This window comes from Actinoallomurus iriomotensis (assembly GCF_030269445.1).
GTDB lineage: Bacteria > Actinomycetota > Actinomycetes > Streptosporangiales > Streptosporangiaceae > Actinoallomurus > Actinoallomurus iriomotensis.
This window is the reverse complement of sequence record NZ_BSTJ01000010.1, coordinates 342777-400447: the sequence shown is the minus strand read 5'-3', so window position 1 is coordinate 400447 and position 57671 is coordinate 342777. Positions and strand designations below refer to the sequence as shown.

The 57671-nt window shown below is 71.4% G+C and carries 54 protein-coding genes (2 of these 54 cut by a window edge); 34 read left to right on the top strand and 20 right to left on the bottom strand.

What is annotated here, in order from left to right:
• From QSK37_RS36870 to QSK37_RS36845, 6 genes are all read left to right on the top strand, one after another.
• On the top strand, positions 1–79 hold the end of the coding sequence (locus tag QSK37_RS36870) for a cupin domain-containing protein (protein WP_285630202.1). The gene continues 1016 nt to the left of window position 1, outside the view; 79 of the gene's 1095 nt are visible here — the last part of the coding sequence; its start codon lies off the left edge, out of view; the stop codon is at positions 77–79.
• Entirely contained in the window at positions 76–948 is an 873-nt protein-coding gene (locus QSK37_RS36865; protein WP_285630200.1) for a fumarylacetoacetate hydrolase family protein, read from the top strand. Before QSK37_RS36870 ends, QSK37_RS36865 begins: the two co-directional genes overlap by 4 nt.
• Before the next feature lie 342 nt (positions 949–1290).
• The gene (locus QSK37_RS36860) at positions 1291–2499 is read left to right on the top strand and encodes a PP2C family protein-serine/threonine phosphatase (protein ID WP_285630197.1); all 1209 of its coding nucleotides are present in this window, start codon (positions 1291–1293) and stop codon (positions 2497–2499) included.
• On the top strand, positions 2496–4169 hold the full coding sequence (locus tag QSK37_RS36855) for a sensor histidine kinase (RefSeq protein ID WP_285630195.1): 1674 nt from the start codon (positions 2496–2498) through the stop codon (positions 4167–4169). The genes QSK37_RS36860 and QSK37_RS36855 overlap by 4 nt, the downstream gene beginning before the upstream one ends.
• Positions 4162–4599 carry a response regulator gene (locus QSK37_RS36850; RefSeq protein ID WP_285630192.1) on the top strand — a complete coding sequence of 146 codons (438 nt, stop codon included), beginning with the start codon at positions 4162–4164 and terminating at the stop codon, positions 4597–4599. Before QSK37_RS36855 ends, QSK37_RS36850 begins: the two co-directional genes overlap by 8 nt.
• Before the next feature lie 150 nt (positions 4600–4749).
• Positions 4750–6294, top strand: a complete 1545-nt coding sequence (locus QSK37_RS36845) for an ABC transporter permease subunit (protein WP_285630190.1) — start codon at positions 4750–4752, stop codon at positions 6292–6294.
• Positions 6295–6316: 22 nt separating this feature from the next.
• Here QSK37_RS36845 and QSK37_RS36840 read toward each other — a convergent pair whose 3' ends face one another.
• Positions 6317–7516, bottom strand: coding sequence for a glycosyltransferase family 4 protein (locus tag QSK37_RS36840; RefSeq protein ID WP_285630188.1), 1200 nt, complete (start codon positions 7514–7516; stop codon positions 6317–6319).
• Between the two features lie 121 nt (positions 7517–7637).
• Here QSK37_RS36840 and QSK37_RS36835 point away from each other — a divergent pair, with 121 nt between their 5' ends.
• From QSK37_RS36835 to QSK37_RS36810, 6 genes are all read left to right on the top strand, one after another.
• A complete protein-coding gene (locus tag QSK37_RS36835; protein ID WP_285630186.1) occupies positions 7638–8012 on the top strand; it encodes a BlaI/MecI/CopY family transcriptional regulator in 375 nt (124 codons plus the stop codon).
• A 325-nt stretch (positions 8013–8337) separates the two neighbouring features.
• Positions 8338–9249, top strand: coding sequence for a M56 family metallopeptidase (locus QSK37_RS36830; RefSeq protein ID WP_285630184.1), 912 nt, complete (start codon positions 8338–8340; stop codon positions 9247–9249).
• A 151-nt stretch (positions 9250–9400) separates the two neighbouring features.
• Positions 9401–9814 carry a nucleotidyl transferase family protein gene (locus QSK37_RS36825; protein ID WP_285630182.1) on the top strand — a complete coding sequence of 138 codons (414 nt, stop codon included), beginning with the start codon at positions 9401–9403 and terminating at the stop codon, positions 9812–9814.
• A 168-nt stretch (positions 9815–9982) separates the two neighbouring features.
• Positions 9983–10624: an HAD family hydrolase gene (locus QSK37_RS36820; RefSeq protein WP_285630180.1), complete on the top strand. Its 642-nt coding sequence runs from the start codon at positions 9983–9985 to the stop codon at positions 10622–10624.
• Positions 10625–12088, top strand: a complete 1464-nt coding sequence (locus QSK37_RS36815; RefSeq protein WP_285630178.1) for a TIR domain-containing protein — start codon at positions 10625–10627, stop codon at positions 12086–12088. It begins immediately after the preceding gene.
• A gap of 21 nt (positions 12089–12109) precedes the next feature.
• Positions 12110–12790 carry a hypothetical protein gene (locus QSK37_RS36810; protein ID WP_285630176.1) on the top strand — a complete coding sequence of 227 codons (681 nt, stop codon included), beginning with the start codon at positions 12110–12112 and terminating at the stop codon, positions 12788–12790.
• A 15-nt stretch (positions 12791–12805) separates the two neighbouring features.
• Here the strand turns inward: QSK37_RS36810 and QSK37_RS36805 are convergent, their stop codons facing one another.
• Complete coding sequence (locus QSK37_RS36805; RefSeq protein WP_285630174.1) at positions 12806–13636, bottom strand: M56 family metallopeptidase; 831 nt, start codon at positions 13634–13636, stop codon at positions 12806–12808.
• A gap of 2 nt (positions 13637–13638) precedes the next feature.
• Positions 13639–13998, bottom strand: coding sequence for a BlaI/MecI/CopY family transcriptional regulator (locus tag QSK37_RS36800; protein WP_285630172.1), 360 nt, complete (start codon positions 13996–13998; stop codon positions 13639–13641).
• Between the two features lie 316 nt (positions 13999–14314).
• Here QSK37_RS36800 and QSK37_RS36795 point away from each other — a divergent pair, with 316 nt between their 5' ends.
• From QSK37_RS36795 to QSK37_RS36780, 4 genes are all read left to right on the top strand, one after another.
• Complete coding sequence (locus QSK37_RS36795) at positions 14315–15241, top strand: AraC-like ligand-binding domain-containing protein (RefSeq protein WP_285630170.1); 927 nt, start codon at positions 14315–14317, stop codon at positions 15239–15241.
• 102 nt (positions 15242–15343) lie between these two features.
• The gene (locus tag QSK37_RS36790) at positions 15344–16585 is read left to right on the top strand and encodes a flavin-dependent oxidoreductase (RefSeq protein ID WP_285630168.1); all 1242 of its coding nucleotides are present in this window, start codon (positions 15344–15346) and stop codon (positions 16583–16585) included.
• Between the two features lie 71 nt (positions 16586–16656).
• Entirely contained in the window at positions 16657–17247 is a 591-nt protein-coding gene (locus QSK37_RS36785) for a TetR/AcrR family transcriptional regulator (RefSeq protein WP_285630166.1), read from the top strand.
• Between the two features lie 22 nt (positions 17248–17269).
• A complete protein-coding gene (locus QSK37_RS36780) occupies positions 17270–18148 on the top strand; it encodes a haloalkane dehalogenase (protein WP_285630164.1) in 879 nt (292 codons plus the stop codon).
• A 39-nt stretch (positions 18149–18187) separates the two neighbouring features.
• Here the strand turns inward: QSK37_RS36780 and QSK37_RS36775 are convergent, their stop codons facing one another.
• Both QSK37_RS36775 and QSK37_RS36770 read right to left on the bottom strand, forming a co-directional pair.
• Positions 18188–18970 (bottom strand): SAM-dependent methyltransferase, encoded by a 783-nt coding sequence (locus tag QSK37_RS36775; RefSeq protein WP_285630162.1) that lies wholly within the window; start codon positions 18968–18970, stop codon positions 18188–18190.
• Between the two features lie 59 nt (positions 18971–19029).
• Positions 19030–19176 (bottom strand): hypothetical protein, encoded by a 147-nt coding sequence (locus tag QSK37_RS36770; RefSeq protein WP_285572740.1) that lies wholly within the window; start codon positions 19174–19176, stop codon positions 19030–19032.
• Between the two features lie 326 nt (positions 19177–19502).
• Between QSK37_RS36770 and QSK37_RS36765 the strand changes: the two genes are divergently transcribed.
• Positions 19503–20336: a hypothetical protein gene (locus QSK37_RS36765; protein ID WP_285630160.1), complete on the top strand. Its 834-nt coding sequence runs from the start codon at positions 19503–19505 to the stop codon at positions 20334–20336.
• Positions 20337–20367: 31 nt separating this feature from the next.
• Here the strand turns inward: QSK37_RS36765 and QSK37_RS36760 are convergent, their stop codons facing one another.
• A complete protein-coding gene (locus tag QSK37_RS36760) occupies positions 20368–21867 on the bottom strand; it encodes a serine/threonine-protein kinase (protein ID WP_285630158.1) in 1500 nt (499 codons plus the stop codon).
• A 426-nt stretch (positions 21868–22293) separates the two neighbouring features.
• On the opposite strand from QSK37_RS36760, the gene QSK37_RS36755 reads away from it, so the two are divergent.
• Entirely contained in the window at positions 22294–22713 is a 420-nt protein-coding gene (locus tag QSK37_RS36755) for a G5 domain-containing protein (protein ID WP_285630156.1), read from the top strand.
• 20 nt (positions 22714–22733) lie between these two features.
• Here the strand turns inward: QSK37_RS36755 and QSK37_RS36750 are convergent, their stop codons facing one another.
• The gene (locus QSK37_RS36750) at positions 22734–23603 is read right to left on the bottom strand and encodes an AraC family transcriptional regulator (RefSeq protein WP_285630155.1); all 870 of its coding nucleotides are present in this window, start codon (positions 23601–23603) and stop codon (positions 22734–22736) included.
• 92 nt (positions 23604–23695) lie between these two features.
• On the opposite strand from QSK37_RS36750, the gene QSK37_RS36745 reads away from it, so the two are divergent.
• Complete coding sequence (locus QSK37_RS36745) at positions 23696–27073, top strand: DUF5107 domain-containing protein (RefSeq protein WP_285630153.1); 3378 nt, start codon at positions 23696–23698, stop codon at positions 27071–27073.
• Here QSK37_RS36745 and QSK37_RS36740 read toward each other — a convergent pair.
• From QSK37_RS36740 to QSK37_RS36720, 5 genes are all read right to left on the bottom strand, one after another.
• Positions 27046–27513: a nuclear transport factor 2 family protein gene (locus QSK37_RS36740; RefSeq protein WP_285630151.1), complete on the bottom strand. Its 468-nt coding sequence runs from the start codon at positions 27511–27513 to the stop codon at positions 27046–27048. The genes QSK37_RS36745 and QSK37_RS36740 overlap by 28 nt on opposite strands.
• Before the next feature lie 105 nt (positions 27514–27618).
• Positions 27619–28650 (bottom strand): hypothetical protein, encoded by a 1032-nt coding sequence (locus QSK37_RS36735; RefSeq protein WP_285630149.1) that lies wholly within the window; start codon positions 28648–28650, stop codon positions 27619–27621.
• A gap of 1 nt (position 28651) precedes the next feature.
• The gene (locus QSK37_RS36730; protein ID WP_285630147.1) at positions 28652–29731 is read right to left on the bottom strand and encodes a DnaJ domain-containing protein; all 1080 of its coding nucleotides are present in this window, start codon (positions 29729–29731) and stop codon (positions 28652–28654) included.
• Positions 29732–29858: 127 nt separating this feature from the next.
• Positions 29859–30440: a carboxymuconolactone decarboxylase family protein gene (locus QSK37_RS36725; RefSeq protein WP_285630145.1), complete on the bottom strand. Its 582-nt coding sequence runs from the start codon at positions 30438–30440 to the stop codon at positions 29859–29861.
• Positions 30430–30768 (bottom strand): hypothetical protein, encoded by a 339-nt coding sequence (locus tag QSK37_RS36720; RefSeq protein ID WP_285630144.1) that lies wholly within the window; start codon positions 30766–30768, stop codon positions 30430–30432. The genes QSK37_RS36725 and QSK37_RS36720 overlap by 11 nt, the downstream gene beginning before the upstream one ends.
• Before the next feature lie 174 nt (positions 30769–30942).
• On the opposite strand from QSK37_RS36720, the gene QSK37_RS36715 reads away from it, so the two are divergent.
• From QSK37_RS36715 to QSK37_RS36705, 3 genes are all read left to right on the top strand, one after another.
• Positions 30943–31284, top strand: a complete 342-nt coding sequence (locus QSK37_RS36715; RefSeq protein WP_285630142.1) for a YciI family protein — start codon at positions 30943–30945, stop codon at positions 31282–31284.
• A gap of 4 nt (positions 31285–31288) precedes the next feature.
• A complete protein-coding gene (locus QSK37_RS36710) occupies positions 31289–32488 on the top strand; it encodes an RNA polymerase sigma factor (RefSeq protein WP_285630140.1) in 1200 nt (399 codons plus the stop codon).
• Between the two features lie 203 nt (positions 32489–32691).
• The gene (locus tag QSK37_RS36705; RefSeq protein ID WP_285630138.1) at positions 32692–33672 is read left to right on the top strand and encodes a pectate lyase family protein; all 981 of its coding nucleotides are present in this window, start codon (positions 32692–32694) and stop codon (positions 33670–33672) included.
• 54 nt (positions 33673–33726) lie between these two features.
• Here the strand turns inward: QSK37_RS36705 and QSK37_RS36700 are convergent, their stop codons facing one another.
• From QSK37_RS36700 to QSK37_RS36685, 4 genes are all read right to left on the bottom strand, one after another.
• Positions 33727–34935 (bottom strand): serine/threonine-protein kinase, encoded by a 1209-nt coding sequence (locus QSK37_RS36700; RefSeq protein WP_285630136.1) that lies wholly within the window; start codon positions 34933–34935, stop codon positions 33727–33729.
• Between the two features lie 64 nt (positions 34936–34999).
• Complete coding sequence (locus tag QSK37_RS36695; RefSeq protein WP_285630134.1) at positions 35000–37357, bottom strand: MDR family MFS transporter; 2358 nt, start codon at positions 37355–37357, stop codon at positions 35000–35002.
• A gap of 140 nt (positions 37358–37497) precedes the next feature.
• On the bottom strand, positions 37498–39393 hold the full coding sequence (locus tag QSK37_RS36690) for a rhamnogalacturonan lyase (RefSeq protein ID WP_285630132.1): 1896 nt from the start codon (positions 39391–39393) through the stop codon (positions 37498–37500).
• 100 nt (positions 39394–39493) lie between these two features.
• Entirely contained in the window at positions 39494–39796 is a 303-nt protein-coding gene (locus tag QSK37_RS36685) for a putative Ig domain-containing protein (protein WP_285630130.1), read from the bottom strand.
• Between the two features lies 1 nt (position 39797).
• Here QSK37_RS36685 and QSK37_RS36680 point away from each other — a divergent pair, with 1 nt between their 5' ends.
• Positions 39798–39935 (top strand): hypothetical protein, encoded by a 138-nt coding sequence (locus tag QSK37_RS36680; protein WP_285630128.1) that lies wholly within the window; start codon positions 39798–39800, stop codon positions 39933–39935.
• 164 nt (positions 39936–40099) lie between these two features.
• Entirely contained in the window at positions 40100–40954 is an 855-nt protein-coding gene (locus QSK37_RS36675; protein ID WP_285630126.1) for an NAD(P)-dependent oxidoreductase, read from the top strand.
• A 7-nt stretch (positions 40955–40961) separates the two neighbouring features.
• Here the strand turns inward: QSK37_RS36675 and QSK37_RS36670 are convergent, their stop codons facing one another.
• The 4 genes from QSK37_RS36670 to QSK37_RS36655 are packed head-to-tail and all read right to left on the bottom strand — an operon-like array spanning position 40962 to position 45134.
• Entirely contained in the window at positions 40962–41756 is a 795-nt protein-coding gene (locus tag QSK37_RS36670; protein ID WP_285630124.1) for an SDR family NAD(P)-dependent oxidoreductase, read from the bottom strand.
• Entirely contained in the window at positions 41753–42595 is an 843-nt protein-coding gene (locus QSK37_RS36665; RefSeq protein WP_285572785.1) for an amidohydrolase family protein, read from the bottom strand. The genes QSK37_RS36670 and QSK37_RS36665 overlap by 4 nt, the downstream gene beginning before the upstream one ends.
• Positions 42592–43773: a mandelate racemase/muconate lactonizing enzyme family protein gene (locus tag QSK37_RS36660; RefSeq protein ID WP_285630122.1), complete on the bottom strand. Its 1182-nt coding sequence runs from the start codon at positions 43771–43773 to the stop codon at positions 42592–42594. The genes QSK37_RS36665 and QSK37_RS36660 overlap by 4 nt, the downstream gene beginning before the upstream one ends.
• Positions 43767–45134: an aspartate aminotransferase family protein gene (locus tag QSK37_RS36655; protein ID WP_285630120.1), complete on the bottom strand. Its 1368-nt coding sequence runs from the start codon at positions 45132–45134 to the stop codon at positions 43767–43769. The genes QSK37_RS36660 and QSK37_RS36655 overlap by 7 nt, the downstream gene beginning before the upstream one ends.
• Positions 45135–45312: 178 nt before the next feature.
• On the opposite strand from QSK37_RS36655, the gene QSK37_RS36650 reads away from it, so the two are divergent.
• The 10 genes from QSK37_RS36650 to QSK37_RS36605 all read left to right on the top strand — a co-directional run.
• A complete protein-coding gene (locus QSK37_RS36650; protein ID WP_285630116.1) occupies positions 45313–46110 on the top strand; it encodes an IclR family transcriptional regulator in 798 nt (265 codons plus the stop codon).
• A gap of 187 nt (positions 46111–46297) precedes the next feature.
• Entirely contained in the window at positions 46298–48322 is a 2025-nt protein-coding gene (locus QSK37_RS36645; RefSeq protein WP_285630114.1) for a putative phage tail protein, read from the top strand.
• Between the two features lie 11 nt (positions 48323–48333).
• Complete coding sequence (locus QSK37_RS36640; RefSeq protein WP_285630112.1) at positions 48334–50454, top strand: putative phage tail protein; 2121 nt, start codon at positions 48334–48336, stop codon at positions 50452–50454.
• Between the two features lie 3 nt (positions 50455–50457).
• Positions 50458–51705: a Gfo/Idh/MocA family protein gene (locus tag QSK37_RS36635; RefSeq protein WP_285630110.1), complete on the top strand. Its 1248-nt coding sequence runs from the start codon at positions 50458–50460 to the stop codon at positions 51703–51705.
• A gap of 43 nt (positions 51706–51748) precedes the next feature.
• Positions 51749–52978 carry an ABC transporter substrate-binding protein gene (locus tag QSK37_RS36630; protein ID WP_285630109.1) on the top strand — a complete coding sequence of 410 codons (1230 nt, stop codon included), beginning with the start codon at positions 51749–51751 and terminating at the stop codon, positions 52976–52978.
• Between the two features lie 49 nt (positions 52979–53027).
• Positions 53028–53903 (top strand): carbohydrate ABC transporter permease, encoded by an 876-nt coding sequence (locus QSK37_RS36625; RefSeq protein ID WP_285572796.1) that lies wholly within the window; start codon positions 53028–53030, stop codon positions 53901–53903.
• On the top strand, positions 53900–54790 hold the full coding sequence (locus tag QSK37_RS36620) for a carbohydrate ABC transporter permease (protein WP_285572798.1): 891 nt from the start codon (positions 53900–53902) through the stop codon (positions 54788–54790). Before QSK37_RS36625 ends, QSK37_RS36620 begins: the two co-directional genes overlap by 4 nt.
• 2 nt (positions 54791–54792) lie before the next feature.
• Positions 54793–55812, top strand: coding sequence for an NAD-dependent epimerase/dehydratase family protein (locus tag QSK37_RS36615; RefSeq protein WP_285630107.1), 1020 nt, complete (start codon positions 54793–54795; stop codon positions 55810–55812).
• Positions 55812–56789 (top strand): dihydrodipicolinate synthase family protein, encoded by a 978-nt coding sequence (locus QSK37_RS36610; RefSeq protein WP_285630105.1) that lies wholly within the window; start codon positions 55812–55814, stop codon positions 56787–56789. The genes QSK37_RS36615 and QSK37_RS36610 overlap by 1 nt, the downstream gene beginning before the upstream one ends.
• Positions 56773–57671, top strand: the 5' portion of a protein-coding gene (locus tag QSK37_RS36605) for a hydroxyacid dehydrogenase (protein WP_285630104.1). The gene runs 73 nt beyond the window's last position; the window shows 899 of its 972 coding nt (coding positions 1–899); its start codon is at positions 56773–56775; its stop codon lies beyond the right edge, outside the window. The genes QSK37_RS36610 and QSK37_RS36605 overlap by 17 nt, the downstream gene beginning before the upstream one ends.

Genomic DNA, 57671 nt, shown 5'->3' with positions numbered 1-57671 from the left:
CGGCATCTACCGCGAGGAGACGCTCGCCGCGGCGCAGGCCGTCACGTCCACCTTCGTCCCCCAGCAAGGAGTCCTGTGAAGCTCGCCCTGTTCGACGACCACCGGCTCGGCGTCGTCACCGGTGAGACGGTCACCGACGTGACCGGCGCCCTGCCGTGGCCGCACGAAGCCGATCCGCTGACGGCCGGGTGGTGGCGCCGGCTGTGCCGGGACTTCCCCGCCGTACGACCGGCGCTGGAGGAGGCCGCCGCGGCGGGATCGGCCGTGCCCGTGGCGGAGGTACGGCTGCTGGCGCCCGCGCTCAACCCGTCGAAGATCGTGGCGTGCGCGAGCAATTACGCGGCGCACGTGGAGGAGATGCACGGGGTCCAGGAGCGGACGCTCGGCAAGGTCGAGTCGTGGATGATGAACTTCGACGTCTTCCTGAAGGCGCCGTCGTCGATCAGCGGGCCTCGCGACGCCATCGTCCTGCCCGCCGCGGAGGTCGCCGCCGGTCACGAGATCCACCACGAGTCCGAGCTGGTCATCGTCGTCGCCCGCGGCGGCAAGGACATTCCGGAGGAGGACGCCCTCGCCCACGTGTTCGGCTACACGCTCGGGCTCGACATGACCGTCCGCAGCACGGGCGACCGCTCGCGTCGCAAGAGCTATGACACCTTCAGCCCGGTCGGCCCGTGGATCACCACCGCTGACGAGGCCACCGACCCGGCCGCCTTCCAGATCGACCTCGTCGTGAACGGCGACGACCACCGCCAGCACGTGACGACGAAGGAGTTGCTGACCCCCGTACCGGCGATCGTGTCCTACGCCTCCCGGGTCATGACGCTGGTGCCCGGCGACCTCATCTTCACCGGGGCGCCTCCTGGCGTCGGCCCGATCCGGCCGGGCGACCTCATCGACACATCGATCAGTGGCATCGGCGCGATGCGGTTGACGGTGCGGTCGTGACTCCGGCGCGTGGCCCCGGCCCGGATCGGGGCCACGCGCCGCGAGGCGGCCGAGGGCCTGCCGGCCACGGAGGTCCGCCAGGACAGCGGTGACCTCCGCCCGCCGAAGGACACGGCCGCAGACGCACGGCGCCCGTGAGGTCCCTCGGTGGCGCCGATGAGCCGTGTGGCGCATACGGGGCGGTCCGTTGTCGCTCGGCAATTACGGCCGGTATCGTGGCACACCACCATCGAAGCGGGCTTCCCGCTCAAGAAGCGGGAGTGTGCGAGTGACCATGGTTCGTGGGGCGGACGGACCCTCGGGCGCGGCCCCGCACACGTCTCGTGAAAGGCCGGGAGCCCGGTGAGGACCGTTGGTGCGTCGTCGGCGGCGGACGTTCCGGTGGTGGGGCGTGACGCGCTGCGGATCCTGCTGATCGAGGACGACCTGGGCGACGCGGTGCTGGTCCAGGAGTTCCTCGACGAGACGGACCTGGACGCGGGCCTGTCCGTGGCCCGCAGCCTCGCCGAGGCCCGCGAGATGCTGGCCGGCGCGCCGAACTTCCACTGCGTGCTGCTGGACCTGTCGCTGCCGGACGCCGACGGCCTGGACCTGCTGCGGGAGGTCCTCTCCCTGGCCCCGCGTGCCGCCGTGCTCGTGCTGACCGGGTTGAACGACGCGCAGGTCGGGGTGGCGGCGGTCGCCGCCGGCGCCGAGGACTATCTGGTCAAGCAGGAGGTCGAGCCCGCGCTGCTGGCGCGGGCGCTGCGCTACGCGCTCGAGCGGAAACGCGCCGAGGCGTCCGAGCGCGAACTCGTCGAGGCGCGTCTGCTCGGCCGGGAGAACACCCGCCTGGCCCAGGGCCTGCTCCCGGTCCCGCGACTCCGGGACGGCGGGCTGCGCCACCACACCCGCTACCGTCCCGGCCGCCGCCGCGCCCTGCTCGGCGGCGACTTCTACGACACCATCCAGACCCCCGACGGCGCCGTCCACCTCATGATCGGCGACGTCAGCGGCCACGGCCCCGATGAGGCCTCGCTCGGCGTACGGCTCCGCATGGCCTGGCGCACGCTCGTCCTGACCGGTCTCACGGGCGGTCACCTGCTCACCACTCTCGACGAGGTCCTGACCCTGGAGCGGTGGACCGAAGAGATCTTCACCACCCTCTGCATGATCACCATCGCGCCCGACCAGACCCACGCCACCGTCTACCGTGCCGGGCACCCCCGGCCCCTGCTGTTCGGCGGCGCCACCGTCGAGGCGCTCCCGGAGGACGACTGCGGCCCCGCGCTCGGCCTGTTCCCCGACGCCGAGTGGCCCGCGGCCACCGTCGCGCTGCCCGGCGACTGGGCCCTGATGCTCTACACCGACGGGCTCATCGAAGGACGCGTCGGCGACGGTCCCCAGCGGCTCGACACCGAAGGCCTGCTCGGCCTCACCCGTGACGCGCTGGACGACGGCCTGACCGGGCAGGACCTCCTCGACGCCCTCGTCGCCGAGGCCGAGAACCTCAACGGCGGCGGGCTCACCGACGACCTCGCCATCCTCCTGCTCAGCGGAGAACGCCCGTGACCGCGGACGGCGACGCCGCCCCCGAGACCACCGACGACGCGTCTCCCCGGCCCGACGCGGGCGACTCCGCGCCCGCCGATCCGCCGGTCATCGCTCCGTTCGTGCCCACGGTGCCGAAGAGCCGGCTCGGCCGCGTACGGATCGGTCAGTGGTTCGGGCTCGGCGGGCTGATCCTCGGGATCCTCCTCATCGCCTCCCTCGCCCAGTCGGGCGCGGCGATCTACCGCCAGTCGCACACTCGCGAGCTCATCACCGGTCACATCGTCCCGGCGGCGCTGCTGCAGTCGCAGCTGAGCGGCGCCATCGGCCAGCAGGACACGGCGATCCGCCAGTACGCGGCCTCCGGCGACCGCGCCGCGCTCGCGACGTACCGGCAGAAGATCGCCGAACAGGCCCGTGCGTCCGCCACCATGCGGCGCCTGCTGAGCGAGGTCGGCGGCTCCGGCCGTTCCGTCGCCGACATCGCCGCCCTCGACCGGGCCGCCGCGAACTGGCGCGCCGGGTACGCCGAGCCCCTCGCCGCCCGGCGCGGCTCCGCGCCGGACACCGGAGAGGCGCCCTTCTCGCGGATCCGCGCCGCCAACGCGTCGCTCCAGAAGGACCAGACCGCCCTGTACCAGAGGTTCGCCCGCCGGCTGGACGATCGGGTCGAGGAGGTCTACTGGTCCCTGGCCTTGGCCGTACTGATCACCGTGCTGTCGGCGGCCGGTCTCACGTGGCTGATCCGGCGGGGCGTGCTCCGCCCGCTGTCGTCACTGGCCACCAACGTACGGGCGGTGGCGCAGGGCGACCTCACCCACTCGCTCGAACTCCGCGGCTCGGCGGAGTTCGTCGAGCTGGCCGCCATCGTCGACGGCATGCGGCAGCGCCTCATCGACGAGTGGCGCTTCACCTCCGAGGCCCGGCGCCGGCTGGACGAACAGGCCACCGAGCTGCGCCGGTCCAACGCCGAGCTGGAACAGTTCGCGTACGTCGCGAGCCACGACCTGCAGGAGCCGCTGCGGAAGGTCGCCAGCTTCTGCCGGATGCTGGAGCGGAAGTACGGCGACAAGCTGGACGACCGCGGCAAGCAGTACGTCGACTTCGCGGTCGACGGCGCCAAGCGCATGCAGGTGCTCATCAACGACCTGCTGAGCTTCTCTCGCGTCGGACGGATCGAGCGCCGCGAGGCAACGATCGACCTGCGGGTGTGCCTGGAGCGGGCGCTGTTCAGCCTCGCCCAGCTGCGCGAGGAGACCGAGGCCGAGGTGACCGCCGACGAGCTGCCGCGGCTGCCGGGCGACCAGACGCAGTACACCCAGTTGCTGCAGAACCTCATCGGCAACGCGATCAAGTTTCACGGCGACGAGCCGCCACGCGTGCACATCGGCGCCCGCCGGGACGGCGCGTTCTGGGAGTTCTCCTGCTCCGACAACGGCATCGGGATCGACGCCAAGTACGGTGAACGCATCTTCCTCATCTTCCAGCGCCTCCATCCCCAGGACGTCTACACGGGGACGGGCATCGGCCTGGCGATGTGCAAGAAGATCGTCGAGCATCACGGAGGCCGGATCTGGCTCGACACCTCCGCGTCCGCCTCCGATGACCCGAACGACTCCGGTACCACCGCCGGCGGTGGTACCGGCACGACCATCCGCTGGACCCTTCCCGCTGGAGAGAACGATGGCTGACGGCGCACGCTCGATCGAGGTCCTCCTCGTGGAGGACGACCCCGGTGACGTGCTCCTGACCAAGGAGGCGTTCGACGACAACAAGGTCAGCAACAATCTCCACGTCGTCAGCGACGGCGAGGAGGCGACGGCCTACCTCCGGCGGCAGGGTCCGCACGCCGGCGCACCCCGGCCCGACCTGATCCTGCTCGACCTCAACCTGCCGCGTAAGGACGGCCGGGAGGTCCTGCGCGACATCAAGGCCGACCCGGACCTGCGCTCCATCCCCGTTGTCGTGCTGACGACGTCGGAGGCGGACGAGGACATCCTGAACAGCTACGACCTGCACGCGAACGCGTACGTCACCAAGCCGGTGGACTTCGACAACTTCATCCGCATCGTCCGCCAGATCGACGACTTCTTCGTGTCGGTCGTCAAACTGCCCCACTGAGCGACCCGCTACGGACGCCGCCGGCGCCGTGACCGAGGTGCGGCCAGGGCGGGCTTTCCGGCGTGCGTCCACTTTCCGCCGATCTGTCGATCATCGGCGCGCCCGGGTGGAATCATGTCCGCGGATGGACGTGCTCCAGAGGAGGCGGCAGTGAGTCAACCCCCCGGCGAGTCCCCGGCCGACGAGTCTCCGTCGGGCGGATCCGCGGAGAGCGAGCGCACGTCCGGCCGTCCGGACGGCCCCGGCGACGGCCCGGCCGACGCGACCCGGACCGACCGCCCGCACGAGGCCGCCTCCAGCGGAGCCGGGCAACCCTCGCAACCCGCCTCCGGCATCACCGGACAACCCGCGTCCGGCGGGGCTGGGCAACCCACGTCCGGCGGGACCGGACAGCCTGCGTCCGGCGGGACCGGGCAACCCGCACAACCCGCCTCCAGCACCACCGGACCGCCCGCGTTCGGTGGGGGCGGGCAGCCCGCGCCGCAGGCGCCTGCGGGGGTGCCGGGTGCGCCCCCAGGGCAGGGTGCGGCACCGTGGTGGGCGCAGGGACAGGCGGCGCCTCCGCCGCCCGGGATGCCGCAGCAACCGCCCCCGCCGCCGTACCAGCCTCCGCAGCCGGCCTGGGCCTACGGGCATCAGGCGCCGGGCGGTCCGCCGCCGCGGCCGTCCACCGCACCGGTCGCACCGGACGCGTCCGCCGGCCGTGACCGGCTGCTCCCCCACCTGATCTGGGAGGGCGTGCTCCTGGTCATCGCCGTCCTCCTGATGATCGGGGTGGCCGCCGGAAGTTCCCCGCACGGCGTCACCTCGGCCCTGGGCCAGGCCGGATACCTCGGCCTGCTGGCCGCCGGGCTGGCGTTCTCCTTTCGCACCGGCTCGCCGAACCTCGCGGCCGGGACCATCACCGGCTTCACCGGCACGCTGGCCGCCTACCTCGCCACCGCGCACGGCTGGGGCACCTTTCCCGCCGTGCTCGTGGCGATCGTCCTCGCCACGCTCATCGGGTTCGTGCTCGGCGTCCTGGTCGCCGTGCTGTCGGTGCCGTCCTGGGCGCTGACGCTCGGGGCCGCCGCCGTCATCCAGGCGATCGTGCTCAAGCTGACCCATGGCGTGCTGATCCCGATGCCGTTCCACAGCTCGTACTCGACCGCCATGTGGTACGGGATCTTCCTCGTGGTCTCGGTGGGCGGCGGTGCGCTGTGGCTCGTCCCCGGGGTCCGCACCGCGCTGGGCACCGCCCGCAGGACCGGCGACCCGGCGCGGTGGACCGACCCGCGCGGCAGTCTCGGCGTCGTCGCCGGGCTCACCGGATCCAGCCTCCTCGCCGGGCTGGCCGCCGTTCCGATGCTCATCCGTCTTCAGGCGGCCGATTCGCAGGGCTCGAGCCTGACCACGCTCGCCCTCGCCGCCGTGCTGCTGGGCGGGGTCAGCGTCTTCGGACGCCGGGCCGGGGTGTTCGGCACCCTGTTCGCGGTCACGATCATCGCGCTGCTCCAGTGGATCATCGCCTACAACGGCGCCACCTCCTGGGTCGGAACGCTCGTCGTGGGCCTCGCCGCGCTGGTCGGTCTCGGCGTCAGCCGGGGAATCGAGGGCATCACCGACGTACTGAACCGGCCCCGCCCCGCGACCGCCACTCCCCCGCCGCCGGTCCCGCCGTACGGCACGCCGCCACCGCCGCCGCCCGCCCGCTGATCGACCGTCGTACGGGCTCCCGTCAGCGGCGCAGGACGCGGCGGAGACGCCGGCGCCACACCGTGGAACGGCTCCGGGTGCGGCGGCTCTCGGCCAGTTCCGCGAAGAGCCGTTCGTACCGCCCGACGATGGGTCCGGGGTCGAAGCGCCGGGCCGAGACCAGCGCGGCCTGCCCCATGTGGCGGCGGGCCGTCTCGTCGGAGACGAGTTCGAGGAGCGCGCCGGCCAGGGCCTGACCGTCGTCGACCGGGACGAGCAGGCCGTCGACCCCCGGCGTGATGATCTCCGCGGGACCCAGCGGGCAGTCCGTGCTCACCACCGGCACCCCGCAGCGCATGGCCTCGGCCAGCGTCATCCCGAAGGACTCCGCGGTGGAGGCGGACGCGACGATGGCGGCCTGGGCGAACTCGGCCTCGATCGGGGAGCGCGCCCCCATCAACCTCGCCTGCCCGTCGAGGCCACGCTCCCCGATCAGCTCGGTCAGGCGTTCCCGCTCCGGTCCGGCGCCGTAGATCCGCAGGGTCCACTCGGGGTACTTGGCGGCGACCTGCCCGTACGCGTCGATCAGCAGGTCGAAGCGTTTTCCGCGGACGAGCCGCCCGGCGGCCGCGATCACGGGCGCGGCGCCGTCCGACGGCGGGACCGGCGGTTCCGGTACGACGTTGGGCACGGCCACCACGCGGACGCCCGGCAACGGCATCCGCGCCCGGTAGACGGCGGCGTCCGCCTCGGTCGTGGTGACCACCGCGTCCAGGTCGGCGTAGTGACGGGCCAGTTCGGCGCGCAGCCTCTTGCTGTGAGCGTCGTGGGTCAGGTGCTCCTGCGCGATGCGCAGCGCACCGCGCGGGCCGAACCGGGCGAGGTAGACGTTGACGCCGGGCCGGGTGCCGATGATCACGTCGGCCGTGCAGCGGCGCAGGTACTCCTCGGCTCGCAGGTCGGTGAGCCGGCTGTACTGCCGGTACCGCTTCTCGGCGGCCGGGAAGGCGACGGCCGGCTCATGCAGCCGCGGGTCCGCCGCGTCGGGCGAGCCCTCGCGCAGGTCCACCAGCGGAACCAGCCGTACGCGCGGATCGACCGCGAACCGGGGGCGCGCACGGTGGCGGAGCATGGAGACGATCTCCACGTCGTGGCGGTCGGCGAGCGCGGCGGCCAGGTTCAACGTCGTACGGATCGTCCCGCCGATGCCGTAGGCGTTGTGGATCAAAAAAGTGATCTGCACTTCCCGTCCTCCCCCGCCCGCGCCGCGCTCCCGGGCCCGTGGCACACTCGGACTTCCATCTTCTACAATGCAATAGAATTTCTACAGCACTGTAGAAGGTACTCCCAGGGGAGCACAAACCATGACCTATCCCCCCGATCAGGGCCGACGACGCGCCAAGGGACAGCTCGAAGCCGAGATCCTCACCGTGCTGCACCAGGCCGACGGGCCGATGACCACCGGGCAGGTCATCGAACGCCTCGGCAGCGGCCTCGCCTACAGCACCGTGGTGACGATCCTCACGCGCCTGCACGCCAAGCGTCAGCTCACCCGCACGCAGCACGGCCGCGCCTACGCGTACGCACCCGTCGCCGACGAGGCGGGACTCGCCGCCCGGCGCATGCGCGGGTATCTGGACGAGCGACCGGACCGCGCGGCCGTCCTCAGCCGTTTCGTCGGTGACCTGACGGCCGACGACGAGGACCTGATCCGGCAACTTCTCGACCCCGGCCGCTAGCGGTGTCCCATCCGCCGCCTCGCCGCGCCACCGCCGATCGCCGGGCGAACCGGGCCGACTCCCGCGACCATGAGCCACACCACCCCACCACCCCGCACCGACCCCTGACCCACCCCCAAGACCCGTCGCACCGCCCCGCCGATCGCCGGGCGAACCGGGCCGACTCCCGCGACCATGAGCCACACCACCCCACCACCCCGCACCGAACTCCGGCACACGCCCGAGGCCTGTCGCACCGCCCCGCCGCCCTGCGACACGGCGTCCGGGTGACGTCTCGCCGCGGCGGTCGCGTCCCTGCCCTCGGACGGAACCTTTAGGACCCGCGATGCGCGTCGCCGTCTACCTGCCGCTGCTGCTCACGCTGCTCGCCGCGCCCGGCGCCCGGCTGCTGGCCGCGCGCTGCGAACCTCGCCTGGCCACCTGGCTGCTCACCCTCTCCGCGCTCGTGCTGGCCGCCGCCGGCACCTTCTCTCTGGGGCTGCTCGCCCTCACCGGCCTGCTGCGCGTCCCACCGCTGGCCGCCCTCGGGCAGTGGTCGCTCCGCCTCGCCGCGCGCCGGGACCCGGTCGAGCTGTCCGTCGCGGTCGCCGCGGGCCTGCTGCTCGCCCTGGCCACCGTCGCCGCCGTGCGCCTGTTCACCCTCCGCTGCCGGACCCTGACGCGCGCCGCCATGGACGCCGCATGCCTGGCCGCCACGGACGACCTGGTGATCGTCGAGGACCCGGTGCCGGACGCGTACGCGCTCCCGGGGCTGCCCGGCCGCGTCGTCGTCTCCACCGGCATGCTCGACACCCTCGACCCGGGCGAACGCGCCATCCTGCTCGCGCACGAGCGCACGCACCTCGCCGGCCACCACTACGCCTTCGTCGCCCTCGCCCAGCTCGGCGCCGCCGCCAATCCCCTGCTGCGCCCGCTCGCCACGGCCGTCGCCTACACCGTCGAACGCTGGGCCGACGAGCGCGCCGCGGCGGTCACCGGCGACCGCCGACGCGTCGCACACGCGGTCGGCAAGGCCGCGCTGGCCGCCGGCCGGGGCCGGGGCCGCCCAGAGAACGCCGCGCTCGGCATCCGCGGCGCGGGCCCGGTCCCCCGCCGCGTCGCCGCCCTGCTGGGACCGCCGGCGGCGATGCGCGCCATCCCGGCCCTGGCGACCGCGGCCGTGCTGGGCACCGCGATCTGGTCCCTGTCCGACGCCGTACACGACCTGCACGTGCTGCTGCGATTCGTCGGCGTCTGAGAACCGTCCGTGCCGGCCGACAACGTTGAGCACGCCGGCGCAAGCAGTCCACGGGTCTCGGGACCGATCAACGAAATGGCGAGCGGACCGTCGAGCCGATGCGGTTCAGCGAGCGCGGACGGAGATCGGGGGTCGCGTCGTAGGATCAGCCATGACCAGCAGGAGGGTAGCCACCTGGGGAACATTTGACGGCCCGTTACACCCTGGACATTTACACTTTCTCGAGCGATGCAACGACTACGGCAGACTGACCGTATTCCTGGTGCACGACATTACCGTAAAAAGACTCAAGCTACGCGATCCGATCATGCCGCATCAGATGCGCAAGGCCAATATTCTACGTACCGACCTCGTCCACGATGTGGTCGTCGGCGCTCCCGATCCCGACGTCGACATGCGGAGCACGTTGCGATTCAGGCCAGATGTGTACTGCTTCGGGGAAGATCAACTCGACGCATGGAGCGTGACAATGCGCCATGAGTTGAACAGGAGCGGCACGCACCTTGTGCAGATCGATCGATATCGGCCAGACCTTTACTCGACCAGTGCGCTCTACTTCAGGTGACACCGAGGCGGCACACGACATTTCGGTCAAGCCATCGCCGCTGCCGATGGTCCGATAGACGGCAAGCTGTTACGATAGCAACCCGCTAACGGATTAAAAAGGCATCCTCTTCTGCTTGCACGAGGGAGCGAGATGCATATTTGAACCGGCGTTCGATGGGGAGCCTGCGTGAAAGCAGTGGTATTCGACTGGGACGGCACGTTGGTGGACTCGCAATGTGCTTACCTCGACTCCTGGCGCGTCGCGCTGGCCGCCGCAGGGCGTAAAATAACAGGCCGTGAACTGCAATACGCCGTGGGCCGCGCGTTCCCCGATGTGCTTCACCACTTCTCGCAGCGGCTTTCGGTCGACCCCAAAAAGGTCGAGCGCGAATTCCGCAAGGACTTCCCCGTCAGAGTCCAAGCGGAGATCGTTCGCTTTCCCGACGCCGTGACCTGCGCACAGGAGTTGCAGAAGAACGGGATCGATCTGGCGATCGCCACCCAGACCCCACGCCCGGAGTTCAATCGCGCTCTGGCCGTCACCGGTTTAGACGGGCTCATCACAACGACGGTCTGCCGCACCGAAGTGGCGCGGCCGAAACCCGCCCCGGACTTGTACCTGGAAGTGTGCAGGCAGCTGCGACGAGAGCCAACCGACTGCCTCGCCATCGAAGATAGCCGGGTCGGCGCCGCATCGGCCCGCGACGCCGGGCTCTTCGTGGTCGGCATCGCAAGGTCGGCGCAGGCCAAACAAGGCTTGAATGAAGCCGCTGACATCGTCGTCGAAACGTTGGACTCAGACATGATACTCGGTTTCTGTGAGACCTAGATGGTCAGCCACCACGCTTTCATCAGCTATAACTCGCAGGACGGCGAGATCGTTCACGAAATAGCCAGGCGGCTTGTCCAGGACAAGGGAATCTTCTGCTGGCTCGACGTCTGGTCCCTGATTCCGGGGCGAGCGTGGCAAAACGAAATAGAGGCCGCCATATCGAACTGCGATGTGATGCTGGTGGCCCTGGGCAAGCATGGCGTCGGCGCGTGGCACCACGAGGAATTTCGAACCGCGATCGACCTGTTCGCGGAGAAACCCGATGAACGACGCGTGATCCCGTTGTTACTGCCGGGAGCAGGACCAGATGCGAACAACCTCATCCCGCAGTTCTTACGCCGTTTCACCTATATCGACCTCCGGTCCGGGATCACCCCCCATCAGCTTGATCGTCTCGCCGCCGGCATACGAGGCGAACCGCCTGGGCCGCCGGGCGGGCTTCGTACGAGCCGACCGTTCACCACCACATCTTCCGCACCACGTGAGATCAGCCCATGGGAACGGCGAACTCTGTCGCGGATAGATTCGATTCTCCGGGTCACCGAGCGTTGGGTCTCTTCCATACAGAACCGGGACGGCGGTCTTCCATCCGACGCCGATGGCACGTCGAGCTGCACGTGGACGAGCGCGGGAATGGTGTATGCCATCAATCGCCGGCAGCGCACGCCCGCCAGCGCTCACTGGCTCAGGCGAACACTCACCTGGGTGCTGGACAATCGCAACCGGGACGGCGGCGTTCCTCTTGTCATCCCGGGTGACCCGTCGATCACGGACGCGACGGCTCAGGCGTTACTCGCATGCGCGGAGATGCAGCGGGTCATTCCCGGCTGGGAGCCGGAGACGACCAGTGACGATCTGATCGACTGGTTACTGAACCGGCAACAGCCTTCAGGCGGATGGGCCTGGCGGACCAGCGACGAAGACGCTTGGACCGCCTCCACGGCGTATGCGCTGCACGCACTGAGTGTCGCGAACGATGTTCTCGGCGAACGCCCCGGACTCAGGGACGCGATCACTTCGGGCCTGTCGTGGCTGCGTGACACGCGCAACGATGACTGCGGTTGGGGCTCCCAGGCCGGACGAGCCTCTCAACCGGCGGTCTCTGGACTGGCGATGTTCTGCCTCACCGAGATCGGTCTACGCGAATTCGCCGCGGAATCCGGTGATTACTTACGCCAGAAGCAAAATGACGAAGGCGGCTGGCAATCGACGATTGATCGGCCCACCGGGCACTCCATCATCCGATTCGGCGATGCACACGCGCTGGCCGGCATGGCATCCGCCGCATATTTTGATCACGAAGATGTGGTGCGACGGGGTTTCGATGCCCTAATAAAGTCGTTCAAGGGAAGCTACTTCCAGTATGGCGACACGGCAATGAAGACCTGGCCGACAAGGGATGGCTTACTGGCCATCTCAGCGGTCGCCTCCAGCGTCCGCGCACCCGGTCCCGAGTACTGACCGTGAAAGGGGCTGACCGTCGTGAGCGACTCTCCAGAAAATGATCAATTCCGACGTTTCAGGGAATCCGCTGAGCCTACACTCAAAGAATTCGCGCGAAGCGCGTTACCTAGCGTCACAAAGACCCTTTCAGGCGGCACCTGGCATCCCTATGGTTTCGCCATCTGGTATCTCCACACCGTGCCCCAACTCGGCAAGCTACGGTTACACGTCTGGCCCGACGAGAACCGTAAGACCCGGCCGTGGGGGCCACGTATCCATCGCCACGGCTGGCATCTTGCGAGCCTGGTACTGACCGGCACTTACCGTGACGTGCTCTACAGCGACAGTGCGGAACACCCAGGTCCCGGAGACTGGCGTCCGGTCGCCCCTTACCGGGTCGAGGTGTTGCCCGGGAACAAACGAAGAATAACACCCGAGGATGGCACCCTGTACATTCGACAGGAGCAGGATCGCGAGGTTGACGCGTCAGATATGCACTATATTCCGGCTGGAAAATTCCATGAGACCCTGATTCCATCAGATGAGTTCGTGGCCACACTCGTGCTCCTGGGCCATGAACAGGGCGTGGGATCGTCCGCTGTCGAAGACCAACGGCTCGGCCCACGCGTCCATCAACGATCGTCACTGGCCGACAGCGAGGCCGAACGCATCCTGGACCGCCTCCAAGCCCGCTTGCGTGCTTCCCGACCTACCCGGTGAGACTGGACCACCGACTCAGCGTCGCGGGCCCGCCACCACCACGATGCCGCTCACGGGCGCGTGGTGCGGGTCGCCGACGAGGTCCGGCGCGGTGAGGCCGGAGCACAGCAGCAGGCCCAGGGCGGCCACGGTCAGGACGGCGCCGCGGCGGGGCGGCGGGCCCAGCAGGGCGGCGACGCGGCGGGGCACCGGTCCGGGGCGCGTGGTGCCGATGCCCATCCGGACGGACGGGGCCGTGCCCGACGCCAGGGCGACCTTGCCGATCACCCGCGCCGCCATGACGCGGTCGCCGACCGCCGCCGCCGCCCGTTCGTCGGCCCAGCGCTCGGTGGCGTACCAGAGGGCACGCCGCATCGGCCACAGCAGCGGGTTGGCCGCCGACGCGACGCGGACGACGGCGCGGAGGAGATGGTGCCGGCCGCTCAGGTGGGCGATCTCGTGCGCGAACAGCACCCGCTGTTCGCCGGCGTCCAAGGCGCCCAGCATGCCGGTCGACACGACCACCCGGCCGGGAACGGAGTAGGCGTCGATCCGGTCGTCGGCGACCACCGCGAGCACGCCGTCGCCGGGCAGGTCACGCGCCTGCCGGCGGGCCGTTCGCAGGGCGCGCCCCTGGCCGTACGCCGCGACCGCCCCTCCTGCCACCGCGGCCGCGAACAGCAGGGCCGCGAACAGATCGCCCCGGGCCAGGGCGAACAGCGGAACGAGGGAGGCGATAGCGAGCCCGGCCGCGAGGACGGTGAGCACCCACGAGGCCGTACGGGGCGGAAGGCGCTCGGCGAGCGGGCGGGCGGCCAGCGCGGCGACCGCCGGGACCACGAAGGGCAGGTAGGCGTCGAGGTCCACGGTCAACGACCGTCCAGCAGGTCGCGCAGCAGCTGCTCGTCCTGGTCGGACAGGCTGTCGACGAAGCGCGCGAGGACGGCCTGGCGGTCGGGCTCGGCGGCCATGGTCCGGTGCATGCGGCGGGCGACCAGGCCCGGCTCGTCGCTGACCGGCGCGTAGCGGAACGACCGGCCGTCCTTCTCACGCGTCAGCAGGCCCTTGGCGTGCATCCGGGTCAGGATCGTCACCACGGTCGTGTAGGCGAGGTCATCGGCCAGCAGGGACTGCACGTCGGCGGCGTTCAGCGGGCGGCCGCCCCGCTGGAGGACGGTCATCACCTCGGCCTCGAGCGCACCCGCGGCCCGACGCTCTCCGCCAGCCATGTCACCTCCGCTCACCGACGACCAGGTATCAGTGTGCCATGGCATCGTCCAGCGGCCGACCTGGCGTTACGCGTCCGTACGGCGGGTCGCCGCGGCGGCGCCTCCACCGGACCCGGGCTCCCGCGAGGCGTCCCAGCCCCGTCTCATCCCGTCGCCCGGCGCGGAGCACGCCCCACCCGGCTGACCTGCGCGTTTCACCGTCGAAGCGGCCTGCGGCGCGTCCCATCCTCGTCCCAGCACGGCATTCGGGACCAACGCGCGCACTATGAAGGAAGCCCCGCTCCCCCTGTCGCGATGGAGAACAAGGAGCTTGGTCATGCGTGTCGGTGCAGCCCCGGCTCTTCTGGACGATCCGCAGGAACCCCAGAAGGCCACCTCGTCGATCTTCGTGCCGTTGAGGATCGGAGTACCGGCGGAGGACCGCTTCGAAGCGGGGGGCGACAGCGCGCGGATGGGATCGGTGGTCGTCGCGCGGATCACGAGCACGCCCGCGATGGTGAACCGGGACGCCCGGTGCGTGACGTCCACCGACACCGAACTGCTCAAGGTGACCCTCCACCTCAGCGGCTCGATGATCGTCATCCAGGACGGCCGGCAGTGCCGCGTCCGGCCCGGCGACCTGGTCGCGTACGAGACCTCTCGGCCGTACCGGCTGATCGGCACGGACGTGTGCGACCTCGTGGTGGCCGGCGTCCCGCGCGCGATGCTCGGCCCCAGCGCCGACCTGATCGGCCGGCGCACGGCGGTCGCGCTGCCGGGCGACCGCGGGGTCCAGGCGGTGATCGCGGCCTTCCTGTACGGCCTCGGCCGCGACGTCGACGCCCTGTCCGGCCTGAACGGCCTCCGCCCCTCCGACGCCCTCGTCTCGCTGATCATCTCGGCCTTCACCGACACCACGCCCGAACGCACGGACACCGGCGACCTGGCCGGCCGGATCCTCGCGTACGCGGCGGCCAACCTCTCCGACCCCGGGCTCTGCGCCGAGAAGGTCGCGCGCCGGCACGGCATCTCAACGCGCTACCTGCACAAACTCCTCCGTGACCGCGGTGTCTCCTTCAGTGCCTGGGTCCGGCGGGAGCGGCTCCACCGCATCCGCCGCGACCTGACGGACCCCGCCTTCGCCAACCGGACGATCGCCGCCATCGCCGCCCGCTGGGGCATGACCGAACCCGGTCACCTCAGCCGCGCCTTCCGCGGCGAGTTCGGCCGGACACCGCTGGAGATCCGGCGAACCGGATCCTGAACGACGGAGATCGGCGCCTTCACGTAGCAACACGGCGGTGACATGATCGCCACCGGTGCGCCCGGAGCGTCCGGGGCTCGCGGACACGAGGAGTCGCCCAGCATGGACATCGCCATCGTCGGAGCGGGAATCGCCGGACTCGTCCTGGCGCTGAGGCTGCACGAGGCCGGTGTCCCCTGCCGGGTGTACGAGGCGGTCCCGGAGATCAAGCCGCTCGGCGTGGGCATCAACATCCTGCCGCACGCGTCGGAGGTGCTCAGCGGGCTCGGGCTCGAAGAGGCGCTGACCGCGGAGGCCGTGCTCACCGCGGAGTCGGTCTTCTTCAACCGGTTCGGCCAGCTCATCTACCGCGAGCCGAGCGGACGGGCGGCCGGCTATCGCTATCCGCAGTACTCCATCCACCGGGGCCGCCTGCACGCCGTGCTCCTGGCCGCCGTACGCGACCGGCTCGGCCCCGGCGCCGTCGCCCTGGACCACCGCTGCACCGGCGTCACGCAGGACGAGGACGGGGCGTACCTGACCTTCCGTACGACGACCGGCGACGCGCCGCTCCCCCGCGTCCGCGCCGACGGGGTCGTCGCCTGCGACGGCGTGCACTCGGTCATCCGGCGGCAGTTCCACCCCGAGGAGGGCGAGCCGCGTTACTCCGGCGTCAACATGTGGCGCGGCACCGCGATCGGCCGGCCGTTCCTGTCCGGCGCCAGCATGGTCCGTGTCGGCTGGCTCGACCTCGGCAAACTCGTCGTGTACCCGATCCGCGACGACGTCGACGGAGCCGGCAACCAGTTGGTCAACTGGGTCGCCGAGATCGAGACGCCGCACCACCTCACCCGCGACTGGAACCGCCGGGGCGACCTGAACGACTTCATCGGCGCGTACGAGGACTGGCACTTCGACTGGCTGGACGTGCCGGCGCTGCTGCGGTCCAGCGCCGCGGTGCTGGAGTACCCGATGGTCGACCAGGACCCCTTGAACCGGTGGACGTTCGACCGCGTCACGCTCCTGGGTGACGCCGCGCACCCGATGGTGCCGCGCGGCTCGAACGGCGCGGGCCAGGCGATCCTCGACGCCAGGGCGCTGAGCACGACCCTGGCCGGCGCGAGCGACGTGACCACGGCCTTCCGTGCGTACGAGGACCGGCGCCGCCCCGCCACGACCGAGGTGGTGCTGACCAACCGCCGCACCCCGCCGGACGTGATCATCCGCGAGGTACGGGACCGTACGGGCGACCGGCCGTTCGACCGCATCGAGGACGTCATCAGCCAGGAGGAACTGGCCGCGATCTCCCGCCGCTACAAGGACGTCGCCGGCATGTCCGCCAAGAGCCTCATGACCGTCGACTAGAGGCGGGGACGCCTGAGGCGGCCGACGGCCGGGTCTTGACGAAGACCAATACGGGCGTACATATTGAGCCGGTGGCCAGAGCATCGAACAAAGAGCAGATCCTGAGAGAAGGCCTTGAGGTGGTGCGCCGGCGCGGCTTCGCCGGCGCGGGCGTACGCGAGATCACCGGTGCCGCCGGGGTCCCGCAGGGGTCCTTCACCAACCATTTCGCCTCCAAGGAGGCGTTCGGGCTTGAAATCGTCGACCGCTACTTCGCGGACCTGCTCACCGTCGTCGACGCGACGCTGGAGGACCCCGGCCGACCGCCGCTGGATCGCCTCCGGGCCTACTTCGACGCCGTCTCGGAACGGCTGGAGGAACGCGGCTGGCAACACGGCTGCCTGATCGGGAACATGAGTCTCGAGGCGGCCGAGCACAGCGAGGCGATCCGCGTCCGGCTCACCGAGATATTCACCCGGTGGCGCGAGCCGTTCGCCCGATGCCTGCGAGAGGCCGACGCCGCGGGCCAGATCCGGCTCGACGTGCCGGCCCTCGACATGGCGGACTTCCTGCTCGCCTCCTGGCAGGGCGCGATCCTTCGCATGAAGGTCGAGCGCAGCCCCGAGGCTCTCCGGCGATTCCACCGCATCACGTTCGCCACCGTGCTCAGCCCATCCGCCTGAAGCCCGCCCGAAGAAAAGCCCCATGCAGCGCCACGACATCCCCAGTACCGACTCCCTGCCGAGGAGGCGGACGAGCGTTCTCGGGACGCACATCAGCCACGTGGACACCGGGAGCGGTGACCCCATCGTCTTCCTGCACGGCAACCCCAGCTCGTCCTACCTGTGGCGGAACGTCATCCCCCTCCTCGCCGGCCACGGCCGCTGCCTGGCACCGGACCTGGTGGGAATGGGCCGGTCCGGCCCCGCCCCGGACGGGCGGTACCGCTTCGTCGACCACGCCCGCTACCTCGACGCCTGGTTCGAGACCCTCGGCCTGACCCGGAACGTCACGCTGGTCGTCCACGACTGGGGGTCGGCGCTCGGTTTCCACTGGGCCCGGAGGCATCCCGAACGGGTCAGGGCGATCGCCTACATGGAGGCGATCGTGCGGCCCCGCGATTGGTCGGACTTCCCCTCCGGACGCGACCGGCTCTTTCGTGCGATGCGTTCGGAGCAGGGTGAGGACCTCGTGCTGAGGCAGAACTTCTTCGTCGAGACGGTGCTGCCCAGAAGCGTCCTGCGCACACTGGACGAGGCGACGATGGCGGCCTACCGTGCACCGTTCCCGACCCCGGAGTCACGTGTCCCGACGCTGACCTTCCCGCGTGAGCTGCCGATCGACGGCACCCCCGCCGACGTCATCGAGATCGTCGAGGACTACGGGCGGTGGCTGGCCACGAGCCCGATCCCCAAGCTCTTCATCGCGGCCGAGCCCGGCGCGATGCTCGTCGGACGCGCCGCGGAATTCGCCCGGACCTTCGCGAACCAGCGAGAGGTGAACGTCAGGGGCGGCCACTACGTCCAGGAGGACTCCCCGTACGAGATCGGAACCGCTGTACGCGACTTCCTGCTCCACCTGTGACCATCATCGTCAACGCCATTCTCCACTGCGGTCACCGCGTCACTTGCGGGCGACGGCGGTCCAGCCGGCGTCGGTGACGTACTCGCCGCCCTCCGGGTGCCATTCGTGCAGCCGGACGACGCCGGGCTCGACGAGTGTCAGGCCGTCCAGGAAGGCGCTCACCTGCTCGCGCGTCCTGGCCGTGAACGGGGCGCTCGCGGAGCGGTAGGCGTCGCCCACCTCGGCGTTGCGCCGCTCCTCGATCGCCGCGTGGGAGAAGATGACGTGGCTGCCCGGTGGCACGGCGTCACGGTAGCGGGCGAGCAGGCCGGCCGGGTCCTCCTCGTCGGTGAGAAAGTGCAGCACGGCGACGAACAGCACGCACACCGGCCGGTCGAAGTCGATCAGTTCGGCCACCTCGGGGGCGCCGAGCACGCTCTCCGGGTCGCGCATGTCGGCCTGGACGACGGCGGCGCCCTCGTCGCGGGCGAGCAGGGCCCGCCCGTGCGACGTGACGACGGGATCGTTGTCGACGTACACGACGCGGGCGTCCGGGTTCACCGACCGGGCGATCTCGTGCACGTTGCCCTGCGTCGGCAGGCCCGCGCCCAGGTCGAGGAACTGGCCGACGCCGCGGCCGGCGACGTGGCGCACGGCGCGCCGCAGGAACATGCGGTTCGCCCGCGCGACCTCGGCCACGCCGGGAAGCGCCCGGCCGACCTGCTCGGCCGCCTCGCGGTCGACGGGAAAGTTGTCCTCACCGCCGAGGAAGTAGTCGTACATGCGTGCGACGCTCGGTGTGCCGGGGTCGACCCCCGGAGCCTTTCCCGTCCAGCCGGTCATCTCGGCGTCCCTTCGTCGGCGCCCGGTCCGCGACCGAGACTCTAACGCGCGGGGCGCCCTCACTCGGCCCAGAAGTCGATCAGCTCGTCCTCGGTGAGCAGCCATGGCGGCCGCTCCGGCATCACGCGACCGGTGGACAGGGCCCACATCGTCATCAGCGTCAGGGCGAGGTGCTCGTCATTCGTGTGGCTCTTCAGCTCGTTCATGGCTCTCCGTCGGATGCGGAGGGATGGCCGAGTGGTGCCGCGGACCCCGTCGCAGGTCGGTCAAGGTCCGGGCCGATCCGGGACCCCCCCCACACATGTCCCGGATCGGCCCGGACGGTGCCGGGCCTCCGGACAGCCCCGGTATGTCCGGGCCTGGTCGGCACCTTCGGTACGTCAGTGGGGCAGGTGATCTGAGCTCCCCTGCCCTGGATGAAGCCAAGCGCGGATCCGGGCGTGGGGCCATCCCCGGATTCCGGGATATCCGCCCGGTGAGTGCCCGCTCTACACTCGGCCGCCATGAGCAGAGTCGCCCGGGCCGGACGGTCATGACGGCGGAGGCCACGCCGCCCGTGGCGGCGCGCGTCGTCTCGTCGTCCGGGGCCGTCGTCGAGGTCGTGGAGAACCAGCGTCTCGTGTTCGGGCGGGGGCCCGACGCGGACCTGGTGATCGTCGCCGACAGAGGGCTGTCCCGCCGCGCCGGGATGATCGGCGGGGTACGCGGCGGCGCGTGGGTGGCCAATCTCAGCCACACCCACGCGCTGTACGCCGAGACCGACGGCTACCAGATCCGGTTGCCGCCGATGGAGGCGCCGGGCGACCCGGCCGGCGGATGGTTCATGCGGGCGGGCACCACGCTCGTGGGGTCGCGGGCCATGCTCGACGACGGCCAGCCGCTGCGCGTGACCATCATGCCGACGGCGAGCGGACCGATCGGGACGCTCGGGGACCGGCCGGCGCGCCCGGACGAAGACTCGACCCTGCTCCCGCTGTACCTGGATCCGAACACCAAGTTGTTCCTGGTCGCGCTGCTGTGGTGCCGGCCGTGGCTGATCGATCCGACGCGTACGACGCCGCTGCCGCGCACTCCGGAGATCGCCCGCGCCGCGCTGGAGGTGACCGACGCGCACCATGAGCTGGAGCAGTTCGACAACGATCCGGTATTCCGTGACCGGCTCGCCGCGCGTGTCGGGGAGCACGTGAAGGTGTTGCGGCGCAAAATCAATATCCGGGGGCTCGTACGCAGCGGAACCCGGCTCTCGGACGAGGTGGTCGTCGGCGTGCTCATCGAGCACGCGATCATCACGTTCAGCGATCTGGGCCGTCTGAGCGACCCGTCATGGTGCTCTCGACAGGAGGATCTCTGGTGGGATCGTACGTAGTGAAGTCCGGCGTTTCCTGGAACCTGGCAGGTCACAGCCGGTTCACGGTGAACGCCGCGGCCAGCTGACGGCTCAGGCCGGCCACGGTCACCGTGACGTGGTGCGAACCGGGCGGGATCTTCCCGGGGAAGAACTCATGGCTCTGATTGATGGCGTAGTTGAACGCTCCGCCGAAGTCGACGACGGGGGTGTACGGGGACGGCGGTCCGGCGTCGAGCCGGATCGTCACCTTCCGGCCGGGCGTGAAGCCGGTGCCGGAGACGACGAACGCGGTGTTGCCGTCGCCGAACGTCTGGTTGAGCGCGATGGTGCCCGGTCGTTCCGGCTGGCGTACCGCTCCCGGGGGCGGGCCGCCGGCGGGCGGCGAGCCGGCCGGCCTGCGGTCGCCGGACGTCCGGCCCAGCACGACGCCGAGCAGCAGGGCGGCGCCGGCGACGCCTAAGACCGCCGCGGCGGTCACGACGACCCGCGGCGTCCGGCCGCCGCGGGGTTCCCCGGTACGGCGCCGGGCGGAGGCGACAGGCGCCGGGCGTGGCTCCGCGGGCCGGCGCGGCCGCCCGACCGAGGTCGGGGAGTCCAGGGTGCGCTCGACCGGCTCTTCCTCGGGCTCAGGCTTCCGTTCGCCCTGCCGGTACTCCTCGATGAGCTCGCGCGCCGCCGCGGGCAACGGCGCGGGGCGCAGCGCGTACTCGCCGCCGTGCTCCTCCAGTTCCTCGGCCAGGCGTGCGAGCAGGGCGGCGGCGGTGGGCCTGGCGGCGGGATCGCGGTCGAGACAGTCGAGCATCAGCTCGGCCGCCTCTTCGGGCAGGCCGGTGAGGTCCGGCGGCTCGGTGGCCAGCCGGATCAGGACGTCGGTCACCGAGTCCCCCGCGTACGGCGGGTGGCCGGTGGCCGCGTACAGCAGGGTCGAGCCGAGGGAGAACACGTCGCTGGCCGCCACCGTCTGCCGGCTGTCGCGTGCCTGCTCGGGCGCCATGTAGGCGGGGGTGCCGACGGCCTGGTGCGTCGCGGTGACCGTGACGCGTTCGGTCGCCCGCGCCACGCCGAAGTCGATGACCCGCGGCCCGTCCGCCGCGACGAGGACGTTGGACGGTTTCAGGTCCCGGTGCACGAGGCCGGCCTGGTGGATCGAGGCGAGCGCCTCGGCACAGCCGGCGGCCAGCCAGCGCAGGGCTTCGGTGGGCAGCGGCCCGCAGGCCCGTACGAGCTGGTCCAGGGAGGGCGCCGGGATGTAGGCGGTGGCCAGCCAGGGGATCTCGGCGTCGGGGTCGGAGGCGACCACGCCGGCGGTGTAGACGCCGCTGACCCGTCCGGCGGCGGTCACCTCATGGGCGAACCGGGTGCGGAAGTCGGGGTCGGCGGCGAACTCGCTCCTGATCGTCTTGACCGCGACGAGACGACCGGAGGCCGACCGGCCCAGGTACACGCGGCCCATCGCCCCGGTCCCCAGTCGACCCAGGAGCGTGTAGCCACCGACCCGCGAGGGATCCTGCGGCGCCAGTGGCTCGATCCTGACGTCCCCCGACGGCATGGGCACCCCTCCATCCGACACAATCGGCATTATCGCCTCGATCTCCCCGCAGCCTTGGGCGAATCACCGCGTACGTCTGCCATTGCCGACACTCCGAGCCGCCCGCCTTTACGTTGTAGATCACGAGTGAGTCGACTCGTCGCGAGCGGTCGGGCGGACGGACGCGGGCGGCTCGACGCGGACGGTTTGCCCCGCGATCGCGTTCACCGAGCGGCCGTCTGTGGCCTGGCCGGGGCCGGACCGGCCTTTCACCACCGTACGAGCGCGTTTCTCCTTATAACCGGCGTTATGAAACGCGCATTCGCGGTATTCGCGGTCGGTGGCGTCCTCCTGACGACCGCCTGCCGAGCGGAATCGGCGACCTCTCCGGAGGCCCTGCCGACGTCGGCCACACCCCCCGCGTCCTCTCCCAGCCAAGGCGCGAGCGTGACGCCCACGCCTCGGGTCGAGAGGCGCACCGTCGTCGAGAGGCGCTCGATTCGCTACTCGACCCGGAGGGTCACCGACCCCGGTCTCGCCCGGGGCACGACCAGGGTGGCGAGACACGGCGTGAAGGGCGTGCTGACGCTGACCTACCGGGTCACGTTCACCGACGGACGGCAGACGGCGAAGAAGCTGGTGCGCAAGGTGGTCACGCGGGCGCCGGTCACGCGGGTGGTCATGGTGGGCACTCGCGCCGCGCGGCGGTGCGATCCGAACTACAGCGGCTGCGTGCCGATCGCCAGTGACGTCGACTGCGCGGGCGGCGGCGGCAACGGTCCGGCCTACGTCAGCGGCACCGTGCGGGTGATCGGCTCGGACATCTACGACCTCGACCGCGACGGCGACGGCATCGGCTGCGACTGATCCTGAGACCGAGACCGTGCTCAGCCCTTGTGCTGGACGCGGTAGGCGCTCGGGCTGACGCCGTGCATCCGGCCGAACTGCCGGGAGAAGTAGAACGGCTCGGTGTAGCCGAGGGCGCGGGCGATCTCGGCGATCGGCCGGTCCGTGGTGTCCAGCAGTTCGCGGGCGCGGGACATGCGCAGGCGAGTCTGGTACCGCAGAACCGAGGTGCCGGTCGCGCGGCGGAACAGGGCCGCGAAGTGCGACGGGCTGAGCCGTGCGAGCGCGGCGAGTTCGGCCACGCTGGTGCGCGCGCCGACGTGCTCGCGCAGGTACTGCTGCGCCTGCCGTACGGCGTCGGCCCGGCCCGGGGGCGCGCCGGTCTGGCCGGCGGCCAGCAGCGCCAGCAGGTGCCAGGCGGCGCCCGCGGCGGCCAGCCGGCTGGGCACCGAGTCGTCGCGTTCCATCCGGCCGAGCGCCTCCTCGACCAGCGAGACCGCCTGGTAGACGTCGCCCACCGGGACCACCGGCCGCTCCGGGTCGGCCAGGACCGCGCCGGCCAGCTCACCGGCGTCGGTACCGCCCACGTGCAGCCACCAGATCGTCCAGGGCCGGTCCGGGTCGGCGCCGTACTCGTGGCCCACCCCGGCCGGGATGACCAGCGCCTCACCCGGCCCGACCTCGAACCGTCCGGACGGCAGCCGGCACCACCCCGCACCCTCGGCGCAGACGATGACGATGACCTGCGGGCTGCCCTCCGTACGGCTCCGGCGGTGGTCGGCGGCCTGCGGGAAGTATCCGCAGTCGGTGACGAGCAGCCGTGAGGTGAGCGGCAGCCCGAGCGCCTCGCGCACCAGCGGGCGGGCGAGCACGCTGATGCGCTCACCGGGGAAGCCGTCCATGCGGGGCATGGCGCCATGCTGGCGGCCGATCGTCGTTTCGTCCAGGGAATCCGTTCCTTCGCACATTCCGGCGGCTTCGGGCGCCTCCGTACGCTCGGACCATGCCGGACGACCCCAGGATCGAGCTGCCGCCCGTACCCGAGGACCAGCAGGGGAAGGCGGTGGCGGTCTGGCGCGAGGACGTCCCGATCGAGACGTACGCTCCGGCGGACCCGGACGCCTACCCGGCGTTCCTGGAGGCCCGGGTGTACCAGGGCTCGTCCGGCCGGGTGTACCCGCTGCCGTTCTACGAGCGGATCGCCGAGACCCGCGCGCCGGTGCGCTGGGACGCGGTGCACCTGGAGAACCGCTGGCTGCGCCTCATGGTGCTGCCCGCGCTCGGCGGACGCGTCCACGTCGGCTACGACCGGACCGCCGACTATGACTTCTTCTACCGCAACAACGTCATCAAGCCCGCGCTCGTCGGGCTGACCGGCCCCTGGATCTCCGGCGGCGTGGAGTTCAACTGGCCACAGCACCACCGGCCGGGCACGTTCCTGCCGGTCGACGTCCAGATCGAGCACGAGCCGGACGGCGCGGTTACGGTGTGGTGCTCCGACCATGACCCGCTGACCCGGATGAAGGGCATGCACGGCGTACGGCTGCGGCCCGACCGTGCCGTCGTGGAGCTGCGGGTGCGGCTCTACAACCGCACCGAGGACGTGCGGACTTTCCTGTGGTGGGCCAACGTCGCCGCGCACGCGAACGACCACTACCAGTCCTTCTTCCCCACCGACGTGCGCTTCGTGGCCGACCACGCCAAGCGGGCGACGACGACGTTCCCCCGCGCCTCGGGCCGCTACTACGGCGTCGACTACCCGGCGCGCGCCGACGCCGCGAACCCGGACGGCGACCGGCTCGACTGGTACCGCAACATCCCGGTGCCCACGTCGTACATGTGCGTGGGCAGCGAGGACGACTTCTTCGGCGGCTACGACCACGGCGCGCAGGCCGGTTTCGTGCACTGGGCCGACCACCGCATCGCGCCGGGCAAGAAGCAGTGGACCTGGGGGAACGCCCCCTTCGGCTGGGCGTGGGACCGCAACCTCACGGACGGCGACGGCCCGTACGTCGAGCTGATGGCCGGCGTCTTCACCGACAACCAGCCGGACTTCTCCTTCCTCGCGCCGGGCGAGACCAAGACGTTCAGCCAGTACTGGTATCCGATCCAGCGGATCGGCCCGGCCCACCAGGCGAACCTCGACGCCGCCGTGAGCCTGTCGGCCGACGGGAGCACGGCGCGCGTCGGCGTGGCGGTGACCGCCGTACGCTCCGGCTGCGTCGTACGGCTCGGGGCGGCCGGTGCGACCGTCTGGACGGGGCAGTACGACCTCGCGCCCGGATCTCCGCTGGTCACGGACGTGTCGCTGCCCCGCACGTACGCCGCGGAGGACCTGGAGCTCACGGTCGAACACGAGGGCACGACGCTGCTGTACTGGCGGCCGCGACCGGCGACCGCCGGGGCGACGCCGCCCGAGCCGGCCACCGAGCCGCCCGCGCCGGAGGAGATCCCCACGACGGACGAGCTGTACGTCACCGGGCTGCACCTGGAGCAGTACCGGCACGCGACACGCTCGCCGGAGTCGTACTGGCGGGAGGCGCTGCGCCGCGATCCCGGCGACGCGCGGTCGGCGATCGCGCTCGCCGCGCGGCGGTACGGCGACGGGCGGTACGCCGAGGCCGAGGAGCTGCTCCGCCGCGCCGTGGCCCGCCAGACGCTGCGCAACCCGAATCCCTACGACGGCGAGGCGTACTACCGGCTGGGCCTGACGCTCATTCGCCTCGGCCGAGACGAAGAGGCCTACGACGCGCTGGCCAAGGCGGCGTGGAACGCCGCCTGGCGGGCCCCGGCGCACTGGGCGCTGGCCCGGCTCGACTGCCGCGCGGCGCGGTGGGCGGCCGCGCTGGACCATCTCGACGCCGCGCTGGCCGCCGAGGCCGGGCTGCTCCAGGCCCACGACCTGCGGGTGCTGGTGCTACGGCGACTCGGCCGTACGGAGGAGGCGGACGCGGCGCTGGCGGCGGTACGCCGGCTGGACCCGCTCGACTGGTGGGCCCGCGACCTGGCCGGCCTCCCCCTCGACTGCGACGCCCCGACCTGTCTCGACGTCGCCCTGGACTACGGCTCCGCCGGGTTCGCGGCCGAGGCGCTGCGCGTGCTCGACCGCGCCGGGGAACGGCTCGCCGACGAGGAGCCCGGTGCGCCGGACGAGTGGCGGCGGCCGCGCTCCGGCGCCGGGCCGCTGCTCGCCTACCACCGGGCGGACCTCCTGACGGTCCTCGGCGAGGACGCCGGGCCGGCCCTCGACCAGGCCCGTACCACCGACGCGCGCTACTGCTTCCCCAGCCGCGCCGAGGACGCGCTCGTACTGACGCGCGCGCTGGAGCGCGACCCCTCGGACGCGCGGGCGGCGGCACTGCTGGGCCACTGGCTTTACCACCACCACCGGCACGAGGAGGCCGTGGCCTGCTGGCGACGGGCGGTCGAGCACGACCCGTCGGACGTCGTGGCCTGGCGCAACCTCGGCGTCGCGGCCTTCAACGTCCGGGGCGACGCCGCGGAGGCCACCGCCTGCTACGACCGCGCCCTCGCGGTCGCGCCGGACGACGCGAAGCTGTGGCACGAGTCCGACCAGCTCGCCAAGCGCACCGGGACGCCGCCGGAGCAACGCCTCGCCCGGCTGGAACGGCGGCCGGACGTCGTCGCGGCCCGCGACGACCTCACCGTCGAGTACGTCCTCCTGCTGGTGGCCACCGGCCGGGCCGCCCGCGCGCTGGACGTGCTGACCGGCCGCCGCTTCCAGCCCTGGGAGGGCGGCGAGGGCCAGGCCCTGTACGCCTGGGAGCAGACCCGGCTGGCCCTGGGGCGCGAGGCACTGGCCGCCGGCGACGCCGCCGGGGCCGGGGCCCACGCCCGCGCCGCGCTCGACCCGCCCGAGTCCCTCGGCGAGGCCCGGCACCCGCTGGCCAACTGTGCCGACCTCCTCCTGCTGCTCGGCGACGCCCACGCCGCCGCCGGGGAGACGGCGGCCGCCCGCGACGCCTGGACGCGGGCGGCCACCGCCGACGGCGACTTCCAGGAGATGAGCACCCGGCCGTACAGCGAGACGACGTACTCCTCCGTGCTGGCGTGGCGCCGCCTGGGCGAGGAGGAGCGGGCGACCGCCCTGGTCACGGGCCTGGAGGCGTACGTCGCGGAGCTGCGGGCGACCCCCGCGCGGGTCGACTACTTCGCCACGTCCCTGCCGACGATGCTGCTGTTCACCGACGATCTCCCGGCCCGCCGGGCGACCACCGCGGCCTTCCTCGCCGCCCAGGCGGCGGAGCTGCGCGGCCGCCCGGACGAGACACGGGCGCGGATCGCCGAGGTCATCGCCGGCGACCCCAACCACCTGGGCGCGCTGACCTTCGCTCAGGTCCGATCGGCCAGCCAGGGGTAGCGCTCGGTGTCCTTCGCGGCGTAGTCGGGGTCGAGGTAGATGAACAGGCGCTGGATCCTCCAGTCGCGGATCTCGAACACGTCGCACCAGCGGCCCGCGGCCCACTCCGGCACCCCGGCGCGCCAGGGGCCGTCGCGGTGCTCGCCGTGGCTCGTGCCCTCGACCACCACCACGTCACTGCCGGAGAACACCCAGTTGAAGTGCGAGTAGTGGTGCTCGATCTTCTTGATCGTGGCCCCGACGTCGCCGAACATCCGGCCGATCTCCTCCTTGCCGTTGGCAAGGCCCCACTTGGGGAAGTACGCCTGGGCGTCGTCGGCGAACAGGTCGAGAATGCCGTCACCCGTCGAGGTGACTCCCCCGTTGTCGAACGCCTTCAGATATTCGAGGACGACGGACTTGCGCTGCTCGTCGGTCATCGTCTCTCTGCTCAGGGCCACACCGTCTCCGATCGTCGAACGGGAATGCGCACACCATGACATCGGCGGAGACGGGCGGCCCCGCTACAGGACACCGAATACGCGGCGGCACGCGGAACGGGACGCCTACCCGTCGGCCAGGGACCGCCAGTGCCGGAGTTCCTCGCGTGCCACGCGGGTGTCGGGGTGGTCGTCGCCGTAGGCACGCGCGCAGGCGTCGGTCACGTCCCACAGCAGCCGGGCGGCCCGCGCCGCCTCCCCGGACAGGCCCAGCCAGGTGGCGTGCTCCACCCGGCAGGCCAGTGTGTCCGGATGTTCGGAACCGACCACGGCGGAAAGGTCGGCGACCAGCACCCCGAACGCCGCCGCGGCCGCCGCCGCCTGCCCGGCCACCCCCATCGCGAGCGAATCGGCGTAACGCCGTGCGAACACCTCAGGGTCCGGGACGGGCACGTCCCGCCGAGGCGGCTCCGGCGGGGGGCCGGGTTCGCGCTGTTCGGATTCTCGCTGCTCTGGTGCGGGCCGCGGCTCGGACGGAGGCTCGGGAGCGGGCCGCGGCTCAGGCGGGGGCTCGGGTGGGGACTGCGGTTCAGGTGCGGGTCGTGGCTCGGGACGGGAGGTGCCACCGGCCGGCCTCCTCGCCGCGTCCCCCGGCTCGGCCCTCGGCTCCTGCCGCTCGGCCAGCATCTTCCATTCGACGTGCGCCGCCGATTGGCGGTAACGCTCGGAATGGTGCGGTCCCAGCGGCCGGGCCGAGTCGCGGATAAGGACATCCAGCAGCCGCGCCGCCCGGCCGGGATCCCCCGCCAGGCCGACTGCTTCGGCGAGGACTCGCCGGCTCACGAACGTCTCGACGTGCTGGGCGCCGAGGATGCGGGTCATGTCGGCCGTCACCCGCTCGCACAGCGACAGGACCTTGGCGGCGTCGCCCGCCCGCGCCGTCCAGTACGCGCGGCACCGCAGGGCGACCAGGGTCCGCGGATGCTCCTCCCCGAGTCGGCTGATCGCGTCCAGCACGATGTCCGCGAAGAGTGCGGCCACTGCTGCGGCGTCGCCCTGTGCGCCGATGGTCTCGGCCTCACGGGTGCGCCGGGAAATCTCCTTCTCGGCGTCCGTATGTGGTTCTGGCAACTCCTTGGCGCGCCGGAAACGGGGCATGTCACTCCTCCCGTCGGACGAAGCCGGGCACCGGTGCCACACGCAACCGGAGCGTGCTCACGCCGAGCAGTTCGTCCCGGATTGTGATCCGTGTTCCGGTGTCAGAACCCGCGGCCACCGGGGCCGCGATCGTTCGCGTGGTCGCGACCCATCCGGACAGAGCGCACCCGTGGCAGGGCGACTCGGCGCCGCCCTTGCCGCCGCAGGCATCGCATTTCGTGGGAACGGACGATCCGAACTGCCAATAGCCGCGTCCCCCGCAGGTTTCACAACGATGGACGGTCCTGCCCGCGCCCTGGCAGGAGTCGCAGATCTCACGGTCGTCGAGGACGAATTCGTGGGATCCGGCACCTTCCACGACGACACGACGGGAGACGTGTACCTCGATCTCTTCGGAAATGCCATTGGACGAGACGAGCCCAAGGCCGCGATCGTAACCGCGTCTCCGCCGCGAATCGCCGATCCGGCGATAGGCGGCCTTCACCTCGTCCGGAACCGTGACCTGATTGCCGACGATCTGGACGACCTGACGGTACCGTTCGGTTATCTGCTCGGCATCGGCGTCCGACGCGACGCCGAGCACCTCATAGCAGTTCCGCACCGGCGCGCGAGGTGGCGGCTTCGGCTGCTTTGGCGGCTTCGGGCGCGGGGGCGGGGCCGACGGCGTGTTCCAGCCACGCCCGTCACATCGGAAGCATGGATCAGGGACCCGGCCGCTGCCCCCGCATTCGGGGCAGTCCCGGGCGAAGCCCATGCGCACCCGGCCGAGGCCTCCGCATGCGTCGCACTTCAGGAACCGCCACGCGCCGGACCCGCTGCACGTGCGGCACCGGACACGGGTGCGCGCGGTCCCTTCCGTGCGCCCCCGCAGTTCCTGGTCGTACATGCGGCGCCGCTCGGGATCGCCGAGGACCTCGCAGATCTTGCAGATGTAGTCGAACCGCTCGGCCGCCTTCGGGTCGCCGGGGTTGGCGTCGGGATGCGCCGCTCGGAGCTTGGCACGGCGCGCGATTCTGATCTGTTCCGCAGACGCGTCCGACGCTACTCCGAGGATGGCGTAGTAATCGTGTTGGTCGGCCACCGTGCCCTTCTCCCCGGCGGTTCAATGTTCGCCAGCGCGCCACATCTTAGAGCCTTCTGATCACGGCTCTTGTTACGCTCCAGAAGGTGCTCGGAGTGCTCACCGGAATGGCTTGACGGAAGAAGCGCTATCGGTAACCGCGCTTGAGCAGGTGCCGCGCTCCGGCCGCGAAGCCCTCGGGGCCGGGCAGCGCGAACCCGAACGCGTCGGCGAGCCGGTTGGTGATGTTGAAGGCGGCGCAGACCGCGAGCGCGTCCTGGACCTGCTGGGGGGTGACGCCGGCGGCCAGCACCTCCCGCATGTCCTCGGCGCCGACCCGTCCCTCCCGGGTCAGCCTGCCGAGCATCCGCAGCGTCGCCCGTAGCGGCTCGGCGATGGGGGCCGATGCGAGGTCGGCCAGTACCGCCGCGACCCGTGGACCGTCCTGGTACGCCTGGCTCGCGGTCGCGGTGTGCGCGCCGACGCAGAACGCCGAGTCGTTCACCGTGGACACGTAGGCCGCCATCAGCTCCCGGTCGCCCACCGACCAGGCGGACGGCCCGCGCATCGCCTCGTGGGTGAACTCCTTGGCCCGGGCGCCGTAGAAATCGGGCCGGTAGAAGACCAGCCTGGCGGCGTCCGGCAGCGGGTGGCCGGAGAACAGCCGGATGAGCGCGAACAGCAGCTTGGTGCCGGGGCGGTAGCCGCGGTCGAGGATGTCAAGCCGCACCGTGGGGCCTCCCGTCACCGGTCGCCTCGGCCAGGGCCGCCAGCCCGGCCTCGTACAGCCGGGTGGACCGGCCGACCGCGGCGCACACCACCAGTTCGAAGAGCTGGTCCTCGGTGCAGCCCGCCGCCTTCGCCGCGGCCAGGTCCGCCTCGGTGACCTGCGCGGGCCGGTCGGCGACCTTGCCGATCAGCGCGTCCAGCGGCGGCGGCGCGAGGCCGTCGCCGGCGAAGGCACGCGCCCGCTGCTCCGCGGACGCCCGGCCCTCCCCGCCCAGCACGCGCTCCACCAGGGCTCGGTGCGCTGCCCGCTTCCTGTCCTCATCCGGCACGGCGTCCTCCGTCTTCTCCCGGCTCGGTCCTCATCTACCTGACGATCGGCGGGACGCCGAACAGGACAGGTGACGCGAGAAATTCTCGCGGCGGTTGTCTCATCCGCCGGTCCCCTGATCGTCTTACCGGTGAAGGGCGATACCGGCCGGCGAAAGAGGCAGGGGAAGCGAGAGATGAAGTACGTGCTGTTGTTCGTGGAGACCGAGGAGTTCGCCGCCGACCTGGACGCGCTGGGCCCGGCCGAGCGTGAGCGGGCGTACGAGCGGGTGGATGAGTGGTTCGCGGAGCACGCGGACAAGATCCGGGGTGGCGCCAAGCTGCGGCCGGCGGAGACGGCGACGACGGTGCGGCTCGACCGCGGCGAGCCGGTCATCGTCGACGGGCCGTTCGTGGAGGGCAAAGAGGCGGTCAGCGGTTACACCGAGATCGAGGTCGCCGATCTGGACGAGGCGCTGCGCATGGTAGCGACCTGGCCGGCCTGCCCCGTCGTCGAGATCCGTCCGCTGGAGTCCTGAGCCGGTGACCGACGCCTCGCACGATCGGCTGGCCCGCGTGATCCGGCAGCACGCGGGCCGGCTGGCGGCCTCGCTGATGCACGTCACCGGCGGCGACTTCGCCACCGCCGAGGACCTGGTCCAGGACGCCGTGCTGGCGGCGCTGCGGCACTGGCCGGCGGAGGGAATCCCGGAACGGCCGGATGCGTGGCTGTTCACCGTGGCCCGGCGCCGCGGCCTGGACGCGCTGCGGCGCGAGGCCAATTACCGGACCAAGCTGGCGCAGGTGCGGTGGCCGGTCCAGCCCGGCCCGGACGAGCGGCTACGGCTGATCTTCACCTGCTGCCACCCGGCGCTGCCCCGGTCGGCGCGGATCGCGCTCACCCTGCGGGTGGTGTGCGGCCTGACCACCGCGCAGATCGCCCGCGCGTTCCTCACCAGTGAGGCCACCGTCGCCCGGCGGATCAGCCGGGCCAAACGGAAGATCACCGACGCCGGGATCCCGTACCGGATTCCCGGCGACGACCAGCTCGCCGCGCGCCTGACCGAGGTCCTCACGGTGATCTACCTGCTGTTCAACGAGGGCTACCTGTCCACCGCCGGGACGGCGCGGTCACGCGACCTGACCGAGGACGCCGAATGGCTGGCCGGCCTGCTGCACGGGCTGATGCCGAACGAGCCGGAGGTCGCCGGGCTGCTCACGTTGATCCGGCTGCACCGCGCCCGCGCGGGAGGCCGCTTCGATCCCGCCGGCGGGCTGGTGCTGCTGGAGGACCAGGACCGGTCGCGGTGGGACCGGGAGGCGATCGCGGACGCGACGCGGCTGCTGACCGGCGCCGCACGGCGGCGGCGCCCCGGCCCCTATCAGCTGCAGGCCGCGATCGTCGCCTGTCACGCCGAGGCCGAGCGCTGGCAGGACACCGACTGGGAACAGATCTTGCTGCTGTACGACATGCTGCTGCACCTGGCGCCGTCGCCGGTCACGCGCCTGCACCGGGCCATCGCCGTGCGCTACGCCACCGGGCCGCGGGAGGCCCTGGCCGAGCTGGACGCCCTCGCCGGCGAACTGCGCGACTACCACCTCTACCACGCGACCCGCGCCGAACTCCTGCGACGGCTCGGCCGTCCCGGTGAGGCCCGCGCCGCCGACCGCCGCGCTCTGGAGCTGACCGCCAACCCGGCCGAACAGGCCCTGCTCCGGCAGCGCGCCGGTCTCGGGTCATGAAAGCTTTCATGGCCCCGCGAGTGGCGTGACCTGCGGACTCGGTGCCTCTGACCTGGAGGAAGCGTTCACCGGGGAGGACGGCCTCGACGTCCTCCTTGACGGATCGTTGACGGCCCATGTCCGGAAGCGCACGATGGGCGCCGTTGGAAAAGCTTTTCCCGCGACCGGTTCCATCATCACCGACCGTCCTGAGGAGGATCATGATGGGAAACCACAACCGGCTCCGTCCGCTCGGCGCCGTCGTGGCCCTCGCCCTCGGCGTCAGCGCCCTGGCCGGTTCCGCGGCGGCCGCCACGACCGCGGCGGTGGCCCCGTTACCTCTCGCCGAGTCCAGCCCGGTCGGCTGGGCGAGCCAGAGCGGCGGCACGACCGGCGGCACCGGCGGCACGACGGTGACCGTCACCAGCGCGTCCCAGCTCGCCGACTACGCGAGCCGCAGCGGCTCGTACGTCATCAAGGTGAACAGCACGATCTCGCTCTCGTCGATGACGAAGGTCACCTCGAACAAGACGATCATCGGGGTGGGCATGGCCGGCCGGATCACCGGGTACGGGCTGAACGTCAACCAGGCGAACAACGTCGTCATCCGCAATCTGACGTTCACCGGATCCGCCGACGACGCGATCAACGTCCAGTACTCCACGCACGTGTGGATCGACCACAACGATCTGTCCAACGCCTACGACGGCGCGACCGACATCAAGCGCGCCTCGGACTACGTGACCGTGTCGTGGAACCACTACCACGACCAGAACAAGAACGCCCTGCTCGGCCACGACGACGGCAACGGCTCCGAGGACCTCGGCCACCTGCGCGTGACATACGTGCACAACTGGTTCGACGGCACGGTGCAGCGGAACCCGCGCGTGCGCTTCGGCAGCCCGGTGCACGTGCTCAACAACTACTACAACGGCAACAGCGGCTACGGCGTCGCCTCCACCTGCGACGCGGGCGTCCTCGTCGAGAAGAACTACTTCGAGAAGGTCGAGCACCCGACGGTCGTCCAGACCGGTGACTCGCCCGAGGGCGACCTGCGGCTGGTCGACAACTACCTCACCGGCTCCGGCACGGCGGAGTCGCGCAACGCCTCGTCGGTGCCGAATGTGCCGTACTCCTACTCGGCGGACTCGGCCTCGACCGTGAAGTCGGTCGTCACGGCCGGCGCGGGCGTCGGCAAGATCTGATCCCGCGCATGACGAGCCCCGGGTGGACGCGGCGTCCGCCCGGGGTTCGTGACGTCAGTGCCGGCCCTTGCCGCCCTTGCCGTGCTTGGCCGGTTTACCGTGTTTGCCGGGTTTCGGCCGGTGGGCCGGGGCATGTGCCGGGGGCCTGGGGCGCCTGGCCACGGGTCGCGGACTCGCCTTGGTCGGCGTCGCCGACGGAGTCGTGACCGCCGCCGAGGGTGAGGGTGCGACCGCCGGTCGGTCGTGGGACGCCGGCCAGGCGGACCAGGTGACGACGCCCGCGAGCACGGCGAGGCCGCCAACCGCGAGCGGAAGCGCCCGCCGGCGTCGTACGGGTGGAAGCGGCTGGGCCAGGACCTGGGTGAGGCTCCCGCTCCGTACGCCCGGGATCGGCTGGTCGAGCGGTGTGTCGTCCGGGTGCCGGGCGCCCATCGCCGGGTCGGTCCTCAGCCGGGCGGCCCGCTCGGCGACGGCCGCCGCCGGGTGCGGTCGCGCCGCCGGCTCCTTGGCGGTCAGCGCGTGAACCAGATCGACGAGGCCGGGCGGTACCGACGACGGGAGCGGCGGCAGCGGCGTGTCGCGGTGCGCGAGGACGACGGCGGTCGGAGGTCCCTCGTACGGCGGCCGGCCGGTCAGCAGCTCGAAGGCGATGACGCCGAGCGCGTACAGGTCGCTGGCGGCCGTCGCCGGCCGGCCGAGCGCCTGCTCGGGCGCGAGGTACAGCGGCGTGCCCATCAGCGTGCCGGTCCGGGTGAGCGAACTGGCGTCCATCGCGCGGGCGATGCCGAAATCGGTGATCTTGATCGAGCCGTCGTGGCCCAGCAGCACGTTCCCCGGTTTGACGTCGCGGTGGACGAGGCCCGCCGTGTGCGCCGCGGCCAGCGCCGACGCCACGGCGGCGATGATGTCGAGCACCCGGCCGGGGTCCATCGGCGCCTCGCGGGCGATCGCCGCGGACAGCGACTCGCCCGCCACGTACTCCATCACCAGGTAGGGCGGCTCCCCGCCATCGCCCTCGCTGTAGTCGAAGACCTGGGCGATGCCCGGATGGGACAGGCCGGCCGCGTGCTGCGCCTCGCGGCGGAACCGCTCACGGAACTCCGCGTTGTCGGCGTACTCACCGCGCAGCACCTTGACCGCGGTCGGACGGCCGAGCGCGACGTCCTCCGCGCGCCAGACCTCGCCCTGCCCGCCGGCGGCGATGCGCTCCACCAGCCGGTAGCGGCCGCCCAGCAGCCTGCCCTCACCCAGTGTCGAAGTCATAGTCCGGGCACGATACCGACAGCGGCGGCCGACGGCGACGTGGCGGGGGCGAGGTGCACGGTGGTCACTGCCAGGGAGCCGGCGCCGGCGGCGCCATCGGCGGGCTCGCGTACGCGGGCGGCGGGCCGGCCTGCTCGGGCGGGCGGCTCCTCAGCAGCAGGGCCGCTCCGGCCGCGGCGACTCCGATGATCCCGGCCACGATCAGCGGTGTCATGGAGAGCGGATGGAAGAAGGGCACCGACAGGGCGCTGCCGAGCACCAATCCGGCCTGGAGCAGGCCGCCGCCGAACCCCGCCAGCCCGTCCGGCGGCTCACCGACGAGGGCCGTGGCCGCACCGGCCACCGTCGCGCCCAGGCCGACGCCGAGCAGCGCCGCCACCGGAAGAAGCAGCAGGGAGGTGCCGCTCGTCGCGACCGGGTACCCGACGAGCGCGGTCACCCCGGAGACCGCGCATCCGGCGGCCAGCACCGGGCCGGGGCCGAGCCGCCCGGCCAGGGCGCCTCCGGCCAGCGCGCACCCGAGTGCCGTCACGGCGAGTGGCGCCAGCCGCACACCGGTGCCGATCGGGCTGTATCCCCAGTACGCCTGCAGGCGGAAGCTCAGGAACGTCATGGCCACGAAGGCGGGGCACAGACCCAGGGCGAACACCGCGGTCCCGCCGGTCGCCCGTAGGGGCAGCGGCGACGGCCGTACGGCGAACGCCACGATCACGGCGACCACCGCGATGACGACGGCGAGCGACAGGGGCAGGATGGTCCTGACCTGAAGCCATCCGGTGTTCTGGTGTGGGAGGCCGTAGGTCAGCAACGGCACGATGAGGGAGAGCAGCACCACGCCGAGGGCGCCGTTCGCCGACCCCCTCGCCTGGGAGTCACGCACACCGACGAGGCCCAGCCCCCCGGCGACCACCAGCGGCAACAGCAGCACCAGGAAGATGAGACGCCAGCTCAGGTACTCCACGAACAGGCCGCCGACGAACCCGCCGTCGGCCATGGGCACGACGACGGCCGCCGCCCACACCCCGAGGGCGAACACACCCTGACGGCCGGGGAACATGTCACGGATCAGTGCGACCCCCGCCGCGAGCACCAGACCCGCCGCGAGCCCCTGGAAGAGCCGGAAGGCCAGGAACATTCCCGAGCCGCTCGCGAACGCCATCGGCAGTGTCGCGACCGTGTACGCGGCCAGGCCGGCGATGAAGATCTTCTTGCGGCCGACGGCGTCGGCGATCCGGCCGGCCGGCACTATCGCCGCCACGAGGGCGAACCGGTAGAAGTCGCCGATCGAGGTCAGGGAGTGGACGCTGAGACCGAGATCCCTCGACACGACCGGATAGGCGACCGACAGCATGGCCTGGCCGAGCATGACGGTGAACGTCGCGAGTGCGACCGCCAGCAGGGCGACGGCCGGGACGCCGGGCAACCCGCGCCGCGGCGAGGACGCCGGGGCCGCCCAGGGCGCGAACGCCGGACCCGGCGCCCCGGACGGGACGGTCGGACCCCACACGGGCGGCGGTACGGGCGGCGGCTGGATCGAGGGCAGGTGCTCGGCGGTGACGGCCGAGGCTCCCGCGGCGAGGATCGGGGACATCTCCGTCGTGGCGGCGGCCTGTCCCGGGACCGCCCGGCCGAGCAGGCTCAGCAGTACGTCGGTCGCCGCCGGGCGGCGGGCCGGGTCCTTGTTCAGGCAGGCGTTCACAAGGGCTGCCAGGGGCTGCGGCAGCATGCTCACGTCCGCGTCGACGTGCAGCACCCGGTGCAGCACCGCCGGAATGGAGTCCGAGCCGAACGCCGACCGCCCGGTTGCGGCGAACAGGATCGTGGTCCCCCAGGCGAACATGTCGGCGGCCGGCCCGAGCGGCGCGCCCGCGACCTGCTCGGGCGCCATGTACGCCGGGGTGCCGACAACCTGGCTGGTCAGCGTCCCCGGGGCGTCGAGAGCGCGCGCGATGCCGAAGTCGATGACCCGGGGCCCGTCCGGGCTCATCAGCACGTTGGGCGGCTTGAAGTCGCGATGCACGATCTTGGCCTCGTGGATCGCGGCCAGCGCCGTGGCCGTGGCGATCGCGAGCCGCATCAGGTCATCGCCGGTCCGCGGTCCCTGGTCGCGCACGAGATCCTGCAGCGACGGGCCGTCGACGTACTCGCTGACGATGTACGGCGTGTCGCCTTCGGCGTCCGCGTCGAGGACCCGCGCGGTGCAGAATCCGGCGACCCGTTCGGCCGTCGCCAGCTCGCGTACGAACCGGCGGCGGGCCGCCTCGTCACCGCCCTGCCCGACGCGCAGCAGCTTGACCGCGACCTGCGCGCCGTCGGGCGCGCGTCCCAGGAACACGACGCCCTGGCCGCCCTCGCCCAGCCGGCCGGTGAGCTCGTACTCCCCCAGACGCTGAGGATCTCCCGGCCGCAGAGGATCCGCCATCCGCGTTCACCTTTCGCCCGGCCCGCCATGTCCGCCCCGATTCGATCACATTCGGGTGGCCGATGGTGCTCGATACGTCAAGCCGTCCTCGAACGGCCGTGGCGCGACGTCCCGCCACGGCCGTTGCGGCGTTTTCCAGGTCAGGGCGTGTAGACGTTCGGCCACGCCGGTTGGGCCATGCCGTCGCCGATGAAGAAGCTCGGATGCGGTGGCTGGTTGTAGGCGGTGTTCTGCCACGCGATCGCGGTGCGGTACTGCGTGTCGTGCATGAGCGTGACGATGCGCCGGTCGGTGACCGCGGTCGTCGTGTAGATCCGCAGCGCCTTGCTGTCGGAGGTCCGCCAGACGACCTCCTCGCGCCAGTCGCCCAGGATGTCGCCCGACAGCGCCGGCGTGGCCTTCGTGCCGTTGTTCGACGCCACTCCGGAACCGGTCAGCAGCCGGATGTCCCCGCTCGTGCCGTACTTGTCGATGTGCGTGTCGTCGAGCAGTTCCCGCACCGGATCGGCGTCCCACCAGATGACGAAGTTGTCCGAGGAGGGCTTGCGGGAGTTCGCCTGCCGGCCGCTGGTGTCGTAGATGCCGGACGTCGCCGAACTCCAGGACTCCGCTCCCGGGCTGCCCGCCCAGATGTCGTCCGACCGGCCGCGTCCGTTGTCGCAGCCGCAGGTGGGGTACTGCCACCGGATCGCACCCGTGGCGGCGTCGGCCATGTATCCGGCGGGCTTGGACGTGTCCTCGTCGACCTTGTACTCCTCCAGCCCGGGCCGGTTCGGGTCGAGGTCGCCGAGGTCCATGGCGTCGCCGTGGTGCATCTGGGTGTTCCACAGGCCGGCACCGTTGTCATCGACGGCCATCGCACCGTAGACGATCTCGTCCCTGCCGTCGCCGTCCACGTCGCCGACGGCCAGGTTGTGATTGCCCTCATCGGTCCAGGCCGAGCCGTTGGTGGAGCTGCTGCTGTCGAAGGTCCAGCGGCGGGTGAACGTCCCGTTCCGCCAGTCCCACGCGCTGATGACGGTCCGGGTGTAGTAGCCCCGCGCCTCGATCAGGCTCGGCCGCTGCCCGTCGACGTACGCGGTGGCGGCCAGGAACCGGTCGACCCGGTTGCCGTAAGCGTCGCCCCAGCCGGAGACGGTGCCGCGCGCCGGGACGTAGTCGACGCTCTGCATCGCCGCGCCGGTCTGCCCGTTGAACATCGTGAGGTACTCCGGGCCCGACAGGATGTACCCGCTGGAGTTCCGGTAGTCGGCGGAGGCGCTGCCGATGACCTTGCCGGTGCCGTCGACGGTGCCGTCAGCGGTCTTCATGGCCACCTCGGCCCTGCCGTCGCCGTCGTAGTCGTACACCTGGAACTGGGTGTAGTGGGCGCCGGCCCGGATGTTGCGGCCCAGGTCGACACGCCACAACCGGGTGCCGTTGAGCCGGTACGCGTCGACGTACACGTCCCCGGTGTAGCCGGACTGGGAGTTGTCCTTGGAGTTCGACGGATCCCACTTCAGGACGATCTCGTACTGCCCGTCGCCGTCGAGGTCGCCGACGCTCGCGTCGTTGGCGCTGTAGGTGTACGAGACGCCGTCCGGCGTCGCGCCGCCGGACGGCGGGCTGATCGGCACGTCCAGATGGCCGTTGGTGAACCGCAGGGCCGGCTCCGACGCCGCCTGCTCGGCGCCGTTCACCACGGGACGCACGGTGTAGGCCGCGCCGGCCGCCGCTCCGCCGTCGTAGTAGTTCGTCGAGTTCGTGATCGGGCTGGAGTTCACCTTCGTCGACCCGCGGTAGAGGTTGAACGCCACACTCGACGAGTCGGTGCCGAGCAGCCGCCAGCTGACGAAGTTGCCGCTGCCGGACCGCACGCTGACGAGGCCGCGGTCGAGCTTCTCCACCTGCCGTGCGGTCGCCGCCGCCGCGTCGTGCCGGGGCAGTTGCGCCGCCCCGGCGAGCACCGTCCCGGCGGCCACGGCGATCGCGAGTGCTGCGTTCCTCCCTCTCTTGCCGACGCCGCGTAATCCACCGGCGCCGCGTGGGTGTTCCATCGGCTTCTCCTTCGGGGAGATGACGGGAAAGCGTTTTCCCTCTCAATCGACGGAGACTAACCCGGTGGAAGAGCGCGACCAAGGCGCTTTCAGCGCGCTTTCACGGACGTCTCTTACCGGTCGTGGTCCAGACGAAGGTGGCGGTGCCGGAGGCGCCGGAGGAGTCCTTCACGGTCACGGTGACCGTGCGGGTGCCCGCGTGACGGGCGCGGCCGGTGATCGTGCCCGACCTGGTGATGGACAGGCCGGCGGGCAGCCCGGTGGCGGTGAAGGTGAGCTTCGCCGCCGCGGCGCTCACCGTGTCGACCGGCAGGGACACCCTGGCGCCCACCCGGCTGCTCATGCCGTGCGGGACGTACGGCTGGGCGACCTCCGCCCCGGCGCGGCTTCCGGTGTTGGTCACCGTGGCCGTCACCGTGGAGCCGCCCGACCCGAGCGCGCCGACCTGGAGGTCGCCGAAGGAGAACGCCGTGTACGACAGGCCGTACCCGAAGGGGAACAGCGGCGTGATGTTCTGCGCGTCGTACCAGGCGGAACAGTGACCATCTCGCGCCGCAGGTTCATGGCCGCGTGACCGGCAAGAAGGTCTGGCAGCAGTACCGCCGCACCGTCTCGGGCCGGCGCTGACGGTCCCCCGCGGCCCGGCGCCGCGCCGTCCGGCCGGTACGGTACGGGCGGACAGGCGTACCGGGAGAGCGGAGAGCCGATGAGCGTGGAGCGATCACCGGTCACGGTCGGGCTCCTGCATCCGGGGCGGATGGGCGCCGCGGTGGGACGGCTGGCCGTCCGGGCGGGTCACCGGGTGCTCTGGTGCCCCGGCGGGCGGAGCGCCGCGACGGCGGACCGCGCGGACGAGGCCGGGCTCGTACGCGCCGCCGACCTCGGCGCGCTCACGGCCGAGGCCGGGATCGTCGTCTCTCTCTGCCCGCCCGCCGCGGCCGAGGAGGTCGCCCGGCAGGTCGCCGGGACCGGCTTCGACGGCGTCTTCGTCGAGGCCAACGCGATCAGCCCGGCGCGCGTACGGCGGATCGCCGACCTGTTCCCGCGCGCCCGCGTCGTGGACGGGTGCGTGATCGGTCCCCCGCCCTCCGACCGCGCCGCCGCGCGCCTGTACCTGTCGGGTGCGGCCGGGGACACCGGCCCGGTGGCCGGCCTGTTCGCCGGCGGCCCGCTCGAGGCGGTCCCGGTCGACGGCGGCGTCGGCCAGGCGTCCGCGCTGAAGATGGCGTACGGCTCGTTCAACAAGGCCGCGAGCGCCCTCGCCGCGGTCTCCCACGCGCTGGCGGACGTCTATGGCGTGAGCGACCATCTTCTCGCCGAGGCACGGCGGATGACCCACGACCACCTCGCCACGCCCGGGCACCTGTCCGGGGTCGCGGCCCGGGCCTGGCGGTGGGCACCCGAGATGGAGGAGGCCGCCGCGACGCTGGCCGAGGCCGGGCTGCCGGACGAACTCGCGCTCGCGGCCGCCGCGGTGTTCCGCCGCTGGGACGGCGACCGCGACGACTTCGGCATCCCCGTCCAGGACGCCCTGCACCACCTGCGTGCCGCGGACGGGTGAAGGCCGGTCACGTGTCCAGGGAGTTGCGGTACGGGCGCATGAATCGCAGGCGGGGCATCTGGTCGGCGAGGACGCCGCCGTCGACCACGAGTGTGGTGCCGGTGACGTAGCGGGCGGCGTCGGAGGCGAGGTACAGGACGGCGCCGACGACGTCCTCGGGCCGGCCGTAGCCGCCGCCGTGACCGTCCCGGAGCGGAATGCGCTCGTTCCACGCCGCCTCGAACGCCTCACGATCGAGGGGGAACTCGCCGTCGATCGGGGTGGCGATCATCCCCGGGGCGACCCCGTTGACGGTGACGCCGTGCGGGCCCAGTTCCGCCGCGAGCGACTTGGTGATCAGTTCGACCGCGCCCTTGGAGGCGTTGTAGTGCGCGAGGCCCGCCTCGGCCATCAGCCCGTTCTTGGAGGAGATGGAGATGATCCGGCCGGGTACCCCATCGGCGATCATGTGCTCGGCGACGCGCTGGGACAGGAAGAACACGGCGTCGGCGTTGACGAGCATGACCTCGCGCCACGTCTCGACGGTGATCTCGTTGAAGTGCTCCAGCCGGGCCACTCCCGCGTTGTTCACCAGGATGTGAATCGGCCCGTGGGCGGCGCGGATGTCGTCGGCGAGCCCGGCCAGACCGTGGGTGTCGGCGAGGTCGAAGCCGTAGGCATGCTCGAACGCGTCGAGTCCGGCGGCGCCGGGCCGGTCCACCGCCACGACGCGGGCGTCGGCGGAGACGAGGCCCAGAGCGATGGCCCGGCCCAGCCCGCGGGCGGCGCCGGTGACGATCGCCGTCCGGCCTCGCAGGCTCACGACAGCCCCAGCAGGTCGAGCGACGGACGGTGGATCAACTTCTCGATCTCCTCGCGGTCCAGCGGCGGAAGACCCGGGATGCCCGGTACCTCGGCGACGGCGCGCAGTCCCTCGACCGAGGCGTCGACGGTGGTGAACGGGTAGTCGCTGCCGAACAGCAGCTTGTGCCAGACGCCGTAGTCCTGGACCAGGCGCAGGCTGTGCCAGAGCTGGAAGGGCCGGTAGTGCAGCGCCGACACGTCGGCGTAGACGTGCCGGTGCTTGCGGATGACCGCGATGCACTCGCCCTCGTACGGATGGCCCAGATGCGCCAGGACCATGCGCAGCTCGGGATGCCGGATCGCCACTTCGTCCAGGTGCACCGGAAGCGCGTAGCGCAGCGGTGCGGTGGACACGAAGGTGGTGCCGGTGTGCACCAGGAGCGGCAGGCCGTTGTCGGCGGCGTAGGAGTAGAGCGGGTCGAGCGAGGGATCGGCGGGATCGAACCCGGCGTACATCGGCATCAGCTTGATGCCGCGCAGGCCGAGGTCCTGGTGGCCGTGCTCGAGTTCGTCCCGCCACCCCGGCCGGGTCGGATCCAGTGACAGGTAGCCGACGAGCCGGTCGGGATGCGCGGCCACGTAGGCCGCCACCGCGGCGTCGTCCACCCAGAGGCCCGATCGGTGCGCCTTGCCGCCGACGACGATCGCGGCGGTGCCGGGTGGGGCGGAGCCGGCGTAGTCGTCCCAGCGCACGGTCAGGTCGACCGTGCCGCCGTGCGCCCGCGCGGACTCCGCCGCGAACGGGTCGCCCACGTCGTCGGGACAGGTGAAAAGGTGTGAGTGAACGTCGACGATCACGTGCGGTTCCGCTTCTCCCAGCCTTCGGCGAACATGTTCCAGAACCCGCCGCTCGGCGGATGCTCGGCGAACACCTCGTCGACCAGCTCGATGCCGAGCCCCGGCCGCGTCGGCAGCCCGATGTGGCCGTCCACGACCGGCAGCGCGCCGCGTACCGCCTGGAACACGTGGTCCTCGAGCATCCCGTCGAAGGTCTCCAGGATGGTGAAGTTCGGCATGCCGAGAGTGGCGTGGACGGACGCGGTCGTGCAGAGCGGCGAGTTGGAGTTGTGCGGCGCGACCAGCATCGCGTGCACCTCCGCCTGCGCGGCCAGCTTTCTGACCTCGGTGAAGCCGCCCGCCATCGACAGGTCCGGCTGGATGATGTCGACGGCGCCGGTGGCGAACAGGCGCGCGTACTCATAGCGGTTGTGGAAGTGCTCGCCGCCCGAGATCGGCATCGGCGCGCGCCGCCGCAGCTCGGCGTACCGCTCGATGTGCGTCCAGGGCAGGGGTTCCTCGAACCAGCCCACGTCGTACGGCTCCAGCTCGCGCAGCAGCCGGGTCGCCGTGGGCATGGCGAAACGGGCGTGCCCCTCGATGAAGATGTCCACGTCGACGGCCTCGCGGACCGCGGCCACGATGTCGATCGAGCGCCGTAGCTCGGCGCGGGAGAGCTCGCCGAGCCCGGCGCCGAACGGGTCGAACTTCAGCGCGGTGTACCCGCGTGCCACCACGTCCTTGGCACGCGCGGCGAACTCGCCCGGCTCGCGGTCGCCGGTGTACCAGCCGTTGGCGTAGACCCTGATCCGGTCGCGGCAGGCGCCGCCGGTCAAGCGGTAGGCGGGCACGCCGAGCGCCTTGCCCATGATGTCGTGGAGCGCCTGGTCGATGCCGGAGACGACGATCCCGCCGACGTCGCCGCCGCGCAGGAAGTCGCCCTGGTACATCCGCAGCCAGATCTCCTCGACGTCGAAGGGATCGGCGCCGATGAGGTGCCGGGACGCCATCGCCTCCGCCAGCGCGGCGGTCTCCCGGCCCCGGTAGGGATGGGTGATCTCGCCGACGCCGCTGAGGCCCTCGTCGGTGTGCACGCGTACGTAGGAGAAGTCGCGCCAGGCGGTCCCCAGCGCGAGTGTCTCGACCCTGCTCACGCGCCCCGCGGGCCCGACCGGGCGGGTGGTGTCGACGGTCAGCATCGGTCCGCCACTCCCCCCATGGTGCTGGCGTCCGCCACGTCGGCGAGGACGTCGCCGTCGGTGAGCTGGGCGCGCGCCGCGTCGGCGGCGGCCTCCAGCAGCCGGGCGGCGTCGGCCTCGGTGTGGGCGTAGGAGACATGGCTGCGCTTCAGGTTGAGCGGCAGCTCGAACACTCCGTGGCCGAGGAGCCTGCGGCGGTACCCGACGAACATGGACGCATCATTGCGCAGCAGGTCATCGTAGGTTCGGGCGGGGCCCGTCATGAAGTACGCGACGAACACCGAACCGTATCCGGTGACCACCGCCGGGAGGCCGAGCCCGGCGAACACCTCCGACAGCCCGGTGCGGATCCGGTCACCGAGACGGAACACGTGCTCGTGCACCGGCTCCGTACGGATCTTGCGCAGCGTCGCCAGCGCGGCGGCCACGACCGCGGGATGCCCGTTGTACGTCCCGGCGAAGAAGACCGAGCCGCCGGGGCGCGAGCTGAACAGCTCCATCAGGTCGGCGCGTCCGCCGAGCGCACCGACCGGGTAGCCGTTCGCGATGGCCTTGCCCATCGTCGTGAGGTCCGGGGTGATCCCGCTGATGGCCTGCCAGCCCCCGAGGTCGTGCCGGAAGCCGCTGATCACCTCATCGAAGATCAGTACGCTGCCGGCGCGGGTGCACTCGTCGCGCAGTGTCTGGAGGAACTCCCGTTCGGGGAGCAGGCAGCCGACGTTGTGCGGGACCGGTTCGACGATGACCGCGGCGATGTCGCGGCCGTATTCGGCGAACGCCGCGCGCACGCCCTCGGCGTCGTTGAACCGCAGGACGAGGGTCGCCTCCAGCACCTCGGGAAGAATGCCGGCCGAGATGGGATCCCTGGCTCCGACGCGTTCGGGCGCGGAGATGACATTGAGGCTGACCGCGTCGTGCCAACCGTGGTAGCAGCCCTGGAACTTGACCACCAGCCGCCTGCCGGTGGCGGCACGGGCGACTCGCAGGGCGTGGAACGTGGCCTCGCTGCCGGTGCTGGTGAGCAGGACCTTCTCCACGCTCGGCACCAGCTCCACCAGGGCCTCGGCCAGCTCGACCTCGGCCGTGGTGACGCCGACTCCGCACAGGTCCACGGTTCGCCCGGCCTCGGCGACCGCCGCGCTCACATCGGGGTCGTTGTGGCCGAGCAGCGGTGGGCCGAACGCCGCGTGGTAGTCGACGTACTCCCGGCCGTCCGCGTCGCGGAAGCGTGCGCCGTCCGCCTCGGTGATCACGAGATCGGTGAGGCCGGGGATGCTGCGCTGCCCGCTGTTCACGCCGCCGGGGATGGCCCTGCGAGCGCGCTCGGCGAGGTCGGAGCCGGACAGGACACGCTGATTCACATTTTCTCCTTGGCGCGCCGCCCGTGACCCAGCCCGGTCGTGGTCGGCGCCGGTTCTTCCGCCGCAGATCGAAATACAGAACAGTGTTTGGTGTTGCCGAACGGTTGCCGGGAGTTTCGCATGAGAATTTTCGGTGGTCAACAGGCAATCGTGTTACAAGCGAGTAAGCTGTTCGGCTGTGACGAACAGCGATGCGAAAAACTCGCGATACTGGGTGCGAAGCGTCGCCCGCGCCGCCGAGGTTCTCGAGGCCCTGGCGGGCGACGCGCAGGGGGCCGGCATGAGCGTGACCGAGGTGGCCGGCGCGTGTGGCCTGAGCAAGAGCGCGGCCTTCGCCACCCTCTTCACCCTGCGCCAGTATGGCCTGGTCGCCGACGACGGCGAGGGGATGAACCGGCGTTACCGGCTCGGGATGTCCCTGGCGCGCCTCGGCGCCCGCGCCCAGGACCAGCTCTCCCTACGGGACGTGGCCCGCCCGGTGCTCGTCGAGCTGACCCGGGTGACCGGGATGAACTCCCGCCTCGCCGTCTCCGAGAGCGACCACGCCGTGGTGGTGGACCAGGTCAGCAACGGCGAGCGGGTCCAGGTCGACCTGCGGATGGGGACGCGGGAGCTCCCGCACTGCACCGGACTGGGCAAGGCGCTGCTGGCCGAGATGAGCGACGCCGCGGTGACCCGCCTCATCGAGCGGGTCGGCATGCCCCTCCGGACGAGCCACACGATCAAGGACCTGCCGACGCTCCTGGCCCATCTGCGGACCGTTCGCGAACTCGGCTACGCCGTCGACGACGAGGAGGACGCCGACGGCGTGTTCTGCATCGGCGGCGCGCTGCGGGACCACACTCGGGCGTGCGCGGGAGCGATCAGCATCACTGGCCTGAAGCTGGATCTGCCCGCCTGGCGGTACCAGGAGCTGGGACGACACGTACGCGACGCGGCCGAGCGAATCTCCCGCGACCTCGGGTACCGCCCTTGACACACGTGGCCAAGGCTGTCTAGCGTCCACGCCATCGTCTCGGGCGAAGAGCTGGCTCCCGGTGTGTCGCAGCCCCGACTCCGGAAGTTCTGGCCAGCAGCTCCGCCGCCTGCGCGCCTCTGCGCATCGCCCGACCTTCCATCCTTTGCCGCGTCCGTCCGGGCGCGCCCCCGAAGGTTGAGGCCCCATGAACCACGTGGCCAATGTCCTGGGCCTGCTGATGCTCGATGTCCGCAGGCTCGAGGACGGCCTGCTCGTCCAGGTCGCGGGCTACCGCACCCCCGGCGACGGCGGCGGAATGCTGCTGCGCTGGGACGCCACATCCACCCTCCCCGCCAACGGCGGCACCGTCCTCGCCCCACCCGGAGCGAGCAAGGGCCGCTGGCGCCAGATCCACGACGGCGTCGCCGACTTCCGCCGCTTCGGCATCTTCGACGACAAGACCCCCGCCGACACCGCCCTCGAAGCGATGGTCACCGACCCCACCATCCACCGCATCGAAGCCCACACCGACCTGCACTTCCTCAAACGCCACACCTTCCACCGCTCCGACATCGAACTCGACTTCGGCGGCAACACCGTCAGCACCGACGGCATCGAACGCAACAGCCACGACAACCCCTTCGGCGCGGTGCTGTACTTCCGCGGTCAGGTCACCACGACCGTGGTCACGCACCGGTTGTCCGCCGTGCTGCCCGACCTGTCGGACGTCTTCGAGGTGGGCGACTCCTCGAAGTTCGCCGTCGGCCAGTGGTGGACCGCCGAGGTCGACGCGCTCGGCGGCACGTACGAGCGCGAGCTGCAGCGCATGGTCCAGGTGACGCAGATCGTCGACGACGACCACATCCGGGTGGACTACAAGAACGGCTGGGAACTGGCCGCCGGCCGCACCATCACCTGGACCAGGGTCCAGCCCGTCGAACGCGCCCACGTACGGAACATGGTCTTCATCGGCGCGCCGCCGTACGACGGGCCGGACGACGGCTCGGTGCCCGACGACCGGGAGTACACCGGATCCCATCCGGTGGCCTATGAGTACGCCGTCTCCTGCGACGTGTCCGGCATCCACGCCACCGCCACCTGGTGGCCGGTGATCATGCGCCGCTGGTGCACCCACTTCCGCACCGAGCAGTGCAGCCTGAAGAACCCGCCCACGGTGTTCTACGGCGGCGCCGGATACCTCACCCAGCAGATCTACTGCCTGTACGGGCACGTCTCGGACTGCCACACGGCCAACGCGCGGCATCTGAACGACTTCACCGCCTCGGCGTACTGCTACGTCGACAACTGCCACGGCGACGGCGACGACGCCGGCGGCAACCCGTTCACCACTCACGGCCAGTACGAGCACGACCTGGTGTTCACCGGCAACTCCGGGCTGATGGACATCGCCAACAGCGGCGCTCCCTGGGGCACCAGCGCGAAACGGATCACCGTGCGCAAGCACGTCTGCTCCTGGTTCGTCGCCGGAACGAAGATCACCGACCTCACGCTGGAGGACGTGCGGGTCATCCCGCGTTCCACGTTCGACCCGGCCGGAACGCTCCAGGTCAACGCCGACGGCATCCAGATGCGCGGCTGTTCGGCCCGGACCTTCGCGATCGGTCAGCGCTCCGACCGCTCCGGGCGCCCCAACGTGATCGAGGGGTGCGCCTTCGACCTGCCGAAGGACGCGGTGGTGGTGCAGACGCCGGTCGCGAACCCCGTCCACTTCGTGGACTGCGTCTTCACCGGCCTGGACGGCGCGGTCTTCCGCGGCTCGGGGCCGCTGCGCTTCACGCGGTGCGAACTGCACGGCGTGCGGGACGGCGAGCCGGTCTCCATCGGAGCGGCCGAGATCGTCATCTCCGGAGGACGGGTGGACGGAGCCCCGATCCGGCTCAGCGCCGTACGCGACCAGCGGCTGCACATCGGCGGCGGCGCGCTGGTACGAGGCGGGGACGGCGCCCTGCTCTCCCGCGCGGAGGGGCCCGGAAGGCTCGAGTGGGAGCTGGTGGGCCACCGAAGCGAGGCGAGCGGCCACGCCACGCACCTGGAGATCACCACCGGTGAGAACACCTACCGCGCGGCCGGCTCGGTGTTTACCGGGGGACGCCTGAAGCTCACCGCCGTGTCCTCGCTGCTGCACACCGAGTGTGTGGAGGAGAGCGTGGAACGTTCCCTGCCCGCCGGTGGCCCGCACGTCCTCGTCGCCGACAACCTCACCCTCTGAGAGAGCCCGCCATGGAGCGTCGTCACATTCTTCGCGCCACCGGAGCCGCCGCCGGCCTGGTGACGTTCGGTTCACTGCTCGCCGCCGACCCGGCGTCGGCCGATCCCGCCCATCCGCTGAAGCAGACCGTCCAGCAGGCCGGCACGATCGCGGAGCTTCTCAGGCTCGAGGTCCGCGGGCTCGAGGACGGCCTGCTCGTCCAGGTCGCCGGCTACCGCGCTCCCGGCGACGGCGGCGGAATGCTGCTGCGCTGGGACGCCACATCCACCCTCCCCGCCAACGGCGGCACCGTCCTCGCCCCACCCGGGACGAGCAAAGGCCGCTGGCGCCAGATCCACCACGGCGTCGCCGACTTCCGCCGCTTCGGCATCTTCGACGACAAGATCCCCGCCGACACCGCGCTGGAGGCGATGGTCACCGACCCCGCCATCCACCGCATCGAAGCCCACACCGACCTGCACTTCGTCAAACGCCACACCTTCCACCGCTCCGACATCGAACTCGACTTCGGCGGCAACACCGTCAGCACCGACGGCATCGAGAAGGCCGGGGAGGACGACCCGTTCGCGGCCGTGCTGCTGTTCCGGGGCAAGGTCACCGACACCGTCGTCACGCACAAGCTGTCCGCGACCATGCCCGAGCTGTCCGACGTGTTCGAGGTGGGCGACTCGTCCAAGTTCGCGGTCGGCCAGTGGTGGAGCGCCGAGGTGAACCAGCTCTCCGGCCGCTGGGAGCGGGAGCTGCAGAAGCTCCTCCAGGTGACGCAGATCGTCGACGGCGACCACATCCGGGTGGACTACAAGAACGGCTGGGAACTGGCCGCCGGCCGCACCATCACCTGGACCAGGATCGAACCCGTCGAACGCGCCCACGTGCGGAACATGGTCTTCACCGGCGCCGGGGACGACCAGTACACCGGCTCCCACCCGGTCGCGTACGAGTACACGGTCTCCTGCGACGTGTCCGGCATCGACGCCACCGGGACGTTCTGGCCGGTGATCATGCGCCGCTGGTGCACCCACTTCCGCACCGAGCAGTGCAGCCTCAAGAACCCGCCGACGGTGAGCTACGGCGGCGCCGGATACCTCACCCAGCAGATCTACTGCCTCTACGGGCACGTCTCGGACTGCCACACCGCCAACGCCCGCCACCTGAACGACCTCACCGCCTCGGCGTACTGCTACGTGGAGAACTGCCACGGCGACGGCGACGACGAAGGCCCGTTCGTGACCCACGGCCAGTACGAGCACGACCTGGTCTACACCGGCAACTCCGGGCTGATGACCTTCGCCAACTCCGGGGCGGCCTGGGGTTCGGCCGCCAAGCGGATCACCGTGCGCAAGCACGTGTGCTCGTGGTTCGTCGCCCGGGTGAGCGTCACCGACCTCACGCTGGAGGACGTACGGGTCATCGGCAAGGCCGGGCTGCAGGGCTCCGGCATGATCTGGGTGAACGCCGACGGCGTCCAGATGCGGGGATGCTCGGCCAGCGACACGTTGATCATCTCGCAGGCGTCCAACCGGTCGGGGCGTCCCAACGTCATCGACGGATGCACGTTCGCCCTGCCCGCCAAGAGCGAGATCGTCCAGGCGAACGTCACCGCCCCCGTCCACGTCAGCCGCTCGGTCCTGACCGGCCTCGACGGCAACGCCTTCAACGGCACCGGCGAACTCCGCCTCGTCGACACGATCCTGCGGGGCCGGGAGAACGCCGAGCCCGTCACATGCGCCGCCGCCACGCTCGTCCTGGACGGCTGCACCGTCACGGGCACGGGAGTGCGCCTCGCCGGCAAGGCCGACCAGCGGATCCGGCTGGGCGGGGGCACCGAGGTCACCGGCACCGGAACGCTGCTGTCCCGCGCGGACGCGGCCGGGACGATCACCTGGGAGCTGACCGGTTACCGGAGCCTGGCCGGAGACGCCGGCACCGCCCACATCGCCCTGTCCGCCGGCAAGAACCGCTACTCGGCGGTCGGCGCGCTGTTCAACGGCGGGCGGCTGGAGCTGCGGGACGGCGCGTTCGGCGACGGCTCCTACCTCAAACACGCCGGCAACGTGGAGAACGGCGTCACCAGGACGGCGCTCCCCAAGGACGGCGCCGGCGTGCAGACCACCGGAAACCTGGTGATGTGACCGATGACCGAACCTGTCACGCTCGCCCTCGTCGGCGCCGGCGACCGAGGACGGACGTACGCGTCCTGGGTGGCCGCCAACCCCCGGCGGGCCCGCATCGTCGCGGTCGCCGACCCGTTGCCGGAGCGCCGGGCCCGTCTCGGCGGCCCCGGCGTACGGGAGTTCTCCGACTGGACCGAGCTGCTCGGCGAGCGGATCGCGGACGCCGTGATCGTCGCGACTCAGGACCGGCTGCACGCCGAACCCGCCGTCGCCCTCGCCGAGGCCGGCTACCACCTCCTGGTGGAGAAGCCGCTGGCGCCCACCGAGGAGGAGTGCCGCCGCATCGTGGAGTCGGTCACGAAGGCCGGCGTGCTGTTCGCGGTCTGCCACGTGCTGCGGTACACGCCCTACACCGACCTGGTGAAACGGGTCGTGGACAGCGGGGTGCTCGGCGAGGTGATGAGCGTCGAGCACCTGGAGCCGGTCGGCTGGTGGCACGCCGCCCACTCGTACGTGCGCGGTCCGTGGCGAAGCGAGCGCCTGGCCAGTCCGATGCTCCTCGCCAAGTCCTGCCACGACCTCGACTGGCTCGGCTACGTGACCGGCCGGCGCATCGCGAAGGTGTCCAGCTTCGGCTCGCTCGGCCATTTCCGGGCGGACCGGCGCCCGGACGGCGCGGCCGACCGGTGCCTGGACTGCTCGATCGAGCCCGGCTGCCCGTACTCGGCCCCGCGCCTCTACCTGGGCACCCTCCGCGACCGCGGGCCGGTCTGGCCCGTCAGCGTGGTCACCGGCGGCACCGACGAGGCGGCCGTGCTCGAGGCGCTCCGCACCGGCCCGTACGGCAGGTGCGTGTACGCCTGCGACAACGACGTCGTCGACCACCAGGTGCTCGCCATGGAGCTGAGCGGCGGCGTCACGGCCACCTTCACCATGACGGCCTTCTCCGAGCAGACCCACCGGCAGACGAGGATCTTCGGCACCCACGGCTGCCTCACCGGAGACGGCGAGAAGGTCACGGTCGTCGACTTCCGCGCGGGCGGCCGCCGTGAGGAGTGGTCGGTGGCCACCGACGCCGGCTCCAATGCCGCCGACGGCCACGGCGGCGGCGACGCCGGCCTGATGGACGCCTTCGTCCGTGCCGTACGGACCGGCGACGCCGCTCACGTGCGGTCCGGACCGGCCGAGTCACTCGACGGCCATCTCGCGGTCTTCGCCGCGGAGCGTGCCCGCCACACCGGCACGGTCGTCACCGTGCCCGACAAATGACCACGAGATCGTCCCGATGAGATTCAGAACGAGAGGAACAGCCATGCGACTGCGCGCACTGGCGATGGCGGCGCTGACGGCAGGAGCGCTGACCGCTTGCGGCAGCGGCTCGGGCTCCGGCCACACGGAGAACGTCACCATGTGGACCTATCCGGTGATCCCGGACCAGGCCAAGCACCAGGCCTTCTGGAACGAGCAGGTGGCCGCCTTCGAGAAGGCCAATCCGACCATCCACGTCAAGGTCGAGATCTACCCGTGGGTCAAGCGGGATGAGGCGCTGTCGACCGCCATCGCCGGGAACAAGGCGCCGGACGTCGTCTACCTGATCCCCGACCAGATCCCCAAGTACGCCCGGCTGATCCAGCCCGTCGACAAGTACCTGTCCGCGCCGGCCAAGGCCGACTACCGGGACAACGCCCGGCGGGCCGTGACCGTGGACGGCGCGATGATGGGCGCCCCCATTCTGATGAGCTCCAACCCGCTGATGTGCGACAAGAAGGCCTTCGACAAGGCCGGGGTGACGACCTATCCGAAGACCTGGGACGAGCTGATGAAGCTCGCCCCGGCGTTCAAGGCCAAGGGCATCGACGTCACCAACTACTGGGCGGACCCCTCCGCGACGCTCAACCAGTCGTTCTACCCGCTGCTCTGGCAGGCCGGCGGCGACGTGTTCGCCCCGGACGGGAAGTCCGTGGCCTTCGCCGGTCCCGCCGGCGTCAAGGCACTGACCTTCCTGAAGCAGCTCGTCGACGGCGGATACATGGAGAAGGACCTGCTGACCGGGCTGCCGAAGTTCGAGCAGACCCACGTCGCGCAGAACAAGGTCGCCTGCACCTGGCAGCACGTCCCCGCCGACGTCGAGTCGTTCTGGGGCAAGGACAACATCAAGGTCTTCCCGCCGCTGAACGACGCCAAGCAGGTCGCGTACGGCACGGTCGGCGCGCTGTCCATGCTCAAGACCTCCTCCAAGAAGGCCGCGGCGGGCAAGTGGATCGCCTTCGCGACCAGGGCCGAGGCGACCAAGGCCTATGACGTGGCGTCGAGCAACTTCTCCCCGCAGAAGTCGACCGGGTCCCTCTACCCGAACGACCCGGTCCAGGCCGCGATGGAGCAGACCGTCGGCTACACGACCGCCGGCCCGCTGAACGACAAGGCGCGCGACGTCATGGGCGTCCTCGCGCCCGAGATCCAGGCCGCGCTGATCGGCAAGAAGCAGCCCCAGCAGGCTCTCGCGGACGCCGCCAAGGCGGCCGACGCGCTGCTGAAGGGCTGACGAGACACGGGGCCCGCCGGACGGCGGGCCCCGAGACAAGGAGGTGACCATGGCGACGACCGCCGGAACGCCCCGCCGGAGGGCCCTCTCACGGTGGGAGACACGAACCGGTCTGCTGTTCGTCCTGCCGTGTTTCCTGCTGTTCCTGGCCTTCCGCTTCGGGCCGTCCATTGCCGGAGTGCTGCTCGGCTTCTTCGACTACACGATCGGGGACAGCCCCACCTTCAGCGGCGTGGACAACTACCGGCGGCTGCTCGCCGACCCGACGTTCTGGTCCGCGCTCAAGGTCACGCTGTTCTACACCGTGCTGTACGTGCCCGCGTCCATCGGCCTGTCGCTGGGCATGGCGCTGCTGGTGCGCCGGGCGTTCCGCGGCGCGCGCTTCTTCCGCTCGGTGTTCTTCCTGCCCGTCGTCACCAGCCTGGTGCTGGCCGGCACGATCTTCACCTGGCTGTTCTCCTCCGAGGGGCCCTGGACCAAGCTGACCGGCTCGTCCTGGCTCGCCTCCACCACGCTGGTGGTGCCCGCCCTGGTGCTGGTCTCGGTGTGGTCCAGGTTCGGGTACGGCATGTTGATCATCCTGGCCCGGCTGCAGGACGTGCCGCGCGAGTTGGAGGAGGCCGCGCTCACCGACGGAGCCGGCCCGTGGCAGCGGTTCCGGCACATCGTCGCCCCTCAGCTCCGGCCCGCGCTGTTCTTCCTCGCGATCATCGAGACGACCAACTCGTTCCAGGTGTTCGACCTGGTCTACGTGATGACGGGCGGCGGTCCGGCGCACTCCAGCTACACCCTCGTCATGCACCTGTACGACCAGGGCTTCAAGTACTTCGACTTCGGCTACGCGAGCGCCATCGGCGTCTCCCTCTTCGTCATGACCCTCGTCGTCGCGCTGATCCAGCGCCTCATCCTCGGGAGGAACAGGTGAGCCTGACCGCCACCCGCCCGGCGCCGTCCGCGCCGGCCGCCCGGCCCGTGACCCGTTCGTACCGGGCGCTGGAGCCCTCGCGGACCGGCAAGGTCGTCCGGGTCGTGCTGCTCGCCATCGCCACCCCGGTCACGCTGTTCCCGTTCTACGCGATGGTCGTGCTGTCGCTGAAGCCGGCCACGGCCGTGCGGTTCCCGGCCAGCCTGCTGCCCTGGCCGCTCCACACCGGCGCGTACGCGCAGGTCCTCGGCGGCCGTGACATGCTGCGCTGGACGCTCAACACCCTCGTCTACTCGGTGGTGAGCGTCGTGGCGGTGCTCCTGCTGGCCTCACTCGCCGGCTACGCCTTCGCCAAGAAGCGCTTCCCCGGCCGGGAGACCATGTTCTGGTCGTTCCTGTCGATGGTCATGGTGCCGTACCACGTCACGCTGATCCCGACCTTCGTCCTCATCTCGAAGCTCGGCGGGGTCGACACCTACTGGGGACTCATCCTGCCGACGCTCGCCAACGCCCAGGCCGTCTTCTTGATGCGGCAGTTCATCGGCGGGCTGCCGGACGAGCTGTTCGAGGCCGCGCGGCTGGACGGGTGCTCGGAGTGGCGGGTCTTCACCCGGATCGTGCTGCCGCTGTGCAAGCCGATCCTGGCCACTCTGGGCGTCTTCGTCTTCCTCTGGCACTGGAACGACTTCCTGTGGCCGCTCATCGTCGGCCAGGACACCCACATGCGCACGCTCACCGTCGGCATCGCGGCGCTCCAGCAGGAGAACGTACCGCTCAACGTCGTGCTCGCCGGTGCGACCGTCGCCTTCGTCCCCATCTTCGCGGCCTACCTCGTCGGCCAGCGCTACTTCACCGAGGGCGTCACCATGTCCGGAATCAAGGGTTGAGGATGTTCACGTCAGAAGAGGACCTGCAGGACCGGCTGACCACCCCCTCGGCCGCGCTCGTCGCCGACCTCGCCGCGGGAGAGGGCGACCTGGTCGTGCTGGGCGCGGGCGGGAAGATGGGCCCGACGCTCTGCCGCCTGGCCCGCCGCGGCCTGGACGCGGCGGGCCGGAGCCGCGACCGCGTGTACGCCGTGTCGCGCTGGTCCGATCCCCGTGCGGCGCGCGACCTGGCCGGACACGGTGTGGAGATCGTCTCGTTGGACCTGCTCGGCGGCGACCTGACGACGCTGCCGGACGCGGCCGACGTGGTGTTCATGATGGGCGTCAAGTTCGGCACGAGCACGGCGCCGTACCTCGCGTGGATCGGCAACGCCGTTCTCCCCGCGCGGGTCGCCGAGCGGTACCCGGACGCGCGGATCGCGGTGTTCTCCACCGGGAACGTCTATCCGCTGACGCCGGTGACCGGCGGCGGCTGCACGGAGCGCGACCCCGTCGGCCCGGTCGGCGAGTACGCCATGAGCTGCCTCGGCCGGGAGCGGATCTTCGAGCACGCGGCGGCGGCCCGGGGCACGCGCGTCGCGATCCTGCGCCTGAACTACGCGATCGACCTGCGTTACGGCGTGCTCGCCGACATCGGCCGGACCGTACGGGCGGGTGAGCCGGTCGACGTCACCACCGGCCACGTCAACGTGGTCTGGCAGGGCTACGCCAACGAGGTGGCGCTGCGCTCGCTCCGGCACGCCGCGGCCGAGCCGTTCGTCCTCAACCTGACCGGCCCGGAGACCGCCCCGGTCCGCCGCGTCGCCGCGGCGTTCGCCGAGCGCTTCGGGCGCGAACCCGTCCTCGCGGGCGAGGAGGCCGGGACCGCGCTGCTCAGCGACGCGACACTGTGCCACCGCCTGTTCGGCTACCCCGAGGTGCCCCTGGGCACGCTGATCGACTGGCAGGCCGCCTGGCTGGAGGCGGGACTCCCGACCTCCGGCAAGCCGACCAGATTCGCCGTCCGCGACGGGAGGTTCTGATGCTCCGCGAGGGCACCGTCATCCCGGCGCACCCGCTGGCGCTGACCGCCGAACGCCGGCTGGACGAGCGCCGCCAGGCAGCGCTGACCCGCTACTACCTCGCGGCGGGCGCGGGCGGGCTGGCCGTAGGGGTGCACACCACCCAGTTCGGGATCCGCCGGGCCGGGCTGCTCGAACCGGTCCTGCGGCTGGCCGCCGACGTCATCCGCGCCGACGCCGGACGCCCGGTGGTGAAGATCGCGGGAGCCTGCGGGGACCTGCGCCAGGCCGTGGCCGAGGCCGAGCTGGCCGCCGGCCTCGGCTACGACGCGGTGCTGCTCTCCCCGGTGGTGCCGGGCGCCACAGAGGCCGACCTGCTGGTACGCGCGCGTGCGGTCGGCGAGGTCCTGCCGGTGGTCGGCTTCTACCTGCAGGCGGCGATCGGCGGGCCGGTCCTGTCCCGTGCGTTCTGGCGGGCCCTCGCCGACCAGCCGTCGACCGTGGCCATCAAGGTCGCGGCCTTCGACCGCTACCGGAGCCTCGACGTCGTCCACGGTGTCGCCGCCTCCGACCGTCGCGACCAGGTCGCCCTGTACACCGGCAATGACGATCACATCATCGGCGACCTGCTCGCCGACCTGCCCGGCGGACTCCGCTTCGCCGGCGGGCTGCTCGGCCAGTGGGCGGTGTGGACCCGGGCGGCCGTGGAGATGTTCGCGACGGTCCATGCGGACGCGGCGCTCTGGTCCGGGCGGGCCGCCGCGCTCACCGACGCGAACGCCGCCGTCTTCGACGCCGCCCACGGGTTCGCGGGCTGCATCGCCGGCGTGCACGAGGTGCTGCGCCGCCAGGGCCTGCTGGACGGCATCTGGTGCCTGGATCCGGACGAGGGCCTCTCCCCCGGCCAGGACGCCGAGCTGACCCGGGTGGGCGGCGCCTACCCCTGGCTGACCGACGACGACTTCGTGGCGGAGCATCGTGATGACTGGCTCCGCTGAACCCCTCCGGGTGCTCGTGTGCGTCCCCGAGGAACTGCGGCGGCAGTTCTTCCCCGATCCCGGTCCCCTGCTCGCCCTGGGTGAGGTGAGACTGCTCGACGACCATCGCGAACTGGCCGGCGCCCTGCCGGGCACCGAGGTGCTGGTGACCGGCTGGGGCACGCCGCCGCTGGACGCCGGGCTGCTGGACTCGGCGCCCACGCTGCGGCTCGTCGCGCACACCGGTGCCAGCGTCAAGCCGTTCGTCACCGGCGCCCTGTGGGCGCGGGGAGTTCACGTGACGCAGGCGGGGGCGGGCATGGCGCGTTCGGTGGCCGAGGTGGCGATGGCGTTCACGCTGGCGCTGCTGCACCAGGTGCACCGCTTCGACCACGCGCTGCGTGGCGGGAGCTCCTGGGCCGCGGCCGAGCGGGCGCCCCGGCGGCACGAGATCCTCGGCTGCCCGATCGGCGTGATCGGCGCGTCCCGGACCGGCCGGGCCTACATCGAGCTGGCACGCGCCCTCGGCGCCGACGTCCGCGTCACCGACCCCTTCCTCGAGGACGCCGTCGGGCTCGATGAGCTGCTCGCGAAGAGCCGGATCGTCGCCGTGCACGCCCCCGCGCTTCCGGAGACTCGTCATCTGCTCGGGTCGCGCGAGCTGGCGCTGATGCCGGACGGGGCCGGCCTGGTCAACACCGCGCGGTCCTGGCTGGTGGACGAGGCCGCGCTCCTGGCCGAGCTGCGGACCGGCCGTCTGGACGCCGCACTCGACGTCTTCGACGAGGAGCCGCTGCCCGACGACCATCCGTTCCGGACCCTGCCGAACGTCCTGCTCACGCCCCACCAGGCGGCCGGGACGGCGGAGTGCCGGAGAAGGCAGGGCGACATCGTGATCGCCGA

Excerpts from the sequence above, each read along its gene's own strand:
- QSK37_RS36850 (WP_285630192.1), top strand. The coding sequence starts at position 4,162 with ATGGCTGACGGCGCACGCTCGATCGAGGTCCTCCTCGTGGAGGACGAC.
- QSK37_RS36630 (WP_285630109.1), top strand. The coding sequence starts at position 51,749 with ATGCGACTGCGCGCACTGGCGATGGCGGCGCTGACGGCAGGAGCGCTG.
- QSK37_RS36690 (WP_285630132.1), bottom strand. The coding sequence starts at position 39,393 with ATGGAACACCCACGCGGCGCCGGTGGATTACGCGGCGTCGGCAAGAGA.
- QSK37_RS36815 (WP_285630178.1), top strand. The coding sequence starts at position 10,625 with ATGGTCAGCCACCACGCTTTCATCAGCTATAACTCGCAGGACGGCGAG.
- QSK37_RS36625 (WP_285572796.1), top strand. The coding sequence starts at position 53,028 with ATGGCGACGACCGCCGGAACGCCCCGCCGGAGGGCCCTCTCACGGTGG.
- QSK37_RS36750 (WP_285630155.1), bottom strand. The coding sequence starts at position 23,603 with ATGCCCCGCATGGACGGCTTCCCCGGTGAGCGCATCAGCGTGCTCGCC.
- QSK37_RS36770 (WP_285572740.1), bottom strand. The coding sequence starts at position 19,176 with ATGAACGAGCTGAAGAGCCACACGAATGACGAGCACCTCGCCCTGACG.
- QSK37_RS36790 (WP_285630168.1), top strand. The coding sequence starts at position 15,344 with ATGGACATCGCCATCGTCGGAGCGGGAATCGCCGGACTCGTCCTGGCG.
- QSK37_RS36695 (WP_285630134.1), bottom strand. The coding sequence starts at position 37,357 with ATGGCGGATCCTCTGCGGCCGGGAGATCCTCAGCGTCTGGGGGAGTAC.
- QSK37_RS36635 (WP_285630110.1), top strand. The coding sequence starts at position 50,458 with ATGACCGAACCTGTCACGCTCGCCCTCGTCGGCGCCGGCGACCGAGGA.
- QSK37_RS36715 (WP_285630142.1), top strand. The coding sequence starts at position 30,943 with ATGAAGTACGTGCTGTTGTTCGTGGAGACCGAGGAGTTCGCCGCCGAC.
- QSK37_RS36660 (WP_285630122.1), bottom strand. The coding sequence starts at position 43,773 with ATGCTGACCGTCGACACCACCCGCCCGGTCGGGCCCGCGGGGCGCGTG.
- QSK37_RS36640 (WP_285630112.1), top strand. The coding sequence starts at position 48,334 with ATGGAGCGTCGTCACATTCTTCGCGCCACCGGAGCCGCCGCCGGCCTG.
- QSK37_RS36775 (WP_285630162.1), bottom strand. The coding sequence starts at position 18,970 with ATGACCGGCTGGACGGGAAAGGCTCCGGGGGTCGACCCCGGCACACCG.
- QSK37_RS36705 (WP_285630138.1), top strand. The coding sequence starts at position 32,692 with ATGGGAAACCACAACCGGCTCCGTCCGCTCGGCGCCGTCGTGGCCCTC.
- QSK37_RS36700 (WP_285630136.1), bottom strand. The coding sequence starts at position 34,935 with ATGACTTCGACACTGGGTGAGGGCAGGCTGCTGGGCGGCCGCTACCGG.
- QSK37_RS36825 (WP_285630182.1), top strand. The coding sequence starts at position 9,401 with ATGACCAGCAGGAGGGTAGCCACCTGGGGAACATTTGACGGCCCGTTA.
- QSK37_RS36745 (WP_285630153.1), top strand. The coding sequence starts at position 23,696 with ATGCCGGACGACCCCAGGATCGAGCTGCCGCCCGTACCCGAGGACCAG.
- QSK37_RS36795 (WP_285630170.1), top strand. The coding sequence starts at position 14,315 with ATGCGTGTCGGTGCAGCCCCGGCTCTTCTGGACGATCCGCAGGAACCC.
- QSK37_RS36835 (WP_285630186.1), top strand. The coding sequence starts at position 7,638 with ATGACCTATCCCCCCGATCAGGGCCGACGACGCGCCAAGGGACAGCTC.
- QSK37_RS36610 (WP_285630105.1), top strand. The coding sequence starts at position 55,812 with ATGCTCCGCGAGGGCACCGTCATCCCGGCGCACCCGCTGGCGCTGACC.
- QSK37_RS36735 (WP_285630149.1), bottom strand. The coding sequence starts at position 28,650 with ATGCCCCGTTTCCGGCGCGCCAAGGAGTTGCCAGAACCACATACGGAC.
- QSK37_RS36830 (WP_285630184.1), top strand. The coding sequence starts at position 8,338 with ATGCGCGTCGCCGTCTACCTGCCGCTGCTGCTCACGCTGCTCGCCGCG.
- QSK37_RS36800 (WP_285630172.1), bottom strand. The coding sequence starts at position 13,998 with ATGGCTGGCGGAGAGCGTCGGGCCGCGGGTGCGCTCGAGGCCGAGGTG.
- QSK37_RS36780 (WP_285630164.1), top strand. The coding sequence starts at position 17,270 with ATGCAGCGCCACGACATCCCCAGTACCGACTCCCTGCCGAGGAGGCGG.
- QSK37_RS36645 (WP_285630114.1), top strand. The coding sequence starts at position 46,298 with ATGAACCACGTGGCCAATGTCCTGGGCCTGCTGATGCTCGATGTCCGC.
- QSK37_RS36760 (WP_285630158.1), bottom strand. The coding sequence starts at position 21,867 with ATGCCGTCGGGGGACGTCAGGATCGAGCCACTGGCGCCGCAGGATCCC.
- QSK37_RS36615 (WP_285630107.1), top strand. The coding sequence starts at position 54,793 with ATGTTCACGTCAGAAGAGGACCTGCAGGACCGGCTGACCACCCCCTCG.
- QSK37_RS36765 (WP_285630160.1), top strand. The coding sequence starts at position 19,503 with ATGACGGCGGAGGCCACGCCGCCCGTGGCGGCGCGCGTCGTCTCGTCG.
- QSK37_RS36675 (WP_285630126.1), top strand. The coding sequence starts at position 40,100 with ATGAGCGTGGAGCGATCACCGGTCACGGTCGGGCTCCTGCATCCGGGG.